Annotated in this window: 53 protein-coding genes, 1 tRNA gene and 1 pseudogene (1 of these 55 cut by a window edge); 30 read left to right on the forward strand and 25 right to left on the reverse strand. The window is 72.4% G+C overall.

Annotated features, from left to right (window positions below; all coding sequences use genetic code 11):
* Positions 1–117: 117 nt before the first annotated feature.
* The 5 genes from ACZ7HT_RS15585 to ACZ7HT_RS15605 all read right to left on the reverse strand — a co-directional run bounded on the left by ACZ7HT_RS15585 (position 118) and on the right by ACZ7HT_RS15605 (position 6,753).
* Entirely contained in the window at positions 118–960 is an 843-nt protein-coding gene (locus tag ACZ7HT_RS15585; RefSeq protein WP_471165238.1) for a DUF6227 family protein, read from the reverse strand.
* Between the two features lie 72 nt (positions 961–1,032).
* The gene (locus ACZ7HT_RS15590; protein WP_471165241.1) at positions 1,033–2,118 is read right to left on the reverse strand and encodes a P1 family peptidase; all 1,086 of its coding nucleotides are present in this window, start codon (positions 2,116–2,118) and stop codon (positions 1,033–1,035) included.
* A 26-nt stretch (positions 2,119–2,144) separates the two neighbouring features.
* Positions 2,145–2,921, reverse strand: a complete 777-nt coding sequence (locus ACZ7HT_RS15595; protein ID WP_471165243.1) for an SDR family oxidoreductase — start codon at positions 2,919–2,921, stop codon at positions 2,145–2,147.
* A 158-nt stretch (positions 2,922–3,079) separates the two neighbouring features.
* Entirely contained in the window at positions 3,080–5,539 is a 2,460-nt protein-coding gene (locus tag ACZ7HT_RS15600) for an ATP-binding protein (RefSeq protein WP_471165245.1), read from the reverse strand.
* 32 nt (positions 5,540–5,571) lie between these two features.
* Positions 5,572–6,753 carry a low temperature requirement protein A gene (locus ACZ7HT_RS15605; RefSeq protein ID WP_471165247.1) on the reverse strand — a complete coding sequence of 394 codons (1,182 nt, stop codon included), beginning with the start codon at positions 6,751–6,753 and terminating at the stop codon, positions 5,572–5,574.
* A 116-nt stretch (positions 6,754–6,869) separates the two neighbouring features.
* Between ACZ7HT_RS15605 and ACZ7HT_RS15610 the strand changes: the two genes are divergently transcribed.
* Genes ACZ7HT_RS15610 through ACZ7HT_RS15635 form a run of 6 tightly spaced genes read left to right on the forward strand, consistent with a single transcriptional unit; the run spans position 6,870 to position 12,207 of the window.
* The gene (locus tag ACZ7HT_RS15610) at positions 6,870–8,015 is read left to right on the forward strand and encodes an MFS transporter (protein WP_471165250.1); all 1,146 of its coding nucleotides are present in this window, start codon (positions 6,870–6,872) and stop codon (positions 8,013–8,015) included.
* Positions 8,012–10,336 carry a molybdopterin oxidoreductase family protein gene (locus tag ACZ7HT_RS15615; protein ID WP_471165253.1) on the forward strand — a complete coding sequence of 775 codons (2,325 nt, stop codon included), beginning with the start codon at positions 8,012–8,014 and terminating at the stop codon, positions 10,334–10,336. The genes ACZ7HT_RS15610 and ACZ7HT_RS15615 overlap by 4 nt, the downstream gene beginning before the upstream one ends.
* 7 nt (positions 10,337–10,343) lie before the next feature.
* On the forward strand, positions 10,344–10,943 hold the full coding sequence (locus ACZ7HT_RS15620) for a 4Fe-4S dicluster domain-containing protein (RefSeq protein ID WP_471165255.1): 600 nt from the start codon (positions 10,344–10,346) through the stop codon (positions 10,941–10,943).
* Positions 10,940–11,620, forward strand: coding sequence for a QcrA and Rieske domain-containing protein (locus ACZ7HT_RS15625; RefSeq protein WP_471165257.1), 681 nt, complete (start codon positions 10,940–10,942; stop codon positions 11,618–11,620). Before ACZ7HT_RS15620 ends, ACZ7HT_RS15625 begins: the two co-directional genes overlap by 4 nt.
* Entirely contained in the window at positions 11,527–11,940 is a 414-nt protein-coding gene (locus ACZ7HT_RS15630; protein ID WP_471165710.1) for a hypothetical protein, read from the forward strand. The genes ACZ7HT_RS15625 and ACZ7HT_RS15630 overlap by 94 nt, the downstream gene beginning before the upstream one ends.
* A gap of 42 nt (positions 11,941–11,982) precedes the next feature.
* The gene (locus tag ACZ7HT_RS15635) at positions 11,983–12,207 is read left to right on the forward strand and encodes a hypothetical protein (RefSeq protein ID WP_471165260.1); all 225 of its coding nucleotides are present in this window, start codon (positions 11,983–11,985) and stop codon (positions 12,205–12,207) included.
* A gap of 16 nt (positions 12,208–12,223) precedes the next feature.
* Here the strand turns inward: ACZ7HT_RS15635 and mscL are convergent, their stop codons facing one another.
* The 6 genes from mscL to ACZ7HT_RS15665 all read right to left on the reverse strand — a co-directional run bounded on the left by mscL (position 12,224) and on the right by ACZ7HT_RS15665 (position 18,061).
* Entirely contained in the window at positions 12,224–12,745 is a 522-nt protein-coding gene (gene mscL, locus ACZ7HT_RS15640; protein ID WP_471165263.1) for a large conductance mechanosensitive channel protein MscL, read from the reverse strand.
* Positions 12,746–12,859: 114 nt separating this feature from the next.
* Entirely contained in the window at positions 12,860–13,378 is a 519-nt protein-coding gene (locus ACZ7HT_RS15645; RefSeq protein WP_471165266.1) for a hypothetical protein, read from the reverse strand.
* A gap of 146 nt (positions 13,379–13,524) precedes the next feature.
* Entirely contained in the window at positions 13,525–14,370 is an 846-nt protein-coding gene (locus tag ACZ7HT_RS15650; protein ID WP_471165268.1) for an S-methyl-5'-thioadenosine phosphorylase, read from the reverse strand.
* Between the two features lie 147 nt (positions 14,371–14,517).
* Positions 14,518–14,853 carry an FmdB family zinc ribbon protein gene (locus ACZ7HT_RS15655; RefSeq protein WP_471165271.1) on the reverse strand — a complete coding sequence of 112 codons (336 nt, stop codon included), beginning with the start codon at positions 14,851–14,853 and terminating at the stop codon, positions 14,518–14,520.
* Between the two features lie 68 nt (positions 14,854–14,921).
* Positions 14,922–16,199, reverse strand: coding sequence for an MFS transporter (locus ACZ7HT_RS15660; protein WP_471165273.1), 1,278 nt, complete (start codon positions 16,197–16,199; stop codon positions 14,922–14,924).
* 275 nt (positions 16,200–16,474) lie between these two features.
* Positions 16,475–18,061, reverse strand: coding sequence for a potassium/proton antiporter (locus tag ACZ7HT_RS15665; RefSeq protein WP_471165712.1), 1,587 nt, complete (start codon positions 18,059–18,061; stop codon positions 16,475–16,477).
* 214 nt (positions 18,062–18,275) lie between these two features.
* Here ACZ7HT_RS15665 and ACZ7HT_RS15670 point away from each other — a divergent pair, with 214 nt between their 5' ends.
* The gene (locus ACZ7HT_RS15670) at positions 18,276–21,029 is read left to right on the forward strand and encodes a penicillin acylase family protein (RefSeq protein WP_471165275.1); all 2,754 of its coding nucleotides are present in this window, start codon (positions 18,276–18,278) and stop codon (positions 21,027–21,029) included.
* On the opposite strand, the gene ACZ7HT_RS15675 is transcribed toward ACZ7HT_RS15670, so the two are convergent.
* Positions 21,019–21,612, reverse strand: a complete 594-nt coding sequence (locus ACZ7HT_RS15675; RefSeq protein ID WP_471165278.1) for a 5-formyltetrahydrofolate cyclo-ligase — start codon at positions 21,610–21,612, stop codon at positions 21,019–21,021. The two genes, ACZ7HT_RS15670 and ACZ7HT_RS15675, sit on opposite strands and share 11 nt — an antisense overlap.
* 104 nt (positions 21,613–21,716) lie before the next feature.
* On the opposite strand from ACZ7HT_RS15675, the gene galU reads away from it, so the two are divergent.
* From galU to ACZ7HT_RS15710, 7 genes are all read left to right on the forward strand, one after another.
* Positions 21,717–22,628, forward strand: a complete 912-nt coding sequence (gene galU / locus ACZ7HT_RS15680) for a UTP--glucose-1-phosphate uridylyltransferase GalU (protein ID WP_471165280.1) — start codon at positions 21,717–21,719, stop codon at positions 22,626–22,628.
* 85 nt (positions 22,629–22,713) lie between these two features.
* Complete coding sequence (gene glp / locus ACZ7HT_RS15685) at positions 22,714–23,982, forward strand: molybdotransferase-like divisome protein Glp (protein ID WP_471165714.1); 1,269 nt, start codon at positions 22,714–22,716, stop codon at positions 23,980–23,982.
* Between the two features lie 59 nt (positions 23,983–24,041).
* Complete coding sequence (gene moaC, locus ACZ7HT_RS15690; RefSeq protein ID WP_471165283.1) at positions 24,042–24,527, forward strand: cyclic pyranopterin monophosphate synthase MoaC; 486 nt, start codon at positions 24,042–24,044, stop codon at positions 24,525–24,527.
* A 14-nt stretch (positions 24,528–24,541) separates the two neighbouring features.
* Positions 24,542–25,078 (forward strand): MogA/MoaB family molybdenum cofactor biosynthesis protein, encoded by a 537-nt coding sequence (locus ACZ7HT_RS15695; protein ID WP_471165716.1) that lies wholly within the window; start codon positions 24,542–24,544, stop codon positions 25,076–25,078.
* Positions 25,075–25,686, forward strand: coding sequence for a GNAT family N-acetyltransferase (locus tag ACZ7HT_RS15700; protein ID WP_471165286.1), 612 nt, complete (start codon positions 25,075–25,077; stop codon positions 25,684–25,686). The genes ACZ7HT_RS15695 and ACZ7HT_RS15700 overlap by 4 nt, the downstream gene beginning before the upstream one ends.
* 137 nt (positions 25,687–25,823) lie before the next feature.
* Positions 25,824–26,861 (forward strand): divisome protein SepX/GlpR, encoded by a 1,038-nt coding sequence (gene sepX, locus ACZ7HT_RS15705; RefSeq protein ID WP_471165289.1) that lies wholly within the window; start codon positions 25,824–25,826, stop codon positions 26,859–26,861.
* 97 nt (positions 26,862–26,958) lie between these two features.
* Positions 26,959–27,032, forward strand: a tRNA-Ala gene (locus tag ACZ7HT_RS15710).
* Between the two features lie 104 nt (positions 27,033–27,136).
* Here the strand turns inward: ACZ7HT_RS15710 and ACZ7HT_RS15715 are convergent.
* Positions 27,137–27,616 carry a GNAT family N-acetyltransferase gene (locus ACZ7HT_RS15715; protein ID WP_471165291.1) on the reverse strand — a complete coding sequence of 160 codons (480 nt, stop codon included), beginning with the start codon at positions 27,614–27,616 and terminating at the stop codon, positions 27,137–27,139.
* A 49-nt stretch (positions 27,617–27,665) separates the two neighbouring features.
* Between ACZ7HT_RS15715 and ACZ7HT_RS15720 the strand changes: the two genes are divergently transcribed.
* Positions 27,666–28,469: an exodeoxyribonuclease III gene (locus ACZ7HT_RS15720; RefSeq protein ID WP_471165294.1), complete on the forward strand. Its 804-nt coding sequence runs from the start codon at positions 27,666–27,668 to the stop codon at positions 28,467–28,469.
* 264 nt (positions 28,470–28,733) lie between these two features.
* On the opposite strand, the gene ACZ7HT_RS15725 is transcribed toward ACZ7HT_RS15720, so the two are convergent.
* Complete coding sequence (locus tag ACZ7HT_RS15725; RefSeq protein ID WP_471165297.1) at positions 28,734–28,928, reverse strand: hypothetical protein; 195 nt, start codon at positions 28,926–28,928, stop codon at positions 28,734–28,736.
* 286 nt (positions 28,929–29,214) lie between these two features.
* On the opposite strand from ACZ7HT_RS15725, the gene ACZ7HT_RS15730 reads away from it, so the two are divergent.
* Positions 29,215–29,838: an XRE family transcriptional regulator gene (locus tag ACZ7HT_RS15730; RefSeq protein ID WP_471165718.1), complete on the forward strand. Its 624-nt coding sequence runs from the start codon at positions 29,215–29,217 to the stop codon at positions 29,836–29,838.
* Positions 29,839–29,861: 23 nt separating this feature from the next.
* Here ACZ7HT_RS15730 and ACZ7HT_RS15735 read toward each other — a convergent pair whose 3' ends face one another.
* From ACZ7HT_RS15735 to ACZ7HT_RS15745, 3 genes are all read right to left on the reverse strand, one after another.
* Positions 29,862–30,437 (reverse strand): hypothetical protein, encoded by a 576-nt coding sequence (locus ACZ7HT_RS15735; protein WP_471165299.1) that lies wholly within the window; start codon positions 30,435–30,437, stop codon positions 29,862–29,864.
* 53 nt (positions 30,438–30,490) lie between these two features.
* Positions 30,491–31,069 carry a recombinase family protein gene (locus ACZ7HT_RS15740; RefSeq protein ID WP_471165302.1) on the reverse strand — a complete coding sequence of 193 codons (579 nt, stop codon included), beginning with the start codon at positions 31,067–31,069 and terminating at the stop codon, positions 30,491–30,493.
* A gap of 465 nt (positions 31,070–31,534) precedes the next feature.
* Entirely contained in the window at positions 31,535–33,070 is a 1,536-nt protein-coding gene (locus ACZ7HT_RS15745) for a recombinase family protein (RefSeq protein ID WP_471165305.1), read from the reverse strand.
* A 39-nt stretch (positions 33,071–33,109) separates the two neighbouring features.
* On the opposite strand from ACZ7HT_RS15745, the pseudogene ACZ7HT_RS15750 reads away from it, so the two are divergent.
* The 3 genes and pseudogenes from ACZ7HT_RS15750 to ACZ7HT_RS15760 form a co-directional block, all read left to right on the forward strand.
* A pseudogene (locus ACZ7HT_RS15750) lies at positions 33,110–33,247 on the forward strand (exodeoxyribonuclease III); the annotation flags it as partial.
* 63 nt (positions 33,248–33,310) lie between these two features.
* Positions 33,311–34,012 carry a response regulator transcription factor gene (locus tag ACZ7HT_RS15755; RefSeq protein WP_471165308.1) on the forward strand — a complete coding sequence of 234 codons (702 nt, stop codon included), beginning with the start codon at positions 33,311–33,313 and terminating at the stop codon, positions 34,010–34,012.
* Entirely contained in the window at positions 34,009–35,685 is a 1,677-nt protein-coding gene (locus ACZ7HT_RS15760; protein ID WP_471165310.1) for a HAMP domain-containing sensor histidine kinase, read from the forward strand. Before ACZ7HT_RS15755 ends, ACZ7HT_RS15760 begins: the two co-directional genes overlap by 4 nt.
* Before the next feature lie 39 nt (positions 35,686–35,724).
* Here the strand turns inward: ACZ7HT_RS15760 and ACZ7HT_RS15765 are convergent, their stop codons facing one another.
* From ACZ7HT_RS15765 to ACZ7HT_RS15790, 6 genes are all read right to left on the reverse strand, one after another.
* Positions 35,725–36,090, reverse strand: coding sequence for an SH3 domain-containing protein (locus ACZ7HT_RS15765; RefSeq protein ID WP_471165313.1), 366 nt, complete (start codon positions 36,088–36,090; stop codon positions 35,725–35,727).
* Between the two features lie 409 nt (positions 36,091–36,499).
* Positions 36,500–37,732 (reverse strand): ABC transporter permease, encoded by a 1,233-nt coding sequence (locus tag ACZ7HT_RS15770; RefSeq protein WP_471165315.1) that lies wholly within the window; start codon positions 37,730–37,732, stop codon positions 36,500–36,502.
* Positions 37,729–38,445 carry an ABC transporter ATP-binding protein gene (locus tag ACZ7HT_RS15775; RefSeq protein WP_471165318.1) on the reverse strand — a complete coding sequence of 239 codons (717 nt, stop codon included), beginning with the start codon at positions 38,443–38,445 and terminating at the stop codon, positions 37,729–37,731. The genes ACZ7HT_RS15770 and ACZ7HT_RS15775 overlap by 4 nt, the downstream gene beginning before the upstream one ends.
* Positions 38,442–39,764, reverse strand: coding sequence for a peptidoglycan-binding protein (locus tag ACZ7HT_RS15780; protein WP_471165320.1), 1,323 nt, complete (start codon positions 39,762–39,764; stop codon positions 38,442–38,444). Before ACZ7HT_RS15780 ends, ACZ7HT_RS15775 begins: the two co-directional genes overlap by 4 nt.
* 6 nt (positions 39,765–39,770) lie before the next feature.
* The gene (locus ACZ7HT_RS15785; RefSeq protein WP_471165323.1) at positions 39,771–40,379 is read right to left on the reverse strand and encodes a hypothetical protein; all 609 of its coding nucleotides are present in this window, start codon (positions 40,377–40,379) and stop codon (positions 39,771–39,773) included.
* 78 nt (positions 40,380–40,457) lie between these two features.
* Positions 40,458–41,087: a MerR family transcriptional regulator gene (locus ACZ7HT_RS15790; protein WP_471165720.1), complete on the reverse strand. Its 630-nt coding sequence runs from the start codon at positions 41,085–41,087 to the stop codon at positions 40,458–40,460.
* A 292-nt stretch (positions 41,088–41,379) separates the two neighbouring features.
* Between ACZ7HT_RS15790 and ACZ7HT_RS15795 the strand changes: the two genes are divergently transcribed.
* The 5 genes from ACZ7HT_RS15795 to ACZ7HT_RS15815 all read left to right on the forward strand — a co-directional run bounded on the left by ACZ7HT_RS15795 (position 41,380) and on the right by ACZ7HT_RS15815 (position 45,605).
* Positions 41,380–42,903, forward strand: a complete 1,524-nt coding sequence (locus ACZ7HT_RS15795; RefSeq protein WP_471165325.1) for a flavin-containing monooxygenase — start codon at positions 41,380–41,382, stop codon at positions 42,901–42,903.
* Positions 42,900–43,817 carry an alpha/beta fold hydrolase gene (locus tag ACZ7HT_RS15800; RefSeq protein WP_471165327.1) on the forward strand — a complete coding sequence of 306 codons (918 nt, stop codon included), beginning with the start codon at positions 42,900–42,902 and terminating at the stop codon, positions 43,815–43,817. Before ACZ7HT_RS15795 ends, ACZ7HT_RS15800 begins: the two co-directional genes overlap by 4 nt.
* On the forward strand, positions 43,814–44,704 hold the full coding sequence (locus ACZ7HT_RS15805) for an SDR family oxidoreductase (protein WP_471165330.1): 891 nt from the start codon (positions 43,814–43,816) through the stop codon (positions 44,702–44,704). Before ACZ7HT_RS15800 ends, ACZ7HT_RS15805 begins: the two co-directional genes overlap by 4 nt.
* A gap of 111 nt (positions 44,705–44,815) precedes the next feature.
* A complete protein-coding gene (locus tag ACZ7HT_RS15810; RefSeq protein ID WP_471165333.1) occupies positions 44,816–44,989 on the forward strand; it encodes a hypothetical protein in 174 nt (57 codons plus the stop codon).
* A gap of 124 nt (positions 44,990–45,113) precedes the next feature.
* Positions 45,114–45,605 carry a GNAT family N-acetyltransferase gene (locus ACZ7HT_RS15815; RefSeq protein ID WP_471165336.1) on the forward strand — a complete coding sequence of 164 codons (492 nt, stop codon included), beginning with the start codon at positions 45,114–45,116 and terminating at the stop codon, positions 45,603–45,605.
* On the opposite strand, the gene ACZ7HT_RS15820 is transcribed toward ACZ7HT_RS15815, so the two are convergent.
* Positions 45,602–49,042, reverse strand: a complete 3,441-nt coding sequence (locus ACZ7HT_RS15820; protein WP_471165339.1) for a S41 family peptidase — start codon at positions 49,040–49,042, stop codon at positions 45,602–45,604. The genes ACZ7HT_RS15815 and ACZ7HT_RS15820 overlap by 4 nt on opposite strands.
* Before the next feature lie 194 nt (positions 49,043–49,236).
* Between ACZ7HT_RS15820 and ACZ7HT_RS15825 the strand changes: the two genes are divergently transcribed.
* Both ACZ7HT_RS15825 and ACZ7HT_RS15830 read left to right on the forward strand, forming a co-directional pair.
* A complete protein-coding gene (locus ACZ7HT_RS15825) occupies positions 49,237–49,809 on the forward strand; it encodes a TetR/AcrR family transcriptional regulator (protein WP_471165342.1) in 573 nt (190 codons plus the stop codon).
* Between the two features lie 110 nt (positions 49,810–49,919).
* The gene (locus tag ACZ7HT_RS15830) at positions 49,920–52,082 is read left to right on the forward strand and encodes an MMPL family transporter (protein WP_471165346.1); all 2,163 of its coding nucleotides are present in this window, start codon (positions 49,920–49,922) and stop codon (positions 52,080–52,082) included.
* Between the two features lie 27 nt (positions 52,083–52,109).
* Here the strand turns inward: ACZ7HT_RS15830 and ACZ7HT_RS15835 are convergent, their stop codons facing one another.
* Positions 52,110–52,472: an SsgA family sporulation/cell division regulator gene (locus ACZ7HT_RS15835; RefSeq protein ID WP_471165349.1), complete on the reverse strand. Its 363-nt coding sequence runs from the start codon at positions 52,470–52,472 to the stop codon at positions 52,110–52,112.
* Positions 52,473–52,639: 167 nt separating this feature from the next.
* On the opposite strand from ACZ7HT_RS15835, the gene ACZ7HT_RS15840 reads away from it, so the two are divergent.
* The 4 genes from ACZ7HT_RS15840 to ACZ7HT_RS15855 all read left to right on the forward strand — a co-directional run.
* Entirely contained in the window at positions 52,640–53,659 is a 1,020-nt protein-coding gene (locus ACZ7HT_RS15840; RefSeq protein ID WP_471165352.1) for an energy-coupling factor ABC transporter permease, read from the forward strand.
* Position 53,660: 1 nt separating this feature from the next.
* Positions 53,661–54,422 (forward strand): cobalt ECF transporter T component CbiQ, encoded by a 762-nt coding sequence (gene cbiQ, locus ACZ7HT_RS15845; protein WP_471165355.1) that lies wholly within the window; start codon positions 53,661–53,663, stop codon positions 54,420–54,422.
* Entirely contained in the window at positions 54,410–55,159 is a 750-nt protein-coding gene (locus tag ACZ7HT_RS15850) for an energy-coupling factor ABC transporter ATP-binding protein (RefSeq protein WP_471165358.1), read from the forward strand. Before cbiQ ends, ACZ7HT_RS15850 begins: the two co-directional genes overlap by 13 nt.
* A 75-nt stretch (positions 55,160–55,234) precedes the next feature.
* A protein-coding gene (locus tag ACZ7HT_RS15855; protein WP_471165722.1) for a serine hydrolase domain-containing protein crosses the window boundary here: on the forward strand, positions 55,235–56,096 show its 5' portion. Its footprint extends 305 nt past the window's final position; the window shows 862 of its 1,167 coding nt (coding positions 1–862); the start codon lies at positions 55,235–55,237; its stop codon lies beyond the right edge, outside the window.

A 56,096-nucleotide genomic window follows, 5' to 3' on the forward strand; every position in this document is an offset into this window, starting at 1 on the left:
AAAAGGGACAAAAAAAAAAAAACCCCCCCCCCCCCCCCCCACCCCCGCCCCCCCCCCCCCCCCCCCCCCCCCCCCCCCCCCCCCCCCCCCCCCCCCCTCGCCGTACCCGGTCCGAGGTCAGCGCACCCGCGAGCGGGACTCCATCGCTCCCCGCGCCGTGGGCTCGTCCTCGTACACCTCGCACATGTGCCGGCCGTCCGGCGTCGCCGTGTGCTCGACCTCCCAGAGGCTGACCTCGCTGCCGTCGAGCAGCAGGAACTGGTGCTCGTAGAGGGTGAAGCCGGCGTCCCGGCCGCCCTCCACCGGGCAGGGGCGGCCGAAGGCCTGCGTGATGTGGTGCGCGAAGGCCAGCCGGAGACGGCGGGCCGTCCGCTCGCCCGGCCGGTCCGCGTTCTCCGCGCGGCGCAGGACGCGGCGCGCGTGGTCGGCGGAGTTGTCCGGCACGTACATCCGGGGCTGGGCGGGTATCGGGCGGGCGAGCAGCGCGCTCAGCAGCTCCAGGTCGTCGTCCTCGTCGAGGACGCGGCCGTCGGAGTGCTCGGCCGTCCAGCCGGGCAGCGGTCCGGTCGGGAGACGGGAGGCGGCGAGCCGCGCCTCCGACTCCTCCGCGTACAGCTCGAACTGCTCGGTGCCGTCCCGGCCGGCGTTGTGCGTGAGCTCCCAGAGGCTGAGCGCGCTGCCGTCGGCGAGCAGATACGTGTGGCGGTGGGTCGTGCGGTGCAGCGACGCGCTGTGGTGCGAGGAGTGCAGCGCGCTGGAGTGGGCGAGCGCCGTGCCGAGGCGCTCGACGGTCGAGTCGGGCAGGTCGAAGGAGTTGAGTGCCCGGCCGAGGAGCCGCTCAAGGTGCGTCTCGGTCGTCTCGTACGGATCGTGAGGATCCTGCGGATCGTTCAAGAGGGTCTCCAGGCCGTCGCCGCATGTCACTTGGTGCTTGCTTAACGTAGTCCCTGGGTCTGACATCTGGTCCGGGGTTCGGGAAAACGAAGGGCCCGCTCGGGAAGTTCCCGCCCTTTTCCTCCAACTCCCTTGGGCTTACCGGGAGTACGCCCCCGCGGCGGCGTCCGTCCCGTACAGCTCGCGGTACGAGGGGAAGTCGCCGCCCGGCCCGCGCCGGCCGCCGGGGGCGGCGAGGACCGCGCGGACGATCGCCCGGGTCACGAGGTCCGCACCGGCCGCGAGGATCTCGTTCAGGGCGAGCGGCCCCGGCCCCTCCGGCAGCTCCCGCGCCCCCGTGGCGAGCGCGAAGACCGTGTCCCCGTCGTTCATCAGGTGCACCGGGCGCACCGCGCGCGCGATGCCGTCGTGCGCCGTGCCCGCGACCTTCTGCGCCTGGGCCCGGGTCAGTGCGGCGTCCGTGGCGACGACGGCGAGCGTCGTGTTCAGCGGGGGTGGGGCGGCCGCCTGCCGCGCCTCCGCGAGGCGCCGCTGGGCCGCCTCGTGGACCTCGGTAGCCGGGAAGGCGGGCCGGCCGGGCTCGAAGTAGCTGCCGTACGGGACGCCGGTCGTCGGGTCGACGGCCGAGCCGGCCGCGTTCACGATCACGAGCGCGCCGACCGTGATCCCCGACTCCAGGACGGTGCTCGCCGTCCCCACTCCGCCGCGCAGTCCGCCGGCCACGGCCCCGGTGCCCGCGCCGACCGCGCCCGTCTCCACGCGCGCGTGGTCCCCGCTCGCGGCGGCCGCCTCCACCGCGGCCCGGCCCGTCGACGCGTCCGGGCGGGCGGTGAAGTCGCCGCCCCGGCCCAGGTCGAAGACGCACGCGGCGGGCACCACCGGCACCACGTGGGACGGGTCGGGGCCCACCCGCACGCCCCGGTTCCGCTCCGCCAGCCAGGCCATCACCCCGGCGGCCGCGTCCAGGCCGTACGCGCTGCCGCCGGTCAGGACGACCGCGTCGATCCGCTGGACCACGTTCCGCGGGTCCAGGGCGTCCGTCTCCCGCGTGCCGGGACCGCCGCCCCGCACGTCCACGGCGGCGACCGCCCCGCCCTCCGGCGCCAGGACCACCGTGGTGCCGCTCAGCGCCCCGGGCCCGGCCACGCGCGCGTGGCCCACGCGCAGCCCGCCCACGTCGGTGATGCCGTCGTCCTGACCGTTCGTCTCCTCGGGAGGTGTCATGTCCCCTGCCTACCACGGTGCTTGGCTCAGCGCTTCGGTCCGAGGTACGTGCCGCCGGAGGCGTCGACGACGGTGCCGGTGATCCAGCGGCCGTCCTCCGAGGCCAGGAAGGCCACCGGGTCGGCGATGTCCTCCGGCTGCCCGACCCACGGCAGCGCCTGACCGCCGATCAGCATGCCCTCCAGCTGCGGCATCGCGGCGAGGGCGGCGGTGAGATCACCGGTCTGCGTCGGTCCGGGGGCGACCGTGTTGACGGTGATCCGGCGCGGCCCGACGACGTTGGCGAGCGTGCGGGTGAAGGTCTCCATCGCGCCCTTCGTCATCGCGTACGCCAGCTCGTCGGCGAGTGCGATGCGGGTGACGGCCGAACCGATGTTGATGATCCGGCCGCCGTCCCGCAGCATCGGCAGCAGGCCCTGCACGAGGAAGTACGGCGCCCGGACGTTGACGGCGAAGACGCGGTCGAACTGCTCGGGGGTCTCGTCGGCGAGGTGCCCGCCGGAGGCGGTCGCGGCGGCGTTGTTGACCAGGACGTCGAGTGCCGCCTCACCGGTGTGGGCGGCGAGGCCGGCCCGGACACCCTCGACGAGCGCGGACACGCCGTCGTGCGAGGCCAGGTCGGCCCCGACGGAGAACGCCCGCCCGCCGTCCCGGACGATCAGGTCCACGGTCTCCTGCGCGGCGGCGGCGTCCTGCCCGTAGTGCACGGCGACGACCATCCCGTCGGCGGCGAGGCGACGGGCGATGGCGCGCCCGATGCCGCGGGAGGAACCGGTGACGAGGGCGGTGCGGGGCTGCTGCATGGCGTTCTCCTCGGGCCTGCGCCCGGGGCGTCTCCCCGGGACACGGGAGGAACACTGGCGCGGCGCGCTGACGAACCACTGACGCCGGCCTGACGGCCACTGACGGGCTCGCACCGGACGGGGGTCGGCGGTGCGCCCCGGTGGGTTCGGCGGGGTGGTCAGACCGGAAGTCCCGCGCGGCGGGCCCTCTCCGTCGCGCGGGCGCGGTCGTCCGCCGCCGACGCCGAATCACCGGCCGCCTCGTGGACGGCGGCGCGGCGGTGGAGGAGGTCCACGATGTCCTCGGCGACGCCCAGGGACTCGAAGAGGGCCAGGGCCTCCGCGAGGAGGGGAAGGGGAGCGGGGGAGTGGGCCGCGAGGCCTTCCAGGGCGGTTGCCGTGCCCCAGCGTTCCCCGAGTGCCCGGAATTCGGTGAGGGCCTGTGTGAAGAGGGGCGTCGAGGACGTCAGGTGGGCGTGGCCCACCAGGCCCAACGCGTGTGACCAGGGGTCGTCGCCCAGGCGGAGGCCCTCCACGGGGCCGATGGACGTCGACCAGAGGAAGGCCGTGTACGGCTGCCGCAGCGGAGCCGTACGAGCCGCGAGGAATCCCCGTGCCCGGTCCACCTGCTCGCCCTCCCTCAGGCCCGCCGCCAGGACGCACAGCGCGTACTCCTCGCCGAGTTCCGCCGTCGGCTCCACCCGGTCCAGAAGCTCCGCGACCGGCGCCGCCACCCGGCCCCGGAGCCCGCGCAGCCACCAGTACGGGCTGAGCGCCGCCACCAGCCGCAGCCCGTCCTCCGGTGTGCCGCGCCGCAGCGCCGCCCGCAGGTTCGCGTCCTCCGCGTCCAGCCTGGCCAGCCACTCCAGCTGGGCGGGCCCCCGCAGTTCGGGATCGGCCGCCTCGGCGAGCTCCCGGTAGTACGCGTGGTGGGCGGCGGCCACCGGGTCCGCCTCCGGGAGCCGCTCGGCCGCGTACGCCCGGATCGTCTCCAGCATCCGGTACCGGCCGTCGTCCCGTACCTCCACCAGCGACTTCTCCACCAGCGACGCCAGCGCGTCCGCGTCCGCCCCGCACACCCGGGCCACCGCCTCCGCCGTCGCCCCGCCCCGGAACACCGAGAGCCGCGCGGCCAGTTCCCGCTCGCCGGGTTCGAGCAGCGACCAGCTCCACTCCACCACCGCCCGCAGCGTGCGGTGCCGCTCCGGCGCGGTGCGGTCCCCGCGCGAAAGCAGCTCGAACCGTGCCCCCAGACCGTCCGCCAGCTCCTCCACGGACAGGGTCCGCATCCGCGCCGCCGCCAGCTCGACCGCGAGCGGCAGCCCGTCGAGCCCCGCGCAGAGCTCCGCCACGCGCGCGTGGCCCGTGAAACCGGGCCTGACCGCCGCCGCCCGCCGCACGAACAGCTCCTCCGCCGCGTCCGGCGCCAGCGCGCCCAGCGGCAGCAGGGACTCCCCGGTGATGCCGAGCGCCTCCCGGCTCGTCGTCAGCACCCGCAGCCCGGGGCAGACGGCGAGCAGCCGTCGTACGAGCAGCGCCGTCTCCGTGACGACGTGCTCGCAGTTGTCCACGATCAGCAGCGCCGGCCGCCCGGCCAGGGCCGCTTCGAGCCGCGCCGCCCCCCGTACCCCGAGCGCCGCCGCGAACGCCTCCCCGACCTCACCGGAAACGGAACCCGGGCCCGCACCTCCCACCGCCCCCAAGTCCACGAACCCCACCTCCCCCGGCAGCCCCGCCCCCACCTCCAGCGCCAGGCGGGTCTTGCCCGCGCCTCCCGGGCCCACCAGGGTCACCAGGCGGGCGGCTCCCAGCAGTGCGGCCAGTCGTTCGCGTTCCCGTGCGCGGCCCACGAAGTCCGTCAGGGGCGCCGGCAGGGGTGGGACGGAACGGTTCCGCGCCGCCGCCCCGCCCCGCAGCACCTCCAGGTGTACGGCCGACAGCTCCGGCGACGGATCCGCCCCCAGCTCCTCGGCGAGGGCAGCCCGCACCTTCTCGTACACGGCGAGCGCCTCCGCCTGCCGTCCCGTCGCGCCGAGCGCCCGCATCTGCAGCCCCCGCAGCCGCTCCCGCAGGGGCTGCTGCCGTACCGACTCCTCCAACTCCCGTACGAGGTCGGTCAGGTCGCCGCCGACGTCCAGCTCGGCGGTCGCCCACGCCTCCACGGCGTCGAGTCGGAGGGCCTCAAGTCGGGCCGCCTGGGCCGGCGCGAACGGCGCGTGCATGACGTCGGACAGGGCCGGTCCCCGCCAGAGTCCGAGCGCTTCTCGCAGCAGGCCCGCCGCGCGGCCGGGGTCGCCCGCCCTCGTGCCCTCCCTGGCGAGTGCCTCGAAGCGCAGGACGTCCACGTCCGTGGCCGGGTCCCCGACCGTCAGCCGGTATCCGGCCGGCGAGAACTCCACCGTCACGCCCGGCGGGAGGGCCCGGCGCAGCCGTGACACCTGGGCCTGGAGCGCGCCCTGGGCGCCGGCCGGGGGCTCGTCCCCGTACAGCCCGTCGACGAGCCGCTCCACCGGGACGGTCCTGCCCGCGTCGAGGAGGAGGAGTGCGAGCAGCGCCCGGACCTTGGGGCCGCCGACGGCGGGGACCGGCGCTCCGGTGACGTCCGTCATCGCGAGCGGCCCGAGGAGGTGGAAGATCATGTGCGGATTGTGGCCCGGCGGGCGGCGGCCCGTCAGGTCGCCTCCGCCGTCGCGCGCGTGCGCGGGTTGCGTGCCGTCAGCGTGACCCCGGCCGCGACCGTGACCGCCGCGACGATCCCGGCCGCGAGCACCGCCCAGCGGCCCGCGAACGAGCACATCAGGATCGCGAACGACGCGACCGGCAGGACCAGTTGCTGCGCGATGCCGACCTTGAAGTAGCGGGCGTGCAGCAGCCACACCGACAGCAGGAACACGGCCGACGGGATCGTCACGGCGGCGGAGGCGGCCAGCGTGGAGAGGTGGGCCTTGCCCACGGACTGCTCGACGGCGATCTCCAGGCCCGCCCCGATGGCCGCGGCCGACGCGAAGATCACGTAGTGGCCGTAGCCCCACAGGAAGCCCTGGCGGCTCGAGGTCAGCCGGTCGTGGGCGGGCACGACGAAGTAGATCCACCAGGCGGCGAAGACGAGCAGCAGACCGCCCGCGGCGATCGGCAGCACCTCGCCGAGGGCGTCGTTCTCCGCGATGCCCGTCTTCACGGCGACGGTCGCCGCGGCGACCGTCTCGCCCAGCACGATGATGGTGAACAGCCCGTACCGCTCGGCGATGTGGTGCGGGTGCCAGGTGCTGGGGGCGTCCTTCTCCGCGTACACCGGTACGGCCATCTCGGCGAGCGCCATGACCAGGAAGACCCACGGGCGGGCCGGCTCGGGCGCGAGGAGCAGCGCGAGCCAGCCGATCTGGACGACGAGGACCCCGCCCGCGTACCGGCGGCACATCGTCCGCTCGGCCGGGGCGGTGGCGTGGTGGGCGGCGCGCAGCCACTGCGAGGCCATGGCGAGCCGCATCACCACGTAGCCGAGGTAGACGACGAGGAAGTCGTGCTCCTCGAAGGCGTTCGTGACACCCGCGGCGAGGATGAGGACGCCGGCGATCTGGAGGAGGGTGATGACCCGGTAGAGGACGTCGTCGTTGTCGTAGGCCGAGGCGAACCAGGAGAAGTTCATCCAGGCCCACCAGATCGCGAAGAAGATCATCGCGTAGTTGGCGATGCCCTGGCTGGTGTGGCCCTCGGCGACCGCGTGCACGAGCTCGGCGCCCGCCTGGGCGACGGCCACGACGAAACACAGGTCGAAGAAGAGCTCCAGGGGAGTGGCGACCCGGTGGGACTCCTCGCGGGAGCGGGCGGTGAGGGGCAGGAACGGTTGTGTCATGCGCCCCAGCACAGCAGAGCGGGCGGCGGGCCCGCCCACCTGCCACGCCCGGCGTACATCACTCTCAAAGTAGTCAAAACAGGACTCAACGGGGCATACGGCTTTACCGTGGCCGCGTGACCGAGCCACCGCAGACAGCCGAGCCGAGCCCCCCGTCCGGCGGCGCCCCCGCCCCCGGCCCCGCGCCCGGCGTCACGGCGGCCGGCGCGCCCGCGCCGCAGACCCCCGCGGCCGTGCGCCGCCGCGCCGTCCTCGCCGGCACCGCCGTCTCCGTCCTGCTGATCCTCGCGATCGTCTTCGGCAGCCGTCTGCTCCGCGACTTCGACTCGGCCCTCCTGCCCTACGCCGTGGCCACCGTCTTCCTCGCCTTCGGCGTCGCCTACCGCTACACGGTCTGGGTCTCCGCCCCCGGTGCCCGCCGCCTCTTCCGGCAGGGCCTGCGCTCCTTCTTCTCGGCCGCGAACTTCCGCAGGGCGCCCACCGCCCTGCCGAGGATGATCGCCACCTACCTCGGCTTCCAGAAGTTCCTCGGCGCCCGCTCGCACGCCCGCTGGGCCGCCCATCAGCTCCTCTTCTGGGGCTGCGTCCTGGCCGCGCTCATCACCTTCCCCCTCACCTGGGGCTGGTTCACCTTCACGTCCGCCACCGGCTCAGGGCCCGGTTACGAGATGCGGATCTGGGGCTTCGAGATCATCGGATTCGACGCGCTCGACGCCGTCGGCTGGCTCATGTTCCACGGCCTCGACATCGCAGCCGTCCTCGTCATCGCCGGCGCCGCCTACTTCCTCTGGCGCCGCATGAAGGACCGGGGCGCCATCACCGGCCAGCGCTTCGCCTACGACCTGGTGCCGCTGATCGCCCTCGTCGTCATCTCGGTCACCGGGCTGCTGCTGACCTTCTCCTCGATCTTCCTGCACGGCGGCGGCTACCAGTTCCTCGCCGTCCTCCACATGGTGTCCGTCGTCTTCACCCTCATCTACATCCCCTTCGGGAAGTTCTTCCACATCGTCCAGCGGCCCGCCGCCGTCGGCATGCAGCTCTTCAAGTACACCTCCCGCGGCCAGGGCGAAGGCGACGACGAGGTCCTCGCCTGCCGCCGCTGCCACGAGCCCATCGACACCGCCCCGTACGTCGCGAACCTGCGCGGCACCATGCGCGACCTCGACCTCGGCTTCGACGAATGGGCCGAGTACTGCCCCCGCTGCAAACGCGTCCTCCGCGGCACCGCCTACCTCGACCATGTGAAGAAGGGCTTCAAGTGACCGCGACCGACCCCGCGACCACCCCCGGCCGGCCGCTGCCGCTCGATCCCTCCCTCGCCCCGCCCGGCACCCGGAACTTCCGCGACGCCGGAGGCATCCCCGCCGACCGCTGGCACGCCGACCAGCACGGCGAGACCCTCGTCCCCACCCACTGCTGCTTCTGCGGCGTCCAGTGCGGCATGTACCTCCGCGTCGACCACCACGGCAAGGTCTTCGGCGTCGAACCCCGCAACCACGACATCAACCGCATGCGGCTCTGCCCCAAGGGCATCAACGCCTACCAGCAGGTCAACCACCCCGACCGGCTCACCGCACCCCTCATGCGCCGCAGCCGCGACGAGGAGTTCCGCGAGGTCAGCTGGGAAGAGGCCCTCGACCACACCGTCGCCGAGATCCGCCGCATCCAGGGCGAGCACGGCAACGACTCCTTCGGGCTCCTCGGCGGCGCCAGCCTCTTCTCCGAGAAGACCTACCTCGTCGGCAAGTTCGCCCGCGTCGCCCTCAAGTCCCGGCACGTCGACTACAACGGCCGCCTCTGCATGGTCTCCGCCGCCGGAGCCAACAAGCTCGCCTTCGGCATCGACCGCGCCGGCAACCCCTTCTCCGACATCCTCCTCACCGACTGCCTCCTCATCGCCGGCTCCAACGTCGGCGAATGCTTCCCCGTCATGACCCAGTACCTGTGGGGAGCCCGCGACCGGGGCGCCACCCTCATCGTCGTCGACCCCCGCGAGACCGCCATCGCGCGCACCGCCGACGTCCACGTCGCCCTCAAACCCGGCACCGACTCGGCGTTCTTCAACGCCGTCCTGCACGTCGTCGTCGCCGAAGGCCTCACCGACGAGGCCTACCTCGCCGCGCACACCACCGGCTGGGACGAGGTAAGGAAGACCGTCGCCGACTACCCGCCCGCCCGCTCCGCCGAGATCTGCGGCGTCCCCGAGGCACAGATCGTCCAGGTCGCCCGCATGTTCGCCGGCGCCGACAAGGCCATGGCCTGGCACGCCCGCGGCGTCGAACACCACTCCCAGGGCGTCGAGAACTGCCTGTCGATCATCAACCTCTGCGTCGCCACCGGGAACATCGGCAGGCCCGGCGCCGGCTACGGCACCATCACCGGCCAGGGCAACGGCCAGGGCGGCCGCGAACACGGCCAGAAATCCGACCTCCTCCCCGGCGGCCGCTCCATCACCAACCCCGAGCACCGCCGCCAGATCTGCGAGATCTGGGGCATCGACGAAGCCGAACTCCCGCCCGCCGGCACCTCCATGATGGAGATGGTCTGGCAGATGCAGCGCCAGGAGATCCGCGGCCTCATCGGCATCTGCAACAACCCCTTCGTCTCCCTCCCGAACTACGCCACCGTCAAGGACGGCTACGACACCCTCGAATTCCACGCCCAGTTCGACTTCTTCCTCTCCGAGACCGCCGCCAACGCCCACGTCGTCTTCCCCGTCACCGTGTGGGCCGAGGACGAAGGCGTCATGGCCAACGCCGAGGCCCGGGTCGTCAAGCACAACAAGGCCCAGGAACCACCCGCCGGCGTCCGCACCGACACCTGGGTCATCCGCGAACTCGCCAAAAGGCTCGGCGCCGGCGACAAGTTCGCCTTCCCCGACTCCCGCTCCGTCTTCGAGGAGCTCCGCACCGCCTCCGCCGGAACCGTCAACGACTACTACGGCATCACGTACGAACGCCTGGAGGAGACCGGCGGCATCGCCTGGCCCTGCCCCTCCACCGACCACCCCGGCACCCCCCGCCTCTTCGAGGACGGCCGGACCTACCACCCCGACGGCAGGATCCACCTGCAGACCGTCGCATGGCACCCGCCCATGGACCCGTACAGCGACGAGTACCCCCTCTCGCTCACCACCGGCCGCACCGTCGCCCACTTCCTCTCCGGCAACCAGACCCGCCGCCTCGGCGCCCTCGTCGAACAGACCCCCCGCCCCTGGGTCGAGGTCCACCCCTCGCACGGCTTCCGCAACGGCGACCCCGTCCGCGTCGTCACCCGCCGCGGCAGCGAGGTCTTCCCCGCACTCGTCACCGAGGCCATCCGCCCCGACACCGTCTTCGTGCCCTACCACTGGCCCGTCCCCACCGCCGCGAACGCCCTCACCATCGACGCCCTCGACCCGCGCTCCAAGATCCCCGAGTACAAGGTGTGCGCCGCCCGCATCGAGGCCGCCGACCGCGTCGACGAGGTCCCCGCCCCGCCCACCGCCCCCGGACAGCAGGCCTACCCGGAGACCCAGGTCTCCCGCACCGACCCGCTGCCCCCCACCTCACCCCAGGGCCGCGGCACCGCGGAGAGGAGCTGACCCGCACATGATGGGCCGCACGATCTTCATCGACCCCGGCCGCTGCATCGGCTGCCAGGCCTGCGTCTCCGCCTGCCGCGAATGCGACTCGCACCGCGGCAAATCGATGATCCACCTCGACTACCCCGACGAGGGCCACTCCGTCGCCTCCCTCCCCACCGTCTGCATGCACTGCGAGGACCCCGTCGCCCCCTGCGCCGAGGTCTGCCCCGCCGACGCGATCCTCGTCACCGCCGACGGCGTCGTGCAGCAGGCCGACACCACCCGCTGCATCGGCTGCGCCAACTGCGTCAACGCCTGCCCCTTCGGCGTACCGAAGATCGACCTCCAGGCGAAGCTCCAGATGAAGTGCAACCTCTGCTACGACCGCACCGCCTCCGGCCTCGCCCCGATGTGCGCCACCGTCTGCCCCACCGGCGCCCTCTTCTACGGAACCCTCGACGAGCTCCGCGCCGAGCGGCCCGGCGTCCAGGTCGCCGACTCCTTCACCTTCGGCGGCACCACCGTCACCACCGGAGTGGCGATGGTCGTCCCCGCCGACAAGGTCCAGTGGCCGGTGCCCGGCGGGCTCCCCGTCGTCGAGATCAACGGAAGGGACGTACGTTGAGCGTCACCGACCCGCAGCCACCGGCACCCGACCCGCGCACCGACGCGGCCAGGGAAGCGCTCCACGACCGGATCGCCGCCGACTCCCTCACCACCCGCCGCGACTACCTGCGGATCGTCGCCACCGTCTCCGGCGGCCTCGCCGTCGGCGGCGTCGCCGTCGCCTCCGGCATCCTGCACCGGCACGGCGACCCCGACGGCCTCCCCGCGATCAAGAAGATCGCCGACCGGATCGAACCCGGCGAGTCGCTCGCCTTCCGCTACCCGGGCGACGAGGACCGGGCGATCGCCGTCCGCATGGACGACGGCACCCTCGCCGGCTACTCCGCCGTCTGCACCCACCTCGCCTGCGCCGTCCTGTGGCGCAGCGACCGGGGGAGCGAGGGCGAGCTGTACTGCCCCTGCCACGAGGGCGTCTTCGACGCCCGCACGGGCGAGGTCACCGCCGGCCCGCCCCCGCGCGGCCTGCCCAAGGTGATCCTGATCGAACAGGTCGACGGCAGCGTCTGGGCCATCGGCACCGCCCGCTCCGGCGAAAGCCTCCAGGAGGGCTACTGCCGCCAGCGCGGCACCGGCAGCCCCCTCTGCGCCCGCCTGGAGGGCGAGGCCACCGACACGCCCAAGGAGCGCGCGGCCGCCGACACGCGCGGCGGGGCCGAGAGGAGTGGGCGCGCATGACCGACCCCCGGTTGAACCGGCCCGTGCACGAGCGGTACCCGCAGATCCGGGCCACCAGTGGGTACGGCGATCCCCGGATCCGGCACACCGGGCCGGGACCCGGGGCCGGTACGGAGCAGGAGCCGGAGCGGTCGTCGAAGCTGTCGGCGCGGCTGGCGCTGGCGCTCACGGTGGTGATCGGCCAGCTCTGGGGGCTGACCGTCGTGGTGGACGAGTGGATGTCCGGGAACACCGGCACCGCCTGGTGGGGCGCGGGCTTCCTCGTCCTGTCGTTCCTGGTGGTCCTGGGCCTGTGGGCGATCGACCCGGAAGACCGCTGATCAGAGGGGTACGGGGCGGTTGAGCAGGCGTAGTCTGAAGAGATGAGCACCGCCCCCGCCCACGGACCGCGAGACGCGAAGCAGCCCGGCATGAAGTCCAGCCCCGAGAACACTCCGAAGAAGCCGGTACTCGTCTTCGACGATCCGCTGGACCAGCAATCCGCGGACGACACGGACCGCGGGTGGGGCGAGCGGCCTCCGGCCGGCGGCGACAGCGCCACCGACCTCGCGCGCTTCCTCGACGAGAAGCCGCCGCACCACCTCTGACACCGGCCCGCGCCGGTCAGGAGGTGGAGTGCGCCCCCGCGCTCCCGCCACCGGAGACCGCGGAGCCCGGCGTCGTGTTGTTCATGGACGGGCCGCGCTGGGAGACCAGGTGGTCCCGGATCTCCTTGAGGACCTCCAGCTCGCTGACCTCCAGGACCTCCTCGACGCCCTCCTTCGCCCTCTCGGCCGCGGCGCGCTTGGCGAGGATCTTCGCCATCGGCAGCACCATGAGGAAGTAGACGACGGCCGCGGTGATCAGGAAGCTCAGGACCGCGCTGAGGACCAGACCCCACTGGATCTGGATGCCCTGCATCTCGCCGTTGACCACGCGGCAGGGGTCCTTGAGGCAGGACGCGTAGCCCTCCAGGTCCTTGGTGCCGAAGGCGCCGACGATCGGGTTGATGATCCCCTTGACCACCGAGTTCACGATGTTCGTGAAGGCGGCACCGATGACGACCGCCACCGCCAGGTCGATCACGTTGCCCCGCATCAGGAAGGCCTTGAAGCCCGCCATCAAACTTTCCTTCTTCTCGGCCACCGAGGTGCCTTTCGTCGTGTGTACGGCTCTGTGCGGAGCCATTAGGCCGTGAACTGTGCAAGGGCGTCCAATCCGTACACACGGGACGGTGACTTGACAGTGAGTCAGTGCGAATCAGCACACCGTCACCGCCAGTTGGGACGTGACACCGGCACCTGCCAGCACCGCCGCGGCCGACCGCGGCACGGACAGGACGACGAGCGCCCCTCCGTCCGGTCGCGTCTCGCCCGGCCGTGGGACTTCGGCCACTCGGGCTCCCGTCGCGACCACCCGGGCCTCGCTCTCCCCGCCCAGCGGCGAGTCGGGCGCGGCGATGACGTCGACCCGGTCTCCGGGCCGCAGCAGCCGTACGGTCGCGGCGTCGGCGATCCGTACCGGCGCGGACACCAGGGGTACGGGGGCGGGCGGCCGCGCGCGGGCGGGCGTCGGCCGATGCGGTGCGGTCGGAGCGGCACCCGTGGTCGCCACGGCCAGCGCGCCCGCCGTCAGGGCCAGGAGCAGCGCCGGTACGAGCCGCCCCCGCCGGAGCGCCCGCCGCAGCCGGTGCCGGGCGCCCCCGACCCGTAGCGGCTCGAACGCCGGCACCGCGCACGGGGGAGGGACGGAGGAAGGGGAGGTCGTCGTCAGGGTCATGGGGGTGCCGCCTGTCCTGTCGGGAACGGGATGTGCTCCCACTTTCCCGACTCCGCCCCCGCCCCGCTCCGGCCTGGGGATCACCCCGCGCCTGTGGACAACCTCCCCACTCGCCAGGGTGGTTTACAGCCGCACCCCCTGGGCGTCTACGGCAGCTCGATCCCCAAGTCCCAGCCCTCGTGCGCCCGTGTGCACAGGCAGTCCCGGTCGACCGTCGCCGGCAGGGCCCCCACCGCGTCGAAGAGCACCTCCCGCAGCCGTCCCACGTTCTCGCCGAAGACCCGCAGCACCTCGGTGTGCGAGACGCCGTCGCCGGTCTCGGCGCCCGCGTCCAGGTCGGTGACGAGGGCGAGCGAGGTGTAGCAGAGGCCCAGCTCGCGGGCGAGGACGGCCTCGGGGTGTCCGGTCATGCCGACGACGGACCAGCCGGCGGCGGCGTGCCAGCGCGATTCGGCGCGGGTGGAGAAGCGGGGGCCCTCGACGACGACCATCGTGCCGCCGTCGACGGGCTCCCAGCCGCGTCCCCGGGCGGCCTTGACCGCGGCCCGCCGCCCGTCCGGGCAGTAGGGGTCGGCGAAGGTCACGTGGACGACGTGGGGCACGGCCCCGTCGGCCCGCCGTTCCCCGTCGAAGTAGGTCTGCGCCCGGCTCTTCGTGCGGTCGACGAGCTGGTCGGGCACGACGAGCGTGCCGGGCCCGTACTCCTCGCGCAGCCCGCCGACGGCGCAGGGCCCGAGGACCTGGCGTACGCCCACGGAGCGCAGGGCCCAGAGGTTGGCGCGGTAGTTGATCCGTTGCGGCGGGACGGTGTGGCCGCGGCCGTGCCGAGGGAGGAAGGCGACCCGCCGGCCGGCGATCGCGCCGAGGAACAGGGAGTCGCTGGGGCTGCCGTACGGGGTGTCGACGGACACCTCGGTGACGTCCTCCAGGAACGAGTAGAACCCGGAGCCGCCGATCACGCCGATGTCCGCGTACACGTCATGGTTGGCCATGCCGGTCACCCTACGCAGGACTCGCGGAAGCGCGGGCGTACGGAAACACCGAGGGCCCGTGGCGCGCGCTGTACGGAGACACCGAGGGCGTACGGAAACACCGAGGGCCCCGTCGCACACGGCGACGGGGCCCTCGGTGAAGAACGATCAGGCGGCCGAGCTTCCGGTGCTCGACGAGGACGTCGAGGAGGAGGAAGCGGTCGAGGCGGCCGGCTTCGAGTCCGACGAGGACGACGAAGACGACGTCGAAGAGGACGACGACGAGGTCGAGGACTTCGACGAGGCCGGCGAGCTGCTGGACGACGAGCCGCGGCTGTCGTTCCGGTAGAAGCCGGAGCCCTTGAAGACGATGCCGACGGCCGAGAACACCTTCTTGAGGCGTCCGTGGCAGCTGGGGCACTCGGTCAGGGCGTCATCGGTGAACTTCTGCACCGCCTCGAGGCCTTCGCCGCACTCGGTGCACTGGTACTGGTAGGTCGGCACTTGACTTCCTCCTGGCACTCACACTCATCGAGTGCTAACGACGATCCATAGTGACGTATTCCTGAGGTTCAGTCCACCGCCACGGGCACGCGGTGACCGATACCACGTGCCGCGACCCGGCTCGCCTCGCGGGGCTTCAGCCGCGACCGCAGGGCGAGGAGCGTGATCAGGGCGAGGGCCGTGCCCGCCATCGGGACCAGGAATCCGGTGCTCGCGCCGTGTGCGTCGGCGAGGCGGCCGGCGACCGTGACGGCCGCGGCCTGGCCGAGCGCGACGGCGCCGGTGAGCCAGGTGAAGGCCTCGGTACGGGCCGAGGCCGGGATCAGGGTCTCGACGATGGTGTAGCCGGTGATCAGGGCGGGGGCGATGCACAGGCCGACGACGAGGCCCAGGGCGCCGAGGAGCAGCACGGAGTGCGCGGTCCACAGCAGGGAGGCGGCGACGGTGAGGCCCGCGTAGCCCAGGATGAGGCGGCGGCGGGGGCCGGTCTTCCAGGCGATGGCGCCCATGGCGATGCCGGCGAGCATGTTGCCGGCGGCGAAGATCCCGTACAGCAGGCCGTTGGCGCCGGGGTTGCCGATCTCCTCGGTGAAGGCGGTGAGGGAGACCTGCATGCCGCCGAAGACGGAGCCGATGCCGAGGAAGGCGACGACGAGGACGCGGACGCCCGGGATGGACAGGGCGGAGCGGCGCGGTTCGCCGCTGCCGTGGCCGGCGGCGGTCAGGCCGTACGCGGGCTGGGTGGCGCGCTGTGCGGCGAAGAACAGGCCGCCGACGAGGGTGAGGGCGGCTTCGGCGATCAGGCCGGCGGCGGGGTGGATGCCGGTGCACAGGGCGGTCGCGAGGACGGGGCCGACGACGAAGGTGAACTCGTCGGTGACGGATTCGAAGGCGGCGGCCGTCGGCATCAGGGGGGTGCCGTCCAGCTTGGCGGCCCAGCGGGCCCGGACCATCGGCCCGACCTGGGGCACGGAGGCTCCGGCGGGGACGGCGGCCAGGAACAGCGCCCACAGCGGGGCGCCGGCCAGGGCGAGGGCGACGAGCAGGGAGACGGCGGCGGTGTGGACGAGGACGCCGGGGATCAGGACGGCGCGCTGGCCGAAGCGGTCGGCGAGCTTGCCGCTCTGGGGGGCGAAGAGCGCCATGGAGACGCCGGTGACGGCGGCGACCGCGCCGGCGCTGCCGAAGGATCCGGTGGTGTGCTGGACGAGCAGGACGATGCCGATGGTCAGCATCGCGAAGGGCTGCCGGGCGGCGAAGCCGGGGAGCAGGAAGGACAGTGCGCCGGGTGTGCGCAGCAGCTGCCCGTAGCCGGGCCGCTTGTCCGAGATGACCGTGGACGCCACGGTCCTTGCCTTTCTGCCGCCTGGTAGCGCGCTCCCTGCACGGTGGTGCGGGTGTCGCCGAGAGCTGTCCTCATGCGCGTTACTGCGGTAGATACCGGGCCGGCCCCACTGCGGAGGGGCGCCACGGCCGCCATACGGTCGCGCCAGCTCTGCGTCAGGCAGAGTTGGTTCGATGGTGTGCCTTCATGGTACAGGGAAGAGCGTCTTCCCGCCTGGGAATCCTGGGAAAACGCTCCCGCACCTGAATTAATGCCTGGGATTAACCCCGAGTTTCTCTAGGTTTCCTTGCGTCGGTCGCTGCCCGGCGGCTTCTGGCGGTCGCCGCCCGGCAGGTGGAAGCGTCCCGTCGCCGACGGTGCCGAGGCCGCCGTCGCGCCCCCGGTGCCGAGCCAGCCGGCGAGCTTGCCGCCCTGGCCGACGGCCCGGAGCCGCCGTTCGGTGGCGTCCCGTACGGGGTCGGTGGCGACGACGAGGAGTTCGTCGCCGTGCCGCAGGACGGTTGAGGGCCCGGGGACGAAGCTGCTGTCCTCCCGTACGACGAGGGTGACCGCGGCTCCTGCGGGCAGGCGCAGCTCGGCGACCTCGACGCCGTGCATCCGGGAGTGCTCGGGGATGGCGACGGAGAGGAGGTGTCCGCGCAGTCGTTCCAGCGGGGCGGACTCGACGCCGAGGTCGGCGGCCTCGGTGGAGTCGCCCAGTTTGAGGGCCTTCGCGAGCCAGGGCAGCGTCGGGCCCTGGACGAGGGTGTAGACGACGACGAGGACGAAGACGATGTTGAAGATCCGCTCGCTGCCGTCGATCCCGGACACCATGGGGATGGTGGCGAGGATGATGGGGACGGCTCCGCGCAGGCCGGCCCAGGACATCAGGGCCTGCTCCTGCCAGGGGATCCGGAAGGGCACGAGGCTGATGAGGACTTCCATGGGCCGTGCGACGACCGTCAGGACGAGGCCGATGACGACGGCGGGCCAGAAGTCGTGGCCGAGCTCGTGCGGGGTGACGAGCAGGCCGAGCAGGACGAACATGCCGATCTGCGCGATCCAGCCGAGTCCCTCGGCGAAGCCGCGGTTCGCGGGCGCGTGGGGCAGCTTGGCGTTGCCGAGGACCATCGAGGCCAGGTAGACGGCGAGGAAGCCGGAGCCGTGGGCCATGGCTCCGGCGGCGTACGCGACGACGGCGATGGCCATGACGGCGATCGGGTACAGGCCGGAGGCGGGCAGGGCGATGTGCCGCAGCCCGTAGGCGCCGAGGAAGCCGACGGCGAGGCCGACGGCGACGCCGATGGCGAGTTCGAGGGCTATCTCGGCGACGAGGACCCACCAGTGCTCGACGGGGCCGACGGTGGAGAAGGCGACGACGAGGATGACGACGGGGGCGTCGTTGAAGCCGGACTCGGCCTCCAGGACGCCGGTGACGCGCGGCGGGAGGGGCACCTTGCGCAGGACGGAGAAGACGGCGGCCGCGTCGGTGGAGGAGACGACGGCGCCGATGATCAGGGCCTGGCGCCAGTCGAGGCCGACGAGGTAGTGGGCGCCGGCGGCGGTGACGCCGACGCTGACGGCGACGCCGACGGTGGAGAGGACGACCGCGGCGGGAAGCGCCGGCTTGATCTCCTTCCACTTCGTGCCGAGGCCGCCCTCGGCGAGGATCACGACGAGGGCCGCGTAGCCGATGACCTGCGTGAGTTCCGCGTTGTCGAAGGCGACGTTGCCGATGCCGTCCTGCCCGATGGCGACGCCGATGCCCAGGTAGAGCAGCAGGCTGGGGAGCCCGCTCCGGGAGGAGATCCGCACGGCCGCGACGGCCACGAGCAGGACGAGGGAGCAGACGAGCAGGAGTTCGTTGAGCTGGTGGACAGTCAGTGGCCGTTCCTTCCCCTCACGTGCGGCTGGATCGTTCCTCCAGCGGCCGGTACTTCGTTACCTTACCTAATCTTTAACGTTTTCTTGACGCTCTCTTTGCGTCTCGTCGCTCACCAGTACGGTTCTCTTCCTGACACCGCGTCCGGGCCGTCCGGACGCTGCGCCTAAGGTTGCTCCCGTACTCCAGGATCACCCTGCCCCTCGAAGGACAGCGATGCCCTCCAACACGTCCGCGCCCCCCGGCAAGAAGACCGCCAAGAAGAAAGGGCGGCGTGCCCGCCTTCTCCTCCTCGTCCTGGTCCTCGCACTGGTCGTGGGCATCGGCTTCGGCGGCTACTGGGGGGTCAGCACCGTCCGGGCCTCGTTCCCGCAGACGACCGGCGAGATCCGCCTCGACAGGCTCTCCGCCGACGTCGAGGTGAAGCGGGACGCCAACGGCATCCCGCAGATCTACGCCGACAGCGAGGCGGACCTCTTCCGCGCGCAGGGCTACGTCCAGGCGCAGGACCGGTTCTACGAGATGGACGTCCGCCGGCACGTGACCGCCGGCCGGCTCTCCGAGATGTTCGGCGAGAGCCAGGTCGACACCGACGCCTTCCTGCGCACCCTCGGCTGGCGCCGGGTCGCGCAGGAGGAGTACGACAAGGTCCTGTCGCCGGAGACGAAGAAGTACCTCCAGGCGTACGCGGAGGGCGTCAACGCCTATCTGAAGGACCGCGCCCCGAAGGACGTGTCCGTCGAGTACGCGGCGCTCGCCCTCACCAACGACTACACGATCGAGCCGTGGACCCCGGTCGACTCGGTGGCCTGGCTCAAGGCGATGGCCTGGGACCTGCGCGGCAACATGCAGGACGAGATCGACCGCTCGCTGATGACGAGCCGGCTGAGCACGAAGCAGATCAAGCAGCTGTACCCGGAGTACCCGTACGCGCTGCACCAGCCGATCGTCGACAAGGGCGCCGTCGACCAGTCCACCGGCGCGTTCGACCCGAAGGCGGACGCGAGCGGGGGTGACGGTACGACCACCGGCGACACCCCGGGCACCGGCCCCGGCGGCTCCTCGTCCGGCGGCGTCACCTCCCAGCTCGGCGCGCTCTCCGAGGTCCTCGACACCGTCCCCGCGCTGCTCGGCCCGAACGGCAACGGCATCGGCTCGAACTCCTGGGTCGTCGGCCCCCGGCTCACCACCTCCGGCAAGCCGCTGCTCGCCAACGACCCGCACCTCGCGCCCCAGCTGCCGTCCCTCTGGTACCAGATGGGCCTGCACTGCCGCTCGGTCTCGGCGACCTGCCGCTACGACGTCGCCGGCTACACCTTCTCCGGCATGCCCGGCGTGATCATCGGCCACAACGACAAGATCGCCTGGGGTCTCACCAACCTCGGCGCCGACGTGACCGACCTCTACCTGGAGAAGATCGGCCCCGACGGCTACCTCGTCGACGGCAAGGTCAAGCCGTTCACGAGCCGCGAGGAGACCATCAAGGTCGCCGGCGGCGAGGACCGCAAGATCACCGTCCGCTCCACCGGGCACGGACCGCTCGTCTCCGACCGCTCCTCCGAGCTGGAGTCCGTCGGCCGGAAGGCCCCCGTCGGCAACGCCGCCCCCGACCGCGGCACCGGCTACGGCGTCTCCCTCCAGTGGACCGCCCTCCAGCCGGGCAGGTCGATGGACGCGATCTTCGCGCTCGACCGCGCCAAGGACTTCACCACCTTCCGGGCCGCCGCGAAGAACTTCGAGGTCCCGTCCCAGAACCTGATCTACGCCGACACCGAGGGTCACATCGGCTACCAGTCGCCGGGCAAGATCCCGCAGCGCTCCAAGGGCGACGGCACCCTGCCCGCGCCCGGCTGGGACTCCTCGTGGAAGTGGAAGGGCTACATCCCCTTCGAGAAGCTGCCGTACGAGTACGACCCGGCGCGCGGCTACATCGTCACCGCCAACCAGGCCGTCATCGACGAGAAGACCTACCCCGACCTGCTCACCAAGGACTGGGGCTACGGCTCGCGCAGCCAGCGGATCAACGACCTGATCGAGTCGAAGACCAAGGACGGCGGCAAGATCTCGCCGGACGACATGCGGGCCATGCAGACGGACAACCGCAGCGAGATCGCGACGCTGCTCAACCCGCTCCTGCTGAAGGTCGACATCGCCGACCCGTCCGTCCGCGAGGCGCAGAAGCTCCTGGAGGGCTGGGACTACACCCAGGAGCCCGACTCGGCGGCCGCCGCCTACTTCAACGCGGTCTGGCGCAACGTCCTCAAGCTGGCCTTCGGCAACAAGCTGCCCAAGGAGCTGCGCGCCGAGGGCGACTGCATCAGCGTCCGCCCGGCCGAGGCCACCGGACCGGTCGACGAGCAGAACAAGCTCGTCCGCGAGTGCGGCGAGCGCGACCCGGACTCGGCGCAGCCGGACGGCGGCGACCGCTGGTACGAGGTGGTCCGCCCGCTCCTCAAGCAGGAGAAGAGCGAGTGGTGGGTCACCCCGGGCAACCGGCTCGACGCGCCCACCGAGACCCGTGACCAGCTGCTCGCCCAGGCCATGAAGGACGCCCGCTGGGAGCTGACCGCCAAGCTCGGCAAGGACGTCTCCACCTGGAGCTGGGGCCGGCTGCACCAGCTGACCCTGAAGAACCAGACCCTCGGCACCGCCGGACCCGGCGTCGTGCAGAAGCTCCTCAACCGCGGCCCGTGGAACCTGGGCGGCGGCGAGGCGGCCGTCGACGCCACCGGCTGGAACGCGGCCGGCGGCTACGACGTCATCTGGGTGCCGTCGATGCGGATGGTCGTCAACGTCGGCGACTGGGACAAGTCCCGGTGGGTCAACCTGACCGGTGCCTCCGGGCACGCCTTCCACTCGAACTACACCGACCAGACGGACGCCTGGGCGAAGGGCGAGCTGTACGACTGGGCCTACGGCAAGGCGGCGGTCGACGCGGCGGCGAAGGACACGCTGGTGCTCAAGCCTTGAAGCGGGTGACCCCCGCCGGGGTCACCACCGCGTGCACGGGGTGGTCGTGCGGTTCCTCCGGGACCCGGGCGACCACCTCGTCCGCGTAGAGGAACACCACCAGGGCGGGATCCACGCCCGCGCGTGCGAGCCGGGCGAGGACCCGGTCGTACGAGCCGCCGCCCCGCCCGAGCCGCATCCCGCGCCCGTCGACGGCGAGGCCCGGCAGCAGCACGGCGCCGGCGGCGCACACGGCCTCGGGGCCGAGTCGGGGTCCGGTGGGCTCCAGGAGGCCGCGCCCGGCCTTCGCGAGCGCCTCGGGTCCCTCGTACGCCGCCCAGTCCAGGTCGTTGTCGGGGAGCAGGACGGGGAGCAGGACCCGCACCCCGCGCGCGTGGAGGGCGTCGAGCAGCGCGCGCGTGCCCGGTTCGCGGCCCACCGACACATAGGCGGCGACGGTGGCCGCCTCGGCGAGTTCGGCGAGCTCCATGCCGTGCCGGGCGAGGGATTCGGCGGATTCCACGAGGGATTCGGGGGTCAGTGCGGCGCGGGCGGCCAGAAGTCGGCTGCGCAGCATGGTCTTTTCGGACATCTCGGGTGTCATGACGGCCTCGTGTGCATAAACGAAATTCTCGTAACTGTCTTTATGTGAAGGAAGTTAACCGAAGGCACATCTTCTTCTCATTCCGACCGACTAAGGTGCACGGCATGAATCAGTCGCTCCCCAGGCTCGGCCGGATCAGCAAGGCTGTCATCCCCGCCGCCGGTCTCGGTACCCGCTTCCTCCCGGCGACCAAGGCGACGCCGAAGGAGATGCTGCCGGTCGTCGACAAGCCGGCGATCCAGTACGTCGTCGAGGAGGCCGTCGCGGCCGGGCTCTCGGACGTTCTGATGATCACCGGCCGGAACAAGCGTCCCCTGGAGGACCACTTCGACCGGAACTACGAGCTGGAGGAAGCTCTGAGCCGGAAGGGCGACGCGGAACGCCTCTCCAAGGTCCAGGAGTCCAGCGACCTGGCCACCATGCACTACGTCCGCCAGGGCGCCCCGCGCGGCCTCGGGCACGCCGTGCTCTGCGCCGCCCCGCACGTCGGCGACCAGCCCTTCGCGGTCCTCCTCGGCGACGACCTGATCGACCCGCGCGACCCGCTGCTCGCGCGGATGGTGGACGTCCAGGAGCGGGAGGGCGGCAGCGTCATCGCCCTCATGGAGGTCGAGCCCTCGCAGATCCACCTGTACGGCTGCGCGGCGGTCGAGCCGACCGCCGACTCGGACGTGGTGAAGGTGACGGATCTGGTCGAGAAGCCGGACCCGGGCGAGGCGCCCAGCAATTACGCGATCATCGGCCGTTACGTACTGGATCCGGCCGTTTTCGACACGTTGCGGGAGACCGAGCCGGGCCGCGGCGGCGAGATCCAGCTGACCGACGCCCTGCAGAAACTCGCCTCGGACGAGAAGATCGGCGGCCCGGTGCACGGCGTCGTGTTCAAGGGCCGCCGCTATGACACCGGCGACCGCGGCGACTATCTGCGTGCCATTGTCAGACTCGCGTGCGAACGTGAAGATCTGGGACCGGACTTCCGGGCCTGGCTCCGGAGATACGTCAGCGAGGAGATGTAGGACCTTGAGCAGCAGCGCGGCACACGGCCACGAGCACGACCACGCGGCAGGCGCGGCGGACCCCTGCGCGGGCCCGGCCCGCGGCCTGTGGTCGGTCGACGAGCACCTCGCCGACATCCTCGCGACGGTCTCCCCGCTCGAACCGATCGAGCTGCAACTCCTCGACGCCCAGGGCTGCGTCCTCGTCGAGGACGTGACGGTGCCGGCCGCGCTGCCCCCCTTCGACAACAGCTCCATGGACGGGTACGCGGTCCGGGTCGCCGATGTCACCGGCGCCACCGAGGAGTTCCCCGCGGTCCTCACCGTCATCGGCGACGTCGCCGCGGGCGCCGGCGGCCTGCCCGAGGTCGGCCCCGGCCAGGCCGCCCGGATCATGACCGGCGCCCCGCTGCCGCCCGGCGCCGAGGCCGTCGTCCCCGTCGAGTGGACAGACGGCGGTACGGGCGGGGGCGCGGCCACCGGCATGACCGCCGCGAGCACCGCCCCCGAGGGCGCGGGCGGCGAGGTCCGGGTCCACCGGTCCGCCGAGGCCGGCGCCCATGTCCGCAGGGCCGGCAGCGACGTACGGGCCGGGGAGCTCGCCCTCGCGGCGGGCACGGTCCTCGGCCCGCCGCAGATCGGCCTGCTCGCCGCGATCGGCCGGGGCAGCGTGAAGGTCCGCCCCCGCCCCCGCGTGGTCGTCCTGTCCACCGGCAGCGAGCTCGTCCAGCCCGGCGAGCCGCTGGGCGAGGGCCAGATCCACGACTCCAACAGCTTCGCGCTCGCCGCCGCCGCGCGGGACGCCGGCGCCCTGGCGTACCGGGTGGGGGCCGTCGCCGACGACGCGGAGTCGCTGCGCGCCACCATCGAGGACCAGCTCATCCGGGCCGACCTGATCGTGACGACGGGCGGGGTGAGCGTCGGCGCGTACGACGTGGTGAAGGAGGCGCTGACCGCCGACGGCCAGGTCGACTTCCGCAAGCTGGCCATGCAGCCGGGCAAGCCGCAGGGCTTCGGCGCGGTCGGCGCCGAGCAGATCCCGCTGCTCGCCCTGCCGGGCAACCCCGTCTCGTCGTACGTCTCCTTCGAGCTGTTCGTGCGGCCCGCGATCCGCGCGCTGATGGGCGTCGAGGACCTGCACCGGCCCCGGGTGCGGGCGGTGCTCGACGCGGAGAAGGCCCTGTCGTCGCCGGCCGGCCGCCGCCAGTTCCTGCGCGGCACGTACGACCCGGAGGCGGGCACGGTCACACCCGTGGGCGGTGCCGGCTCCCACCTGATCGCGGCCCTCGCGCACGCGGACTGCCTGCTCGTGGTCCCGGAGGAGGCGGAGAGCGTGGAGCCGGGCGCCGAGCTGGAAGTGGTCCTCCTCGGCTGAGGGGGCGACGCTGGATGTACGGTGTCGTCCTTCACACAGCGACCGGGAGTGTCACGGCCATGAGCACGCAGCAAGGTCTCACCCACATCGACGAGGCGGGCGCGGCCCGCATGGTCGACGTATCGGCGAAGGACGTCACGTCCCGCACCGCGCGCGCCAGCGGGCGGGTCCTGGTATCGCCGCGCGTGATCGAGCTGCTGCGCGGCGAGGGCGTCCCGAAGGGGGACGCGCTCGCCACCGCGCGCATCGCCGGGATCATGGGCGCCAAGAAGACCCCGGAGCTCATCCCGCTCTGCCATCCGCTGGCCGTCTCGGGCGTCACCCTGGACCTGGCGGTCACGGACGACGCGGTCGAGATCCTGGCGACGGTGAAGACCACGGACCGCACGGGCGTCGAGATGGAGGCGCTCACGGCGGTCTCGGTGGCGGCCCTGACCGTCGTCGACATGGTCAAGGCGGTCGACAAGGGCGCGGTCATCTCCGACGTGCGGGTGGAGGAGAAGACGGGCGGCAAGTCGGGCCACTGGACGAGGGCCGAGGCGTGACGCGCGCGGGCCGGGTGGCCGCGACGCACGAGGAGCACACGGAGCCCGCCCCGGAGACCCCGGCCGAGGCCTACCGCGCCCTCGTCGTCACCGCCTCCAACCGGGCTTCGGCCGGGGTGTACGAGGACAAGGGCGGCCCGCTGGTCGCCGAGGGCCTGACCCGGATGCGGTTCGCCGTGGACGGCCCGCAGGTCGTCCCGGACGGGGCGCCGGTCGAGGCGGCCCTGCGCGCCGGGGTCGACGCCGGGTACGACGTGATCGTCACCACCGGCGGGACGGGCGTCTCGCCCACCGACGAGACCCCCGAGGCGACCCGCCGGGTCCTGGAGCGGGAGATCCCCGGCATCCCGGAGGCGATCCGCGCGTACGGCCGCGAGAAGGTCCCGACGGCGGCGCTCTCGCGCGGTCTGGCCGGGGTCGCGGGCGGCACGCTGATCGTGAACCTGCCGGGGTCCCCGGGCGGCGTGAAGGACGGGCTCGCGGTCCTGGAGCCGCTCCTTCGCCACGCCGTCGACCAGATCCGCGGCGGCGACCACCCGAGAGCGTCGTGATCCCGTCCTGGCCGGTGGTCCTCGTCGACGGCGAGGTGCTGCTCCGACCGATAAAGATGCGCGACCAGGCGGCCTGGCGCGAGGTGAACCGGCGCAACCGCGAATGGCTGCGGCCCTGGGAGGCGACGGTTCCGCCGGCGCCTCCGGGCGCGCCGGTCGCCCAGCGGCCCACGTACCGTCAGATGGTGCGCCATCTGCGGTCGGAGGCGAACGCCGGGCGGATGCTGCCGTTCGTGATCGAGTACCGGGGACGTCTCGTCGGACAGTTGACGGTGGCCGGGATCACCTGGGGCTCGATGTGCTCGGGGCACGTGGGGTACTGGGTGGACAGCGAGGTGGCCGGGCGCGGGGTGATGCCGACGGCGGTCGCGCTCGCCGTCGACCACTGCTTCCGGGTGGTCGGGCTGCACCGCATGGAGGTGTGCATCCGCCCGGAGAACGGGCCGTCGCGCCGGGTGGTGGAGAAGCTCGGTTTCCGCGAGGAGGGGCTGCGGCCCCGCTACCTCCACATCGACGGCGCGTGGCGGGACCACCTGGTGTTCGCGCTGACGGCGGAGGAGGTGCCGGAAGGGCTGCTGAGGCGCTGGCACCACTCAAGAATGCAATAAGTGTTCGAATTAAATCGCCAGTTGGCGGTCAATCGATCTGAACAATCACAAAAAAGTTCAGTGATATCAGCCAGATCGTGCGACACACCGGGCCAATTGGCCGATGCGTGTTACGGAACCCCTCTACCGTGTGAGGCGTGAGCAGCAGCGGCCTCATCTACGCAGTCATCGTCGGGGCCTGGGCCGCCTACTTGGTGCCGATGTGGCTCCGCAGGCAGGACGAGCTGAACGAAGCCCGTCCGACGGAACGCTTCAGCACCGCCATCCGGCTGCTTTCCGGACGGGCGGGCATGGAGCGCCGGTACGCCAAGGAGCTCAAGGAGCGGGACCGTACGGCGGAGGGACCGACGCCCGACGTGGACCCGGACGCGGAGACCGAGCATCTGAGCTCGGTCGACGTCCGGGCCTTCTCCGCGCCCGCGGCCAGGACGGAAGCGCGCCTGGAACTCCCGGAACCCGAGCCGGAACCGGCGCCGGGCCCCGCACCGGCCCGCCCGGCCGCGGGGGCCGCCGCCGAGCGCGCCCGGCGCGGCAAGGTCCTCGCCCGGCGCCGCCGGACCACGACGCTCCTCTTCGCCGGCTTCACCCTCGGCGCGGTCGTCGCGGCCGTCGGCGGCGTCGCCTTCCTGTGGGCCCCGGCGGTCCCCGCGCTGCTCCTCAGCGCGTACATCGTGCACCTGCGCGTCCAGGAGCGGCGGCGCTTCGTGTACGTCATGGACCGGCGCCGCGCCGAAGCGGCCGCCGCCCGGCTGCGCGAGAGCCGCCGCCCGGCCCCGACACCGGAGCCGGAGGCCGACCAGGCCCCCGCGGTCCCGGCGGTCTCCCCGCAGGAGGCGGACCGGCGCGCCCTCGTCGAGCAGACCGACCACGCCGAGTGGGTGGACCAGCAGCGCGAGCGCGGCCCGGCCCGCGGCGACAGCTGGGACCCGGTCCCGGTGCCGCTCCCCACGTACGTCACCGCCCCGGTCGCCCCGCGCGCCACGAGCGGGATCGACATCACGGACCCGGAGACCTGGAGCGCGGCCCGCTCCTCCACGGCGGCGGACCCGACGCCCGCTCCGGCCCCGGCCCCCCGCCAGCGCACCACCCCGCCGCGCCGGGGCCGCGACCACGGCCGCACCCCGCTCTTCGACCAGTACGCGGACGACGACCGCCCCCGCGCGGCCAACGAATGACCCCCCGGCGGGGGGCCCGCGACGGCCCCCCGCTGACCTGCGGCGGAAGCGATTTTTGTTCTTCCCCGGAGGGATGCTAATGTTTCACACGTCGCAAGGGCCTGTGGCGCAGTCTGGTAGCGCACCTCGTTCGCATCGAGGGGGTCTGGGGTTCAAATCCCCACAGGTCCACAGACACGGGAATCCCGTCCGATCGGAAGATCGGGCGGGATTTCTGCTTGTCCGGGGTATGACGCGCTGGACCCGCGCCTGTTGAGCGCGGGTCAGCGGGGGTGTCAGGTCAGGGGCTTCGCGAAGCAGCGGCTGGTGGGGTAGTCGCGGTAGTGGCCGAACTTGGCGCAGGGCTCGTAGCCGCTGGACGTGTAGAGGGCGATGGCCTCCGGCTGGAGGGCGCCCGTCTCCAGGACCATGCGGGTGCGGCCGGCGGCGCGGGCGTCGGCCTCCAGGGCCGCGAGGATGCGCCGGGCCAGGCCCAGGCCGCGGGCCTCGGGTATCACGTACATGCGCTTGATCTCGGCGTCGCCGTCCGCGTAGCCCTCGTCGTTCTCGTCCTGGGCGCGCCAGCCGCCCGTGGCGACCGGCCGGCCCTCGGGGTCGTACGCGAGGAGGTAGAGGCCGCGGGGCGGGGTGAACATGCCGGCGTCGAGTGGTGTGGCGTCGCCCTCGTCGTCGTAGCGGGCGGCGTACTCCGCCTGGACGGCGTCGTCGAGTTTGACGGCGTCGGGGTGGTCGTAAGGCGTGGGCCGGATGTTCATGCGGTGGATCGTACATCTATGCGGAGCCGGGTGTCTGTATTCTCCCGGGATGCTCACTGTCACGACCGCGAATGTCAATGGTCTCCGTGCCGCCGCCAAGAAGGGCTTCGTCGAGTGGCTGGCCGGCACCTCCGCCGACGCCGTCTGCCTCCAGGAGGTCCGCGCCGAGGAGGCGCAGCTGCCCGAGGACGTACGGGCCCCCGAGGGCTGGTTCACCGTCCACGCGCCCGCCGCCGCCAAGGGCCGCGCCGGAGTCTCCCTCTACACGCGCCGCGAGCCCGACGCCGTACGGATCGGCTTCGGGTCCGCCGAGTTCGACTCCAGCGGCCGTTATGTCGAGGCCGACCTGCCCGGCGTGACCGTCGCCAGCCTCTACCTGCCCTCCGGCGAGGTCGGCACCGAGCGCCAGGACGAGAAGTACCGGTTCATGGGCGAGTTCCTGCCCTACCTCAAGGAGCTCAGGACCCGCGCCGCCGCCGACGGCCGCGAGGTCGTCGTCTGCGGCGACTGGAACATCGCCCACCAGGAGGCCGACCTCAAGAACTGGAAGTCCAACAAGAAGAACGCCGGCTTCCTGCCCGAGGAGAGGGAGTGGCTCGGCCGGGTCCTCGACGAGGGCGACGGCGGCTACGTGGACGTCGTACGGGAGCTCCACCCCGAGCAGGAGGGGCCCTACTCCTGGTGGTCCTACCGCGGGCGCGCCTTCGACAACGACAGCGGCTGGCGCATCGACCTGATCGTCAGTTCGCCTCGCCTGGCCGAGCGGTGCGTGAAGGCGTACGTGGAGCGGGCGGCGAGCCACGCGGAGCGGTGGAGTGATCACGCGCCCGTGACGGCAGTCTTCGACCTGTAGGGAGTGGCAGCGGAAACCCCGTCCGGCTGTGCTGCTCGCCGTCGCCGGACGGGGCCGCATGGGGGCACTATGCGCGCTTCACCGAGTCGGGTGGCGCCAGCCACTCACGGCCCCCACCCTCGGGCCACAGGAACGCCGTAGGGCGCTTCCGGCGCTCGCTCGGCAGGCCGGCGGGGTCCTCATAATCCGAAATCACGTCGCGCAGGATGCCGACCCGCCCCGCGCCGCCCTCCACGCGTCGCCCGATGTCCGCTGCGGTGACCATTAGTGCCCCTCGGGGTGCCGCCGCATGAACACGTTGCAGTCGGACACCGTGGTCATGTCACCCCCCGCACGGGCGCGGGAGCGCACGTTGGCCAGCTCGATGCATCCCGCGCACCCGTCGACAGGGTCCGGCTCCCGGTCCAGGTGCAACGGCAGCTCGATCGGCGGGGTGCTGTATCGCGTCGGTTCGGTCATGGCGGGAGCGTGGCCCACCCTTGCGGACGTATCTGCCCCCGCACAGCGGACAGTTGAGACGTTCGGCGCTAGGGTCGAAGAAAGCCCAAAAGGCCACGGCGAGGGGGTTGACTTGAACGCCGCTCTTCAGTCCGCCATGGAAGACGCGGGCCTGTCCACGCGCCAGTTAGCGTACCGGGTGGGGGTATCCGCGAAGCAGGTGGAACGATGGCTGAGCAATGCTGATCTGACACCACACGCAAGGAACCGAGCGGACGCCTGCCGGGCGCTGGGAGTGGACGAAGAGATGTTGTGGCCGAAGGTTGTACAGGAACGCGTGAAGACCGGCACCGACCGTGAGTTGGTCCACAGCTACCCGTATCGGTCCGCGTGCCCATCAACGGTCTGGACGGAACTTGTCGAGTCGGCGCGCACCGAACTCTTCCTCGCCGGCTACACGAACTACTTCTTCTGGACCCAGGTGCCCCACTTCGCGGACACGATCCGGCGCAAGGCTGAGGCCGGGTGCCGGGTGCGGTTCCTCGTGGGAGATCCGGACGGAGAGGTGACCCGCCAGCGGGAGACGATCGAGGACGTCGCCCTGTCCGTCTCCACGCGCATCAGGATCACACTGGAGCACCTGGACCGCCTCGGCCCGCTGGAAGGAGTGGAGACGCGCATCTCCACTCCTCTGGATGCCATCAACCACGTAAGCCTGTCTGTGTTCCGCTTCGATGACGACGCGCTGGTGACGCCGCATCTCGCTCGGCTCGTGGGCCATGACTCACCACTGCTGCACCTGCGCCGTCACGGCAGTGGGGGCATGTTCGACCGCTTCGCGGAGCACGGCGAGGAACTGTGGGGGCGAGCCGGCGTCAGTGGTCCCGGACCTCACACTGAGGGCGGGGCCGCAGGCCACGTGGCGCGCTGAAGCCCACGAGATCTGATCCCAGATCAGCATTCGTCGGTTGCGACCCACGCCCCGCGCACAGCCGGGGCAGAGATTCCGGTGCGCGCTTCAGCCCATCGGCACGCCGCATCGACACGATCCATCACGTTGAGCGCATAGACCCCGTCAAGAAGCTCAACCTCGACGGCCTGACCGGCAAGGCCCTGAGACGCCAACGCCTTATGGAGAGATTCGCGTGCCTTTTCGTCACCGTGAAGCAGGAAGTTGCGCCAGGCGTCCAGCTCGTTGAAAAAGTCCCCGTGCTCTTTGGGGAGACCGATCCTGTCGTCTCGGCCAAGCCGCGCTGCGGCGTTACGGAGACCTCGCCAGCGATCTATCCACGTGCCGCTCGGAGGGATGCCAGCCTGGAGGTAGACCCAGTTGACGTAGCCTTCGGCGGCCCCCTGCGCAAGGATCACCGTGGCAATCACGGCGTCCCTTTCGCGCTGCCTGCGCTCCATGCCGGTGCGGCTGGCCGACTCTTCCTCAGCCGCCTCTCTCGCGAATCTCTGCGCAGCAAGGGCGCGCGCCTTCGCCTGCCGAAAGAGGACTTGGCTCCCGTTGTAGCCGTGGGTCATCATGGCGGCAATCATTCCGGCGCAGTGGCGTGACGGCTACCACCGAGCGCCAGCGGCTACTCGCTGGCCCTCAAGGCCCGGTAGAGGGTTGCGCGGGACACTCCAAGAGCCTTGGCAATGACGGTGACGCTCTCACCTCTCGCCTTACGGGCCTTGGCGGCGGCGAGCTTGTCCGCATCCATCACGGCTGGACGGCCCCCGGTGCGCCCCTGAGCTCGCGCCGCATCCAGACCGGCGCGGGTGCGGTCCTTGATCAGGCTGCGCTCGAACTCCGCCATTGCGCCCACCACCTGAAGCATGAGACGCCCGTCCGGGGTATTCGGGTCGATGCTTGCCAGCGCGCCCTTCAGAACCTTGAACCCGATACCACGAGCGGAAAGGGAGTCCACGAGTGTTACGAGGTCGATCAGCGAGCGGGCGAATCGGTCCAGCTTCCACACGCACAGGGTGTCCCCGGGACGCAGGTAGTCCAGAGCGGCCGTCAGCTCCGGCCGGTCGGTGTTCTTGCCGCTGGCCTTGTCCGTGAAGATCCGGGCGCAGCCTGCCCTGGTCAGCGCGTCGTGCTGCAACTGCGCTTCCTGGTCGTCGGTGGAGACTCGCGCGTATCCGATCAGGGGTCCCGTGGTCGCCGTCACACGACGGTCGTCTCAAAAGTCGTCTCAAAACATCAAAAGATTTCGAGAGGTTCTGAGACAGGTTTTGGAACGCTAATGGGAGTCTTGGGATGGTGTGGAGCGGTCGTCTCGTAAACCATCGATTCCGAGACGGCTGGAGGGAGTCGCGGCGAGCAACCGCAGCCGCAGAAACGCTCTGACGGGCCATCAGGAAATTTTCTCTCCCCCACGTGCCACTCCAGGGCGGAAGGGGGTCCCCGCCTGCCTCTCCCGCGCAATCGGACGCGGTTGTGGCTCCCAGTGGCCCACTCCCACGCGAGCGGGGCGCGCGGTGCCTCCTCGCTGCGGCGCGGGCTGCGATGACGAGATGACGGATGGAGCCCCTAGTCTGTTTTTCTCTTATTTTTCTATGCGCAATCAAAAAAATAGGGAGAATCGTCATTCCGTCATCGCTCTGCCTTTGTGAGTGGGAGCGGCGCGCCATGCTCAGTCTGTCTGCCTCCGCTGTTCTCTCGGCCGTGGAAGGTCGATCGACAGGCGCTCCAGCGCGCGGCGCTTCATGTCCGCCGGGCGCCCCCCTCGCTGGCCCTTCGCGCACTCCAGGCGGGTTCCGGTGTCGAGCAGCATGAAGCGCCGTTCCCGGGCGTCGGCGATCCTCCAGTAGTCGGCGTAGGTCTTGCCCGTGGGGACCAGCTCCGTGCGTTCCTTCTGTACCGGAGTCGCTTCCAGGACCTCGGCGCGGCCCTCCAGTGCGTCCACCTGCTCCTGCCAGATGGCGAGGCCGACTCGTGATCGCCTGGATTCGCGAACGGCGTACAGCTCGCGGAGTTCGGTGGCGATCTCCTCCAGTTCGGGGCGGGGGTCGTAGCCGGGGTACGTCACCTGCTCCAGTACGGGGAAGCCTCCCCATTCCTTCAGGAACTCCCGTTCCGCGTACTCCTCCACCCAGTCGGTCTTGACGGCTGAAGGAGCCTCGCAGGGGAGTCCCTTTGTGCGGGCCCGGCATACGTAGACCGAGTAGCCGTGGGCGGGTACCCGGTACATGCGGCCCTTGCAGGAGGCGCAGTGCAGGACGCCGAGCAGGAGCGCGCCCGTGTCCTTGCGGGTCCCGGCCGCCCCCTTGGGGCGCTCACCGAGGGCGGCCTTGATCTCCTCGAACCGGTCTCGCGTCAGGATCGGGTCGGCGGTGATGCTCACCGGCAGGCCGTTGCGGTCCCGGACGACGGAGCCCGCGTAGGTCTGGTGGCCGAGGAGTGACGGGGAAAGAAGTACACGCTTGACGGTCTGGCCGACCCACTTGCGCCCCTTCGGAGTCCGCCCCTGTCGGACGTCGTTCCAGTCGCGAGGCGTCAGGATGCCTTCAGTGTTCAGATGGAACGCGATGGCGTTCGGGGCGCTGCCGTCCAGCAGCATCCGGATCATCGTCTCGATGGCTTCGACGCGCTGCGGGTCCTGGGCCAAGGTCCACCCCTCGCCGGCTGGACGCTGCACGGGCATGTATCCGTACGGAGGGAGCCCTCCGGAGTAACGCCCCATGGCCCGCAGCGCCGCATTGGCGCTCGTGACGCGCTCCTTGATGGCCTGGCTCTCCATCTGCGCGGCGAAGGCCAGCAGCATGATGATCAATTCGGACATGATCGAGGTCATGTCCAGCTCCAGCGAGCTGCCTCCCGGGCCTTCCGCGAAGATCAGCCGCTTGCCGTGGCGCTTCGCCCAGCGCGTCAGCTCGGCCATGTCCCCCATGGAGCGGACGGCGCGGTCCAGCCGCCACCAGATGATCACGTCGAAGTCGTCGGGCCTGGCCAACCAGTCGCCCAGTTCAGGCCGTTCGAACGGAGTCGTCCTGGTGGCGGAGACGTCCAGATCCTCCGCGTAGCCGACGACCTCGGCACCAAGGCGTCTGGCCTCCGCCTCACCGGCTTCCCGCTGGCGCTTGGGGGATGTCGATTCGTCGGTCCTGACGCTCAGCCGTACGGCGATGAGCGCCCGCAGGCGTGGGTGATCGTTATTTGTATGGGTCATGCGAACCCCCCTCCCCGAGCAAACTGTATCTTCATTTCAACTAGCTGGCGGATCGACTACCAGATGGCCACCCCCGGACTCGCCGCCAAGGCCGTCAAGGCGCACGTCGAGCGGGCCGCGAGCCATGGTGAGCGGTGGAGCGATCACGCGCCCGTCACCGCCGTGTACGACCTGTAGGACGCCCCCGTCGGATCACGCGGTACGGTGCTGCGAAAGGGCCGATCCGGGTGGGGGGATTTGGTGGGTGCGCGCATTCTCGTCGCCGAGGACGACGAAAAGCAGTCACGGCTGATCCGGCTCTATCTGGAGCGGGAGGGGAATTCCGTCCAGGTCGTTGCGGATGGGCGGTCCGCGCTGGAGCGTGTTCGTTCCGTACGGCCGGATCTCGTCGTGCTCGATGTGATGCTGCCCTTCGTCGACGGGCTCGACGTGTGCCGCATTCTGCGGTCGGAAGGTGCCGACGTGCCGATCCTGCTGCTCACCGCCCGCAGCACCGAGGAGGACATGCTCCTCGGTCTCGACCTCGGCGCCGACGACTACCTCACCAAGCCGTACAGCCCGCGCGAACTCACCGCCCGGGTCCGCGCCCTGCTGCGGCGGTCCCGGGCGACCGGCGCCGCCGCACGGGACGAGCTGCTGCGCGTCGGTCCGGTCGAACTCGACACCGCCCGCTTCGAGGTGCGGGTCGCCGGCCGGCCCGTGGCCCTCACCTCGAAGGAGTTCTCCCTCCTCGAAGTCCTGGCCCGCGAGCCCGGCCGGGTCTTCACCCGGGCCCAGATCATCGAGCGGGTCTTCGGCTTCGACAGCGACGTCCTGGCCCGCACCGTCGACGTCCACGTCCGCAACCTCCGCCTGAAACTGGAGGACGATCCGGCCCGGCCCCGGCATCTGGAGACCGTCTACGGGCGGGGATACCGGCTCTCCGAGGGCGGCGGACGGTGAGCTTCCGTCTCCGGGTCTTCTCGCTCGTGCTGCTCGTCGCGCTCGCCGCCACCGCCGCGACCGCCTGGCTCACCCTGCGGCAGGTCACCGGCCAGCTCCGCGAGTCCGCCGCCGCCGACCGCCAGTCCGTGGCCGCCATCACCGAGGAGCTGCGCGCCTACGGAGCCGGGCACGGCACCTGGGACGGCGTCGCCGCCACCGTCCGCACCCTCGCCGAGCGGACCGGGCAGCGCATCCGGATCGGCACCGGCAGCCAGGGCCAGATCGCCGACTCCGACTCCCTCCTCGGACGCGAACCCCGCCCCGGCGGCAGCACGGCCCCGCTCCTCGTCGACCCCCGGCCCCGGCTGGACCTGCCCGAGAACTTCGACCCCGGATCCCTCGCCAAGGTCACCGGCAGCATGATCCACGAGTACGGGGCCGCCGTGACGTACGCCGCCTGCCTCACCCGCGCCGGGCACACCGTCGACGTCCGGCCCGGCAAGTACGGCGTGCCCGTCCTCGGCGACGGCGGCAAGGCGCCCGGCGCCCCCACCGCCTCGGCCTCCTGCGCCCGCGCCGGGAACGCGTCGACCGCGGACACCCGGGAGAACTTCGCCGCCACCGCCGTGTGCCGCTCCGCACAGGCTCCCGCACTGCACCGCTGCCTCCAGCGCGTCTTCACCGAGCGGACCTCGGCCGTCGGACCCCAGCCGCTGACCGTGCGGCTCGGCGCCGTCGACGACGCCGGACAGACCCTGGCCGCCGGCCCCACCGCGCTCGTCGCCGCCGGGGTCGCCGCCGCCGCGCTCGCCGCCGCGCTGCTCCTCAGCCGGGCCGTCCTGCGGCCCGTACGCGCCCTCACCGCGGCCTCCCGCGGCCTCGGCGAGGGCGACCTGGGGCGCAGGGTGCCCGCCTCCGGCAAGGACGAGATCGGCGAACTCGGCCGGTCCTTCAACCGCATGGCCGGCTCCCTCCAGGACAGCGAGGAACGGCAGCGCCGGCTCGTCGGGGACATCGCCCACGAGCTGCGCACCCCGCTCGCCAACCTGCGCGGCTACCTGGAGGCCCTCCAGGACGGGGTCCTGGAGGCCGACGCCGAGCTGCTCGACTCGCTCCACGAGGAGGTGCTGCTCCAGCAGCGGATCGTGGACGACCTCCAGGACCTGGCGCTCGCCGAGGCGGGCGCCCTCACGTACCACCGCAGGCCGCTGGACGCGCGGGAGCTGGTCGAGGCCTGCCGGACCGCGCACAGCGCGCGGGCCGCGGCCGCCGGGGTCGCCCTCGACGTCCTGGGCGCCGGGCCCGGCACCGTACGCCTCCACGGCGACCCGGACCGGCTGCGCCAGGCCCTCGGGAACCTCGTCGGCAACGCCGTGCGGCACACGGCCCCCGGGGGCGGCGTGCGGCTCGAACTGGAGGAGCGGGACGAGATGGTGCGGATCGCGGTCCGGGACACCGGCAGCGGCATCCCGGCCGCCGACCTGCCGCACCTCTTCGACCGCTTCTGGCGGGCCGACGCGGCGCGCGGGCGGGCCACCGGCGGCAGCGGGCTCGGGCTGTCCATCGCCCGGCAGATCGTGGCGGACCATCACGGGGCCGTCGAGGTGGCGTCCGAGGTGGGCGTGGGGTCCGTGTTCACGGTGGTGCTGCCGGCCCCGGGGGGCGGGGCCGGCAGCGGGGTGCGGGACTAGGGCCTGTGGCCTGTCCGGCCCTGATCCGCCTGACAGGCCCTAGCAGGGGTTAACGGCCCCGTTGTTGTTCAGCAGGGTGTCCTTGATCCAGCCCGAGATGCCGGTGCTGTTGTCCCGGATGTGCGACCACGTGCCGGCCTCGCCCGACACCCAGCAGTGCAGGGTGAGGCTGTGGCTCGCCTGCGCCTGGCCGAGCGCCACGCACTCGGTCGTCGGGCCGGAGCGGATGTTCACGTAGTTCGTGTTGGTGCCGCCCGCGGCGTTGTCCTTGTTGGACCAGCCGGGGTTGTAGCAGGCGGCGGCGGCTTCCGGCGCGGCCACGGCGGCCGTGGTCGGCAGGACAAGGCCGCCGGTGGCCGCGACGGCACCGACGGCCACCGCGGCGAGCTTCGTCCGAAGACGCATCGATCTCTCCTGAACTCTTGGTCGTTCCCGCCCGGCGATGCGCGGGGCGGGCCGGTTCGTTCGTTCGAGTACGGAGAAAGAATTGCCCGGAGAAGAGAAAGCGTTCAATGGGCTGACGCGGTGTCGGCTTCTTTTCGGTGGTGCCTTTTCGGCGGGCGCGGGAAGTATTTCGAGACTGTTGCGACTGATTTCCTGTGCTCGTCCGCTTCCTCCGGTCTCCGGCATTCCGAACGCGTGACGGGGAGCGGTGAGCGGGGCAGCGGAATTCCGGTCCGTCGGATCCGCCGGTTCCGGCCCGGGCGGAACAACGGGAAGCGGCCATCCCGGCGCGGGGTGGAACCCCGACCAGGTTGGCCGCTTCCCCGGGGCGCGCGAGGGGGCGCATTCGGGAGCCGTCCGGACGGTGCGTTCACGTGCCGGACAGGGCCACCGTCGGGGCCAGGCGGCTCGCCCGTACCGCCGGATAGAGGCCCGCGACCATCCCGATCACCAGCGTCGCCCCCACCCCCGCCGCCGTCGCCCACACCGGGACCACCGTCGGCCAGCCCCGGCTCAGCGCGTACGCCGCCGTGATCGCCGTCCCCAGGACCGTCCCGCCCAGACCGCCGATCACCGACAGGAGCAGGGACTCCGTGACGAACTGGGTGCGGATCTGGCTCCGGGTGGCGCCGAGGGCCCGGCGCAGCCCGATCTCGGGGCGCCGTTCGAGCACCGAGATCACCATCGTGTTCCCGACACCGACCCCGCCGACCAGGAGCGCGACCCCGCCGAGGCCGAGGAGCAGCCCGGTCAGCGCCGACTCGGTGGCCTCGCGGGCCGCGAGCGCGTCCGACGGGCGGGAGACCTGCACCTCCCCGGGCTTCGCCGGGTTCGCCGTGGCCGCGAGCACGCCCCGTACCGCCGCGACCGCGCTGTCCTCCGTACGGACGTACACCGTCGACGGATGGCCGTCGAACCGCAGGTACGTCCGGGCCGCCGGCCCGCCGACGAGCGCCGCGCCGTCCAGCTCCGGAGCGAGCGGTACGGGATCGAGGACGCCGACCAGCGAGAACCAGCGGCCGCCGATCCAGAGCCGGGTCCCCGGGGTGTACACGTCGAGCCGCTGTGCCGCCGTCGCCCCCAGGACGACCGCCGGATAGCGCTCGGTGGCCGCGTCCAGCCAGCGGCCCCGCCGCACCTGGCCGCCGACCGCGGGGAGCAGCCCGTCGTCCGCCGCCAGGACGCTGAGGGAGCCGGTGCGGCCGACCGCGATCCGCTCGTTGCGGTAGACCTTCGCGTCGACGGTGCCGGTGGCGGCGGCCTCGCGGACCGGCGGGATGCGGTCGATCATCCGGACCGCCTCGGCCGGGAGCTTCGTCTGCCGCCCGCTCAGGGTGGCGCCGGGCGCGACCCGCAGGAGGTTGGTGCCGAGCGCGTCGAGCCGGCGGTCCACCTCCGCCTGGCCCGAGCCGGAGATGCCGACCACCGCGATCATGGCGGCCACGCCGATCGCGATGCCGAGCGCGGAGAGGAACACCCGCAGCGGGCGGGTGCGCAGGCCGGTGCCGCCGAGCCGGACGACGTCGGCCGGGCGGAGCCGGGCCGGGCGCAGGACGGTGCTCCGGCCGCCGCCGCGTGACCTCTCTCGGGGGGCGGGGATCATCCGTGGGCTCCGATCGCCGGTCGCGCGCGGTCGTCCGCGACCACCCGGCCGTCGCGCATCTCGATACGGCGGGGGAGGGCGGCCGCGATCTCCCGGTCGTGGGTGATGACGACGACCGTCGTGCCCGAGGCGTGCAGCTCCCGCAGGAGCGCCAGGACGGCCGCCCCCGACGCGGAGTCCAGGTTCCCCGTCGGCTCGTCCGCGAGCAGGACCGCCGGGCCGCCGACCACCGCCCGGGCCGCGGCCACCCGTTGGCGTTCGCCGCCGGACAGCTGGTGCGGCAGGTGATGGACCCGGTGGCTGAGCCCGACCCGGTCCAGGGCCGCCGCCGCCCGCGCCCGGCGGCGGCGCAGCGGCACCCCGGCGTACAGCAGGCCGTCCGCGACCGAGTCCAGGACCGGGACGCCGACCGCCAGGTGGAACTGCTGGAAGACGAAGCCGATCCGGGTGGCCCGCAGCGCGGACACCTCCCGGTCCGTCAGCTCCGCCACGTCGTGGCCGTCGACCAGGACGTGGCCCGTCGAGGGCCGGTCGAGGCTGCCCATCAGGTTCAGCATGCTGGACTTGCCGGAGCCCGACGGGCCCACGATCGCGACGAGTTCGCCCCGGTGGACCCGCAGGCTCACGTCCCGGACCGCCGTCACCCCGCCGGGGTACGTCTTCGAGACCGCGCGGAACTCCACGACGGCCTCCGGGATGGTGCCCGTGCTCACTGCGGGATCCTCACCTTCAGGCCCGCGCGGAGCGCCGGGCCGCTGACCTCCACCATGCCGTCGGCGAAGAGGCCCGTGCGGGCGGTGACGAACCGGCCGTCCTCGGTCTCCAGGCCGTGCCCGCCCTCGGCCAGCGCCACCAGGGCGGCCACCGGGACGGCCAGGACGTTCTCGCGCTTCCGTCCCACGTACTCGACGGAGACCGGCCCGCTCTCCAGGCGGCCCAGGGAGCGCTGGTCGGCGACGGTGATCGTGACCGGGACGGTGGGCGGCTGGTCGCCGCCTCCCTCGGGTGCGGTCGCCCGTCTGCCGATCGCCGCGACCTCGCCCTTCACGGGGGTGCCGTCGGGCAGGCCGACGGTGACCCCGGCGCCGCGCACGGCCCAGGAGGCCTCCTGCGCGGAGGCGTTGACGACGACCTTGCGGGTGGTGCCGGTGTAGCCGAGGACGTTGTCGCCGGCCGCCGAGCCGAGGCGGACGCCGGGCTGGCCGAGCCGGATCCGGCCGGAGGCGTACACGACGTCTCCGAGGCCGACCCGGCCGGTCTCGGGCAGGCCCAGGGATTTCTGCCAGCGCTTGACGGCCCGTTCGGTGCCGGAGGTGAACTGCTCGTCGACGGTGAAGCCGGTGTAGCCGAGCGCGGCGAGGTTGGACTCGAACTGGAGGACGTCCATGCCACGGAGGGGCTGGGGCGGTGGCGGCGGCTGCTGGGGCTGCGGCGGCGCGGCGGGTGGAGCCGTACGGGCTCCCCCCTTGCCTCCGGCTTCCCCCTTGCCTCCGGCGCCTTGTTGGCCTCCGGCGCCCCCCGACGCCGGAGGGGTCGTGGTCCCGGTGTCCGGGGTTCCGCCTCCCGTCCGCATGCCCAGCTCGCGGTACATCGGCAGGGTCCCGTAGAGCAGGACCACCGGGCGGTCGTCCACGCGGAGCAGGGTGTCCCCGCGTTCGGCGGTCGTGCCCGGCTCCGGGAGCCAGGTGACGGTGCCGGTGGCCTTGACCGGCAGCGGGATCTCCGGCCCGTACCCCAACTCGCCGTCCACCTTGGTGCGTTCGACGAGGGTCGCCTTCGTGACCGGGACCGTGGAGCCCGCCCTCGGCGGGGCGGCCGGGCCCTCGTCCTCCCCGCCGCCGAGGCCGAGCGCGCCGACGACGGCGACCGCCGCGACCACGACGACGGCGGTGGCGACGAGGACGGTACGGCTCCGTCGGCGGCCGGGGGCGCGCGGGGGAGCCGTCGCCTTCTGCTCCGGCTCCACCTCCGCTCCCTGCGTCCCTTCCGCCGCCTCCGCCGCCTCGCTCCGCTCCGTGAAGATCTCGCTCATCGCCGGTCAGCCCTTGCCCGGGCCCTGATCGACGGGGTCTCCGATGATCGGCGCGCAGGTGCGGGCGGCCCGTCTGGCGGCGGCGGTGCCGGAGTCCCACTGGACGTCCCCGTACACCCGGCCGTCGGGCTCGGGGTCGGGGAAGTCGGGGGCGCCGTTCTTCTGCATGCAGTCGGCGTACTCGACCTGCGTCTTGATCTGCTCGGGGGTGAGCTTGGGGGCGAGCCGGCGCTCGATCTCGACGGGGACCGCCGGGTTGAGCGCGGAGCACTTCTGGGAGGCCTTGAGGTAGGTCGGGTTCTTCTTGAGGGTGCGGGCGTCGCCCAGTTCGACCTGGCCGTCGGCGTCGGGGTCGGGGGCGTCGACGTGGTTCTGGCGCAGGCACTTCACCCAGGCCCGCTTGGCCTCGACGTACGCGGCGACCTCGTCCTTGCCGCCGCCGCTTCCTCCACCGCTGCCGCCGCCCGCCGTGGCCTTGCCCGTACCGGCGGAGGAGGGGCCGTCGGCGGCCGTCGGGATCTTCCCGGCCCCGTCGTCCCCGCCCCCGCCGCAGCCGGTCAGCGCGAACGCCGTGACCGCCGCGGCGGCGGCGAGCAGCACGCGGTTCGTCCTCATCGGTTCTCCCGTCCCTCGATTGGTGCGGCGACCGTAGGACGGAGGTCATGAAGAACCGTTGAAGAACCTGTCAGGCGATCATGAGGCCGGTTCCCCGGGGCGCAGCCGCCGGTCGAGGGCCAGGGACAGTTCGGCCTCCACCACGCTCTTGGCGAGCGGGCGCAGCCGCTCCACGTCGCCCTCGGAGGCGTAGGCGCCGAGGAGTTCGGCGAAGAGCCCGGCGAGGGCCTCGGCGTGCTCGCGGACGCGGGCGCCCGCCTTGAGGACCTCGGCGAGCGGGACGCCCTCCCGGACCAGGGCGGCGGAGACGTCGAGCAGCCGTCGGCTGACGTGGACGATCTCCTCGCCGTCGGTGACGAGATAGCCGAGGTCGAGCGCGGCGGCGAGGTTCTCGGCGGTGACCTCGCCGGCGAAGTGGTCGGCGAGCTCCTCGGGGGTGAGCCGGACCGGCTCCTCCTCGGAGGGCGCGGGGAGGGCGAGGACCTCGCGGACGCCCCGGCCGCTCTCGAAGGCGGTGGTGAGGTCGGCGATGCCGTTGAGGGTGTGGCCGCGCTCCAGGAGGGCGGCGATGGTGCGCAGCCGGGCCAGGTGGTTGTCGTCGTACCAGGCGATCCGGCCTTCGCGGCGGGGCGGCGGGATCAGTCCGCGCTCGCGGTAGAACCGCAGGGTGCGCACGGTGATCCCGGCGGCGGCGGCCAGCTCGTCCATGCGGTACTCGCGGTGATCGCGCTCCCCGTCGCCCGCGGTGCCGTTCGCCGTCTCGCGCTCCCCGTCGCCCGCCGTGCCGTTCGCCGTCCCGCGCCCGCCGTCGCTCGCGGTGCCGTTCGGCGCGTCGCCCGCGGTGCCGTTCGCCGTCTCTTCTGTCACACCCGCCAGCCTAAGTTGTACCGCCGGTAACTTTCCCCCGTCGTACCCCTACCGCTCGGTATGGAGCTGCTCTACAGTCCCCACTGTGCCAGTGATTGCTGGCGGAATCATGGCCGGGCGCACGGGAGGCGGCATGGCGAAGCACGAGCACGTACGGGTGGCGGTGATCGGGTCGGGATTCGGCGGCATCGGGGCCGCCGTCCGGCTGCGCCGTGAGGGGATCACCGACTTCGTCGTCCTGGAACGGGCCGACTCCGTGGGCGGCGCCTGGCGCGACAACAGCTATCCCGGCTGCGCCTGCGACGTCCCCTCCCACCTCTACTCCTTCTCCTTCGCGCCCAACCCGGACTGGCCCCGCACCTTCTCCGGGCAGCGCCACATCCGGGCCTACCTGGAGCACGTCACCGACACCTTCGGGATCCGTCCGCACCTGCGCCTGAACCACGAGGTGCTGAAGGCGACGTGGGACGCCGAGGCGCTGCGCTGGGAGATCGAGACCAGCGGCGGCCGCTTCAGCGCCGAGGTCCTCGTCTCCGCCGGCGGGCCGCTCTCCGACCCGAAGATCCCCGACATCCCGGGCCTCGCCGACTTCCCCGGCAAGGTCTTCCACTCCGCGCGGTGGGACCACGACTACGACCTCCGCGGCAAGCGCGTCGCCATGGTCGGCACCGGCGCCTCCGCCATCCAGATCGTGCCCGAGATCCAGCGCGAGGTCGGGCGGCTCACGCTCTTCCAGCGGACGCCCCCGTGGGTCATGCCCCGCATGGACCGCGCGATCAGCGGCGCCGAGCGCTGGCTGCACCGCGCGCTCCCGGCCACCGCGACCCTGCGCCGGGGCATCCTCTGGGGCATCCGCGAGCTCCAGGTCGGCGCCTTCACCAAGCACCCGAACGAGCTGGGCCTGGTCGAGAAGCTCGCCAAGGCGAACATCGCGCGGTCGATCAAGGACCCCGTGCTGCGGGCCAAGCTGACGCCCTCGTACCGCATCGGCTGCAAGCGCATCCTGCTGTCGAACGCGTACTACCCGGCGCTCGCCGAGCCCAACGTCGACGTCGTCGCCTCCGGCCTCCGCGAGGTCCGCGGCTCGACCGTGGTCGCCGCCGACGGCACCGAGACCGAGGTCGACGCGATCGTGTTCGGCACGGGCTTCCACGTCACCGAGATCCCGATCGCCGAGCGGATCGTCGGCGCAGAGGGGCACACTCTCGCCGAGTCCTGGAAGGACGGCGTCCAGGTGCTGCGCGGGGCCACCTCCGGCGGCTTCCCCAACCTCATGATGATCATCGGGCCGAACACCGGCCTCGGGAACTCCTCCATGATCCTCATGATCGAGTCCCAGCTGAACTACCTGGCCGACTACCTCCGCCAGCTCGACATCCTCGGCGGGCGCGCCGCCCTCGCCGTCCGCCCCTCCGCCGTCAACGCCTGGAACCGCAAGGTCCAGGCCCGGATGGAGCGGACCGTGTGGAAGGCCGGCGGCTGCAACAGCTGGTACCTCGACGCCAGCGGCCGCAACACCACCCTGTGGCCGGGCACCACGGCCGAGTTCCGGCGCGAGACCCGGCAGGTCGACCTCTCCGAGTACGAGGTGATCCGCGCGCCCAAGCCGGCCCCCGGGCCCGCCCGTACCCCCCGCAAGAAGGAGACCGCCAAGTGACGCTCCAGAGCCTTCCCGCCCCCCGCGTGCTCACCGCCGTCTCCGCCGACGGCACGCCCCTTCACGTCGAGGTGTACGGCCCCGAGGACGCGCCCGCCGTCGTCCTCTCCCACGGCTGGACCTGCTCGATCGACTTCTGGGCCGAGCAGATACGGTCCCTCGCCGCCGACCACCGGGTCATCGCCTACGACCAGCGCGGCCACGGCCGGTCCCCCGCGCCCGCCGCGACCGGCGGCGCCGGCTACTCCACGACGGCGCTCGCCGACGACCTGGAGGCGGTGCTCGCCGCCACCCTCGGCCCCGGCGAACGGGCCGTCCTGGCCGGCCACTCCATGGGCGGCATGACGATGATGGCGGCCGCCGCCCGGCCCGGCTTCCGGGCGCACGCCGCCGCCGTCCTGCTCTGCTCCACCGGCCCCTCCCGGCTGACCTCCGAGGCCACCGTCGTACCGCTCGGGCCCGGCGGCCTGCGCACCCGCCTCACCCGGGCCGTCCTCGGTGCGAAGGCGCCGCTCGGCCCGGTCAACGCCGTCTCGAAGAAGATCCTCAAGTACGCGACGATGGGACCGGGTTCGGCGCCCGAGCGGGTCGAGACCTGCGCCCGGATCGTGCACGCCTGCCCGCGCGGCGCCCGGTACGGCTGGTCGCAGGTCCTGGCCGGCCTCGACCTCGAACCGGGCCTGCGGGAGCTGCGGCTGCCGGTGACCGTGCTCGTCGGCACCGCCGACCGGCTCACCCCGTCCGTCCACGCCCATGCGATGGTGGAGGCGCTGCCGCACTGCACGGGCCTGGTCCAGCTGGCCGGCATGGGCCACATGACACCGGTGGAGGCCCCGGAGGCCGTCACCGCGCAGATCCGCGAACTGACCCTCACGTACCTGGGCGTGAAGGAGAACGAGGAGGCAGGGGCATGAGCAGGGTGAGCCTGGAAGGGCAGGTCGCGGTCGTCACCGGCGGGGCCCGCGGGGTCGGGGAGCTCCTCGCCCGCAAGCTCTCCGCGCGCGGTGCGAAGATCGCGCTCGTCGGCCTGGAGCCGGAGCAGCTCAAGGAGGTCGCCGGGCGGCTGCACACCGAGGCCGACTGGTGGCACGCCGACGTCACCGACCACGAGGCGATGGCCCGGGTCGCGGCCGAGGTGAAGGAGCGGTTCGGGAAGGTCGACATCGTCGTCGCCAACGCCGGTGTCGCGGCGGGCGGTCCGTTCGTCGACTCCGACCCGGCCGCCTGGCGGCGGGTCATCGAGGTCAACCTGATCGGCGGTGCGGTCACCGGCCGGGCGTTCCTGCCGGTCCTCATGGAGTCCCGCGGGTACTTCCTCCAGATCGCCTCGCTCGCGGCCCTCACCCCGGCCCCGATGATGACGGCGTACTGCGCCTCCAAGTCGGGTGTCGAGGCCTTCGCGCACAGCCTGCGCGCCGAGGTCGCGTACAAGGGAGTGAAGGTCGGCGTCGGCTATCTGTCGTGGACCGACACGGACATGGTGCGGGGCGCGGACCAGGACGACGTGATGAAGGAGCTGCGGCAGCGGCTGCCGTGGCCGTCGAACCGCACGTACCCCCTCGGCCCGGCCGTCGACCGGATCGTGGCGGGCATCGAGCGGCGCTCGGCCCATGTGTACGCGCAGTGGTGGCTGCGCGGGATGCAGTCGGTCCGCGGTTACCTGCCGAGCCTGATCGCCACGGTCGGACAGCGCGAGATGCGGCGCTTCGAGCCGCGCCTGAGCTCGGTCTCCAAGGGCCTGGTGGGCGCGGGCGGCGCGGCCGACGAGCAGGCGCGGACGGAGGGTTCCTCACCCCGGTAGCCGTCCGTAATCGACCGACATGCGTGCGTTGTCCTGACGTGTCAGTCTGATGAGGCCCTAGGGGCGGAGTCCCGCCCCGTTCCCCTCACACCCTTCTAGGAGTGAACCCGCATGGGCATCAAGGACGAGATGCAGAACAAGGCACAGCAGACGAAGAAGAAGATGCAGGGCGCGAAGGACGAGGCCTCCCAGCGTGCCTCCAAGGGCCGCGAGCGCTCCGAGGAGGAGATGCGCCGGGCCCAGCAGGAGGCCCAGGACCGCATGGACATGGACTACGACGCCTGACGTCGGCCCGTCCTTGACGAAGGCGCACCCGGGAACACCGGGTGCGCCTTCGTCCGTGCGTGGGGAACCGACGGGGCCGAAAAGTTGTACGCACCGGGCGGCGGATCTTCGTACGGTGGCGCCCATGGCCGTACTCGAGCGACTCCGATCCGACCACGCGCCCGCGCTGCTCGCCTTCGAGCGGGAGAACCGGGGGTACTTCGCCGCGTCCGTGCCCGACCGGGGGGACGCGTACTTCGCCGACTTCGCGGAGCGGCACCGGGCGCTGCTCGACGAGCAGGAGACCGGGACGATCCACTTCCACGTCCTCGTGGGGGAGGGCGGGGAGGTCCTCGGGCGGTTCAACCTGGTGGACGTCGCCGACGGGGCCGCCGAGCTGGGCTACCGGGTGGCCGAGCGGGCGGCGGGGCGCGGGGTGGCGACGGCCGGGGTGCGGGAGGTGTGCCGGCTGGCCCGGGAGGAGTACGGGCTGAGCCGGCTGACCGCCGTCACGACCCTCGACAACGCGGGGTCGAGGGCCGTGCTCGGGCGGGTCGGGTTCGGTGCGGTGGGGAGCGTGACCCTCGGCGACGGTGAACCCGGCACCGCCTACGAGGTGGATCTGAGCGCCGTCTAGGGCCTGTCCGGCCCTGATCCGCCGGACAGGCCCTCAGGCGCCCTCGGCGGGAGCTTCGGGCGGGAGCGGTCCGGGAGGGACTCGTAGCCCGGGGGGCTCGCCGCCGGGGTCTCGTCCAGGAGGGCGAGGGCGACGTGGACGGCGTCGTCGAGCTGGGCGTACCGGCCCTCGGCCCAGTCGAGGGGGGTGCGGAGGACCGCGAGGTCGGGTTCGACGCCGTGGTTCTCCAGGGACCAGCCGTACTTGGGGAACCAGGCCGCGTTCATCGGCACCGTGATCTGCGTGCCGTCGCCGAGCCGGTGGCGGCCGGTCATGCCGACGACCCCGCCCCAGGTGCGCTGTCCGACGACCGGGCCGAGGCCGAGCAGCTTGAACGCGGCGGTGATCATGTCGCCGTCGGAGGAGGTGGCCTCGTCGGCGAGGGCGACGACGGGGCCGCGCGGCGCGTTGGAGGCGTACGACACGGGCTGGGCGTTCCTCGTGAGGTCCCAGCCGAGGATCCGGCGGGTGAGTTTCTCTATGACCAGCTCGCTGATGTTGCCGCCGGCGTTGCCGCGCACGTCGACGATGAGGGCCGGCCGGGAGACCTCCATGCGCAGGTCGCGGTTGAACTGGGCCCAGCCGGAGCCGCCCATGTCGGGGATGTGGAGGTAGCCGCAGCGGCCGCCGCTGATCTCCCGTACGACCGCACGGCGTTTGGCGACCCAGTCCTGGTAGCGCAGGGGCCGCTCGTCGACGAGGGGGACGACGGCGACGCGGCGGGCGGGGCCCTCGCCCTCGGCGGGGGTGAAGGTGAGCTCGACGGTGGTGCCGCCGGTGCCGGAGAGCAGCGGGTAGGGGCCGGTGACGGCGTCGACGGGCCGGCCGTCGACGTGGGTGAGGACGGCGCCCTCGCGGATGCCGGTGCCGGCGAGCGGGGAGCGGGCCTTGGAGTCGGAGGACTCGCCGGGCAGGATGCGCCTGACCGTCCAGCCGGTGTCCCGGGGGACGAGGTTGGCGCCGAGCAGGCCCATCGGCCGCTGGTAGTGCGGGGGGCCCTCGTTGCGGCGGGCGGGGGTGACGTAGGCGTGCGAGGTGCCGAGTTCGCCCATGACCTCGCGGAGCAGGTCGGCGAACTCGTCGGGGGACGCGACCCGTTCGACGAGGGGGCGGTACTGGTCGAGGACGGCCGTCCAGTCGACGCCGCCCATGTCGGGCTCCCAGAAGTAGGCGCGGACGATCCGGCCTGCCTCGTCGAAGGCCTGCCGCCATTCGGCGCCGGGGTCGATCTCGTGCAGGATGCGCCGCAGGTCCAGGTAGACGGTGGAGTCGCCGTCCCCGGACTCGGTGGCGGGCACGGCCCGCAGTTCGCCCTCGTCGGCGACGACGAGCCGGGTGCCGTCGCCGCTGACCGCGAACCAGTCGAGGTCCTTGGCGAGTTCGCTCTTGCGGGCCTTGGTGATGGAGAAGTGCTCCAGGGTGGGTTTGCCGGAGGTGTCGGCCGGGTTGGCGAAGGTCTCGCCGAGCGCGCCGGAGATCGGCCAGCGCAGCCAGACCAGGCCGCCGCCGCTGACCGGGTGCAGCGCCGAGTACTTGGAGGCGCTGACCGGGAAGGGCGTGACCCGCTCGGGGAGTCCCTCGATCTCGACGGTGACCGTGCCGTCGGCGCTCTCGGTGTCGTCGTCGGCGGGGTCGAGGCCGCCGGCCGCCGGGCGCCCGTCGGGGAGCAGCGCGAAGGGGGAGGGCGTGGCGGAGGAGAGCGGGACGAGGTAGGGGCGGCAGCCGAGCGGGAAGGACAGGTCGCCGGTGTGGACGTCGTACACCGGGTCGAAGCCGCGCCAGGAGAGGAAGGCGAGGTAGCGGCCGTCGCGGGTGAAGACCGGGTTCTCGTCCTCGAAGCGGCCGTTGGTGACGTCGACGACGGTGCGGGCGCCGGGGCCCGAGATCCGGGCCATCTTGATGGAGCGCAGGGAGCGGCCGATGCCGGGGTGGGACCAGGTCAGCCAGTCGCCGTCGGGGGAGAAGGCGAGGTCGCGGACGGGGCCGTTGACGGACCGGATCAGTTCGGTGACCCCGCCGGTGGACTCCGCACCGGTGGACTCCGCACCGGTGGACTCCCCGTCGGTGGACTCCTCACCGGTGGACTCCCCGTCGGTGGACGCCTCGCCGGTGGTCTCCTCGCCGTCGGACTCCTCCGTCGTGTCGAGGAGCAGGAGCCGGCCGTCGTGGGAGGCGATCGCGAGCCGTTCGCCGTCCGGGTCGGCGACCATCTCCTCGACCCGGCCGAGGTCGCCGGAGGCGAGGCGGCGGGGCGGCCGGTCGCCGCTGGCACGCGGGAGGTAGGCGACCTCGACGGCGTCCTCGCCGTCGGCGTCGGTGACGTACGCGACCTGGCCGCTGCTGCCGAGCATCTCGGGGAGCCGGACGCGGACGCCGGGGGTGTCGATGATGGTGCGGGCGGGGCCGTCGCGGTGGGTGAGCCAGTAGAGGCTGCCGCGTACGGAGACGGCGGAGGCGCGGCCGGTCTCGTCGACGGAGACCGCGTCGACGTGGTGGGCGGCCGGCACCTGGTAGGAGCGGCGGCCGACGCGCTGGCCGCCGAGCCGCACCTCCAGTCTGCGGGGGCGGGCGTCGGCGGCGAGGGAGTCGACGATCCACAGGTCGCCGGCGCACTGGTAGACGATCCGGTGCCCGTCGCTGGAGGCGTGCCGGGCGTAGAAGTCGTCGTGGTCGGTGTGGCGGCGCAGGTCGGTGCCGTCGGGCAGGCAGGAGTAGACGTTGCCGATGCCCTCGTGGTCGGAGAGGAAGGCGATCCGGCCGCCGACGGTCATGGGGGCGTCGAGGTGGCCGCCGATGTCGGGAAGGAGCCGTTCGCCGTGGAGCCAGAGGCGGCCGGTGGCGCCGCCGAGGTAGCGCTTCCAGGAGGCCGGTTCGTGCGGCGGCGTGCCGGTGAGGAGGAGCGATCGACGGTCGCCGCCGGTTCCGCAGATCGCGGGGTCGCCGGTGACGGCGATGTCCGAGACGGGGCCCCAGGGCAGGCGGAGGCCGGGGGAGCCGTCGGTGGGGACGGTGTAGGCCCAGGAGTAGTACGAGAAGGGCTGGCCGTGCGAGGAGACGGCGAGGATGTCGGAGCGGCCGTCCTTGTCGGGGGGCGTCCAGCCGCAGACCCGGGTGTCGGTGGAGCCCCAGTAGGTCAGCCGCCGGGCGGGGCCGCCGTCGATGGGGGCGAGATGGATCTCGGGGTCGAGGCTGCGCCAGTTCGTGTACGCGACGTGCCGGCCGTCCGGCGAGAAGCGCGGGTGGCCGACCCGCGTCCGGTCGACCGTGAGGCGCCAGGCCCGGCCGGGGCGGTGGCCCTCGGGGACGAGCGGGGCGATCCACAGGTCGTCCTCGGCGGCGAAGCACAGCAGGTCGTCGTGGAGGTGCGGAAAACGGAGATACGCGACGTCGTCACTCACCTCATCATGCTTTCCGCGCGGACGGGGTGAGGCAACTCGTACGTGTATGCGGGCGTCCTGTCCTGTGTCCTTTCCTCTGTCCTTCCCGTGCGTGCCCGTGTGGGCCAGGACACGTACGAAACGGTTTCGTTTCGTTGGCGGCGGGGGTATCTTCGTACTGTACGAAACCGTTTCGTTCGGTCCGGAGGTTCCGCATGGCTCGCAGCAGGCTCACTCCCGAGCGGGAGTCCGAGCTGTACGGAGCCGTGCTCGAACTCCTCCGCGAAGTCGGCTACGACGCCCTCACCATGGACGCCGTCGCCGCCCGCACCCACTCCAGCAAGGCCACCCTCTACCGCCAGTGGGGGAGCAAGCCGGAGCTGGTCGCCCGGGCGCTGCGCGCGAACAAGCCCGTCGACCTCAACGAGATCGACACCGGCTCGCTGCGCGGCGACATCGAGGCGATGCTCGACCGGACCGACGACTGCCAGATGGACAAGGACGCCGCACTGATGCGGGGCCTCGCCCATGCCGTCCACACCAACCCCGAACTGCACCGGGCGCTGCGCGAGCTGCTCATCGAACCCGAGATGAACGGCCTCGACGAGGTGCTGCGCCGAGCGGTCCGCAGGGGCGAGATCGACGCCGGGAACCCGGCGCTGAAACTCGTCCCGCACATGCTGATCGGTGCGTTCATCGCCCGGCCGCTGATCGAGGATCAGCCGGTCGACCGCGCCTTCCTCAGCGCCTACTTCGACGCCGTCGTGCTCCCCTCACTCGGCGTCTGACACCCCGCACCACCCTCTGCACCACCTCCTGCTCCACCTGACGTCGCACCGCTCACGCCGTCGGGCCGGCTCCCCATGCCCTGTCCCACACACCCTGGGAGTACGCCCCCGTGGCCACGTTCCTCTACAAGTTGGGCCGCACCGCCTTCCGGCGCCGACGGCTCGTCGCCCTCCTCTGGGTGGCGCTCCTCGCGATCGCCGGCGTCGGTGCCGCCACCGCTTCCACGCCCACCTCCAGTTCCTTCTCGATCCCCGGCACCGAGGCCCAGCGCGCCTTCGACCTGCTCGAAGAGCGCTTCCCCGGCGCCGGAGCCGACGGGGCCACCGCCCGCGTCGTCTTCAAGGCCCCCGCGGGCGAGAAGATGACCGACCCGGCGCACAAGGCCGTCGTCGAGGAGACCGTCGCCGCGCTCAAGTCCGGCTCGGACCAGATCGTCCAGGTCACCGACCCGTACACCGCGCACGCCGTCTCGCAGAACGGCTCCACCGCCTACGTCTCGGTCTCCTACAAGGTCAACGGGATGGAGCTGACCGACGCGACCCGTGAGGCCCTCAAGGACGCCGGTCACGACGCCCAGGGCAAGGGGCTGACCGTCGAGATCGGCGGCGACGCCCTCCAGACCATGCCCGAGCAGGGCGCGAGCGAGGCCATCGGCATCGTCCTCGCCGGCATCGTGCTCGTCATCACCTTCGGCTCGCTCGTCGCGGCCGGGCTCCCGCTGCTCACCGCGGTCATCGGCGTCGGCATCGGCGTCTCGTCGATCACCGCGCTCGCGAACGTCCTGGACCTCGGCACCACCACCTCCACGCTCGCGTCGATGATCGGCCTCGCCGTCGGCATCGACTACGCCCTCTTCATCGTCTCCCGCTACCGGGCGGAGCTCGCCGACGGCCGGACGAAGGAGGACGCCGCCGGGCGCGCCGTCGGCACCGCCGGCTCCGCCGTCGTCTTCGCCGGACTCACCGTCGTCATCGCCCTGGTCGGCCTGGCCGTCGTCAACATCCCGATGCTGACGAAGATGGGCTTCGCCGCCGCCGGCACGGTCGTGATCGCCGTACTCATCGCGCTCACCCTGATCCCGGCGCTGCTCGGCTTCGCCGGGAACAAGGTCGTCGGCCGCAAGCAGCGCAAGGGCACGGCTCCCGCGAAGAGCGACAAGCCCAACGGCGGCACCCGCTGGGCCCGCTTCGTCATCCGCCGCCCGCTGATGGTGCTGATCGTCGGCGTCCTCGGCCTCGGCGCGATCGCCGTGCCCGCCGCGTCGCTGGAGATGGGCCTGCCGGACGACGGCGTCAAGCCGACCTCCACCTCCGAGCGCCGGGCGTACGACGCGCTGTCCGAGGGCTTCGGCCCCGGCTTCAACGGCCCGCTGCTCGTCGTCGTGGACGGCGACAAGGCGACCGCCGACCGTACGGTCTCCACGATCAAGGGCCTCGACGGCTGGGCCGCGGTCACCCCGGCCACCCCGAACAAGGCCGGCGACGCCGCCATGATCACGGTGATCCCGAAGGACCGCCCGTCCTCGACCGCCACCGAGGGCCTGGTCCACGACATCCGCGACGCCACCGGCGACGACGTCCTCGTCACCGGCGCCACCGCGATGAACATCGACTTCTCGCAGAAGATGAACGACGCGCTCGTGCCGTACCTGGCGCTCGTCGTCGGTCTCGCCTTCGTGCTCCTGACCCTGGTCTTCCGCTCGGTCCTCGTCCCGCTGAAGGCGGCCCTCGGCTTCCTGCTCTCGGTGGTCGCCGCCCTCGGCGCGGTCGTCGCGGTCTTCCAGTGGGGCTGGCTCGGCAGCCTCTTCGGGGTCGAGCAGACCGGCCCGATCATGTCGATGATGCCGATCTTCATGGTGGGCGTCGTCTTCGGTCTCGCGATGGACTACGAGGTCTTCCTCGTGACCCGGATGCGCGAGGCGTACGTGCACGGCGAGCGGCCCGGCGAGGCGATCGTGACCGGCTTCCGGCACAGCGCCCGGGTGGTCACCGCCGCCGCGGTGATCATGATCGCGGTCTTCTCCGGCTTCATCGGCATGGACGACCAGATGGTCAAGATGATCGGCTTCGGCCTGGCCGCCGCCGTCCTCTTCGACGCCTTCGTGGTCCGCATGGCGATCGTCCCGGCCGTCCTCGCGCTCCTCGGCCACAAGGCCTGGTGGCTGCCGAAGTGGCTCAGCAGGATCCTGCCGAACGTGGACGTGGAGGGCGAGGGCCTCGCCGCGCCGGCCGGTGAGCCCGGCGCGACGAAGCCGGACCTCGTGAAGGTCTGATCCGCGGCCCGCTCCGTACGGACGCCGTCAGTGTGTCGTCATCGACGACGTACTGGCGGCGTACGTGTGTTTGAGGAAGCGCGACAGGGCCGTCGTGTCGAACTGCACGACCGTGACGCCGTCGTCCTGGTGGAGCTCGACGACCGTCTGCACCCGGCCGCACGGCCAGACGCCGATGTCGCCGCGGCGGGTCGGGGTGCGCATGCCCGTCTCCAGGACGGCGCGCGGGAAGGTCCACTCGACGGCGTCGGGGAAGACGAAGCGGACGGTTGTGGGGGATTGGTCGGCGTCGTAGCGGAGGGCCACCGGGACGGGGCGGGAGAGGGGGGCGTCGCTGATGATGCGTCCCTTGGCATGGTCGTCGACTGCGTGATCGTCTACGGCAACCATGGTGACTCCTCACCCTTTGTCCTGTATCTACCAATGTCCCACTCCTTCCCGGCGGGGGCGCGGTGCATGCGTGGGAGGCGCGAGGTGTGGGAGGGGTCACGTGCGCCGGTTCTTGTGAGTGATGTGCTCTTGCGAGCTCTTTGCAGGAAGGTCTTAGAATTCCGGACGTGCATGTACCTGACGGATTCATCAACGCCCCCGTATCGGCCGCCGCCGGTGCCGTCGCCGCCGGCGCCGTCGCCATCGGCCTGCGCGGAGCCCGCCGCGAGCTGGACGAGCGCACCGCGCCCCTCGCCGGGCTCGTCGCGGCGTTCATCTTCGCCGTACAGATGCTGAACTTCCCGGTCGCCGCCGGGACCAGCGGGCACCTCCTCGGCGGCGCGCTCGCCGCGATCCTCGTCGGGCCCTGGACCGGCGTCCTGTGCATCGCCGTCGTCCTGCTCATGCAGGGCATCCTCTTCGCCGACGGCGGCCTCACCGCCCTCGGCGTGAACATCACCGTCATGGGCGTCGTCACCGTCGTCGTCGCCTACGCCCTCTTCCGCGGCCTGGTCCTCCTCCTGCCGCGCACCCGCCGCTCGGTGACCGTGGCCTCGTTCCTCGCCGCGCTCGTCTCCGTACCGGCCGCGGCCACCGTGTTCACCCTCATCTACGCGATCGGCGGCACCACCGACGTCCCCGTCTCCAAGGTCCTCACGGCCATGGTCGGCGTGCACGTCCTCATCGGCGTCGGCGAGGCCGTCATCACCATGCTGACCGTCGGCGCCGTCGTCGCCGTCCGCCCCGACCTGGTGTACGGCGCCCGCGGCCTGACCACGCCGCTCAAGCTCCGCGTCGACGGCGAGCTCGTCGACGCGGCCCCGGTCCCAGTCGCGAAGGGCTCCCCGAAGAAGCTGTGGATCGGCGGCCTCGTCACCGCCCTCGTCCTCGCCGGCTTCGTCTCCTTCTACGCCTCCGCCAGCCCCGACGGCCTGGAGAAGGTCGCCGCCGACCAGGGCATCGACAAGAACGTCGGGAAGCACGCCTCCGCCGACTCCCCGCTCGCCGACTACGGCGTCAAGGGCGTCGAGGCCCCCCGGCTCTCCGGCGGCCTCGCCGGGATGATCGGCGTCGGCGCCACCCTCGCCGTCGGCACGGGCGCCTTCTGGGTGGTCCGCCGCCGCAGGACCGCCGCCCTGGAGGCCTGACATGGGAGCGGGCCACGCCCACAGGCTCTACCGGCAGGGGCACTCGCCGGTCCACGCGCTGCCCCCGCACACCAAGCTCGCCGCCGTCCTCGGCTTCGTCGTGGTCGTCGTCTCGACGCCCCGCGAGGCCGTCTGGGCCTTCGCCCTCTACGCCGTCCTCCTCGCGGCCGTCGCGGCGAAGGCCCGGATCCCGGCCGGCTTCCTGCTGAAGCGGCTGCTGATCGAGATCCCGTTCGTCGCGTTCGCGCTGCTCATGCCCTTCGTGGTGCCCGGCGAGCAGACGACCGTCCTCGGCGTCTCCCTGTCGGTCCCCGGCCTGTGGGGCGCCTGGAACGTCCTCGCCAAGGGCACCCTCGGCGTCGCCGCCTCCGTGCTCCTCGCCTCCACCACCGAACTGCGGGCCCTGGTCCTCGGCCTCCAGCGGCTCAGACTGCCGCCGCTGCTCGTCCAGATCGCCTCGTTCATGATCCGGTACGGCGACGTCATCACCGACGAGATGCGCCGCATGTCCGTCGCCCGCCGCTCGCGCGGCTTCGAGGCGAAGGGCGTCCGCCACTGGGGCGTCCTCGCCAAGTCCGCCGGCGCGCTCTTCATCCGCTCGTACGAGCGCGGCGAACGCGTCCACCTCGCCATGGTCAGCCGCGGCTACACCGGCACCATGCCGGTCATCGACGAGGTGACCGCCACCCGCGCCCAGTGGACGTACGCCGCCGCCCTGCCGCTCACCGCACTCCTGATCTGCCTCCTGGGATGGACCCTGTGACACCTTCTCTTCAGGTCTCCGGCCTCGCGTACGCCTACCCCGACGGCCACCAGGCCCTCTTCGGCGTGGACCTGACCGTCGGCCGAGGCGAACGGGTCGCCCTCCTCGGCCCCAACGGCGCCGGCAAGACCACCCTCGTCCTCCACCTCAACGGCATCCTCGCCGGCGGCGCGGGCACCGTCACGGTCGCCGGGCTGCCCGTCGGCAAGCAGCACATGGCCGAGATCCGCCGCAAGGTCGGCATCGTCTTCCAGGACCCCGACGACCAGCTGTTCATGCCGACCGTCCGCGAGGACGTGGCCTTCGGCCCGGCGGCGGCGGGCCTCCGGGGCGCCGAGCTCGACGCGGTCGTCCTGCGCGCCCTGGAGAAGGTCGGGATGGCCGGGTTCGCCGACCGGCCCCCGCACCACCTCTCCTTCGGGCAGCGCCGCCGGGTCGCCGTCGCGACCGTCCTCGCCATGGAGCCGGAGATCCTCGTCCTCGACGAACCGTCCTCCAACCTGGACCCGGCCTCCCGCCGCGAGCTCGCCGACATCCTGCGGACCCTGGACGTCACCGTCCTCATGGTCACCCACGACCTGCCGTACGCCCTGGAGCTCTGCCCGCGCTCGGTGATCCTCAGCGAGGGCGTCATCGCCGCCGACGGCCCGACCGGCGGGATCCTCGCCGACGGGGAGCTGATGGCCCGGCACCGCCTGGAGCTGCCGTTCGGCTTCGTACCGCAGTCGGTGGCCTGACACCCCGGAATCGGACCCCGGCCGTCCACGTTGCACCATGGGAAGCCGGAAAACGAGCAGGGAGTGGTGGCACAGGTGGACGTCCAGGGCACGGTGGCGGCGGGCTGGGAGCCCGTCAGGGACGCGTTCCTGCGCAACTTCGAGCAGCGGGGCGAGCGCGGCGCGGCCGTCGCCGTCCACCGCGACGGCGTGCGGGTCGTCGACCTGTGGGCGGGCAGCCGCGACGCCGACGGTACGGAACCGTGGACGGCCGACACCGCGCAGGTCGTCCGCTCGGCCACCAAGGGCGTCGCCGCCGCCGTCCCCCTCCTCCTGCACCAGCGCGGGCTGCTCGACCTGGACGCCCCCGTCGCCTCGTACTGGCCCGACTTCAAGGCCCACGGCAAGGACCGGGTCACCGTACGGCAGCTCCTCGCGCACCGGGCGGGCGTCCCGGTCCTCGACCGGCCGCTCACCCTCGCCGAGGCGGTCGACCTTCCGACGGCGACCGCGGCGATAGCCGCCCAGGCCCCCGTCTGGGAGCCCGGCACCGCCCACGGCTACCACGCCCACACCTTCAGCTGGCTGCTCTCCGGCCTCGTCCACCACGTCACCGGCCGCACCATCGGCCGCTGGGCCGCCGACGAGATCACCGGCCCCCTCGGCCTCGACCTGTGGATCGGCCTGCCCGACACCGAGGCCCACCGCGTCGGCCGGCTCGGCCCCGTCGAGGAGATCGAGCCGCCGGGCAGCGGCGCGCTCAAGCTCCGCCCCAAGCGCTCCGTCACCGCGGCCTACCAGGACCCGGACTCCCTCACCCGGCGCGCCTTCGGCGTCATCGACCCCAAGCCCGACGAGAACGACCCCGTCTACCGGGCCGCCGAACTGCCCGGCTCCGCGGGCGTCGCCACCGCCCGCGCCCTCGCCCGCTTCTACGCCGCCACCCTGGGCCCGGTGG

The organism is Streptomyces sp. NPDC037410 (assembly GCF_055602235.1).

Bases quoted from the DNA above. Each gene is read 5' to 3' on its own strand.
- ACZ7HT_RS15585 (WP_471165238.1), bottom strand. From the start codon at position 960: ATGTCAGACCCAGGGACTACGTTAAGCAAGCACCAAGTGACATGCGGC.
- ACZ7HT_RS15590 (WP_471165241.1), bottom strand. From the start codon at position 2,118: ATGACACCTCCCGAGGAGACGAACGGTCAGGACGACGGCATCACCGAC.
- ACZ7HT_RS15595 (WP_471165243.1), bottom strand. From the start codon at position 2,921: ATGCAGCAGCCCCGCACCGCCCTCGTCACCGGTTCCTCCCGCGGCATC.
- ACZ7HT_RS15600 (WP_471165245.1), bottom strand. From the start codon at position 5,539: ATGATCTTCCACCTCCTCGGGCCGCTCGCGATGACGGACGTCACCGGA.
- ACZ7HT_RS15605 (WP_471165247.1), bottom strand. From the start codon at position 6,753: ATGACACAACCGTTCCTGCCCCTCACCGCCCGCTCCCGCGAGGAGTCC.
- ACZ7HT_RS15620 (WP_471165255.1), top strand. From the start codon at position 10,344: ATGATGGGCCGCACGATCTTCATCGACCCCGGCCGCTGCATCGGCTGC.
- ACZ7HT_RS15635 (WP_471165260.1), top strand. From the start codon at position 11,983: ATGAGCACCGCCCCCGCCCACGGACCGCGAGACGCGAAGCAGCCCGGC.
- ACZ7HT_RS15645 (WP_471165266.1), bottom strand. From the start codon at position 13,378: ATGACCCTGACGACGACCTCCCCTTCCTCCGTCCCTCCCCCGTGCGCG.
- ACZ7HT_RS15650 (WP_471165268.1), bottom strand. From the start codon at position 14,370: ATGGCCAACCATGACGTGTACGCGGACATCGGCGTGATCGGCGGCTCC.
- ACZ7HT_RS15670 (WP_471165275.1), top strand. From the start codon at position 18,276: ATGCCCTCCAACACGTCCGCGCCCCCCGGCAAGAAGACCGCCAAGAAG.
- ACZ7HT_RS15675 (WP_471165278.1), bottom strand. From the start codon at position 21,612: ATGACACCCGAGATGTCCGAAAAGACCATGCTGCGCAGCCGACTTCTG.
- galU (WP_471165280.1), top strand. From the start codon at position 21,717: ATGAATCAGTCGCTCCCCAGGCTCGGCCGGATCAGCAAGGCTGTCATC.
- moaC (WP_471165283.1), top strand. From the start codon at position 24,042: ATGAGCACGCAGCAAGGTCTCACCCACATCGACGAGGCGGGCGCGGCC.
- ACZ7HT_RS15715 (WP_471165291.1), bottom strand. From the start codon at position 27,616: ATGAACATCCGGCCCACGCCTTACGACCACCCCGACGCCGTCAAACTC.
- ACZ7HT_RS15720 (WP_471165294.1), top strand. From the start codon at position 27,666: ATGCTCACTGTCACGACCGCGAATGTCAATGGTCTCCGTGCCGCCGCC.
- ACZ7HT_RS15725 (WP_471165297.1), bottom strand. From the start codon at position 28,928: ATGACCGAACCGACGCGATACAGCACCCCGCCGATCGAGCTGCCGTTG.
- ACZ7HT_RS15730 (WP_471165718.1), top strand. From the start codon at position 29,215: ATGTTGTGGCCGAAGGTTGTACAGGAACGCGTGAAGACCGGCACCGAC.
- ACZ7HT_RS15735 (WP_471165299.1), bottom strand. From the start codon at position 30,437: ATGATGACCCACGGCTACAACGGGAGCCAAGTCCTCTTTCGGCAGGCG.
- ACZ7HT_RS15745 (WP_471165305.1), bottom strand. From the start codon at position 33,070: ATGACCCATACAAATAACGATCACCCACGCCTGCGGGCGCTCATCGCC.
- ACZ7HT_RS15765 (WP_471165313.1), bottom strand. From the start codon at position 36,090: ATGCGTCTTCGGACGAAGCTCGCCGCGGTGGCCGTCGGTGCCGTCGCG.
- ACZ7HT_RS15770 (WP_471165315.1), bottom strand. From the start codon at position 37,732: ATGATCCCCGCCCCCCGAGAGAGGTCACGCGGCGGCGGCCGGAGCACC.
- ACZ7HT_RS15780 (WP_471165320.1), bottom strand. From the start codon at position 39,764: ATGAGCGAGATCTTCACGGAGCGGAGCGAGGCGGCGGAGGCGGCGGAA.
- ACZ7HT_RS15785 (WP_471165323.1), bottom strand. From the start codon at position 40,379: ATGAGGACGAACCGCGTGCTGCTCGCCGCCGCCGCGGCGGTCACGGCG.
- ACZ7HT_RS15790 (WP_471165720.1), bottom strand. From the start codon at position 41,087: ATGGACGAGCTGGCCGCCGCCGCCGGGATCACCGTGCGCACCCTGCGG.
- ACZ7HT_RS15795 (WP_471165325.1), top strand. From the start codon at position 41,380: ATGGCGAAGCACGAGCACGTACGGGTGGCGGTGATCGGGTCGGGATTC.
- ACZ7HT_RS15805 (WP_471165330.1), top strand. From the start codon at position 43,814: ATGAGCAGGGTGAGCCTGGAAGGGCAGGTCGCGGTCGTCACCGGCGGG.
- ACZ7HT_RS15810 (WP_471165333.1), top strand. From the start codon at position 44,816: ATGGGCATCAAGGACGAGATGCAGAACAAGGCACAGCAGACGAAGAAG.
- ACZ7HT_RS15815 (WP_471165336.1), top strand. From the start codon at position 45,114: ATGGCCGTACTCGAGCGACTCCGATCCGACCACGCGCCCGCGCTGCTC.
- ACZ7HT_RS15825 (WP_471165342.1), top strand. From the start codon at position 49,237: ATGGCTCGCAGCAGGCTCACTCCCGAGCGGGAGTCCGAGCTGTACGGA.
- ACZ7HT_RS15835 (WP_471165349.1), bottom strand. From the start codon at position 52,472: ATGGTTGCCGTAGACGATCACGCAGTCGACGACCATGCCAAGGGACGC.
- cbiQ (WP_471165355.1), top strand. From the start codon at position 53,661: ATGGGAGCGGGCCACGCCCACAGGCTCTACCGGCAGGGGCACTCGCCG.
- ACZ7HT_RS15850 (WP_471165358.1), top strand. From the start codon at position 54,410: ATGGACCCTGTGACACCTTCTCTTCAGGTCTCCGGCCTCGCGTACGCC.